This window comes from Mesorhizobium sp. M1334 (genome assembly GCF_040317995.1).
Lineage (GTDB): Bacteria > Pseudomonadota > Alphaproteobacteria > Rhizobiales > Rhizobiaceae > Mesorhizobium.
Window position 1 is genome coordinate 1 of record NZ_JAMYLM010000030.1, and the last position, 51,246, is coordinate 51,246.

Annotated in this window: 59 protein-coding genes and 4 pseudogenes; 28 read left to right on the top strand and 35 right to left on the bottom strand. The window is 63.3% G+C overall.

Features of this window, described 5'->3' with window-relative positions:
- Positions 1 to 149 precede the first annotated feature (149 nt).
- Positions 150 to 1,160 (bottom strand): zinc-dependent alcohol dehydrogenase family protein, encoded by a 1,011-nt coding sequence (locus NKH17_RS29550; RefSeq protein ID WP_352901644.1) that lies wholly within the window; start codon positions 1,158 to 1,160, stop codon positions 150 to 152.
- Between the two features lie 105 nt (positions 1,161 to 1,265).
- On the opposite strand from NKH17_RS29550, the gene NKH17_RS29555 reads away from it, so the two are divergent.
- Positions 1,266 to 2,195 carry a LysR family transcriptional regulator gene (locus tag NKH17_RS29555; protein WP_352901641.1) on the top strand — a complete coding sequence of 310 codons (930 nt, stop codon included), beginning with the start codon at positions 1,266 to 1,268 and terminating at the stop codon, positions 2,193 to 2,195.
- A 39-nt stretch (positions 2,196 to 2,234) separates the two neighbouring features.
- Here the strand turns inward: NKH17_RS29555 and NKH17_RS29560 are convergent, their stop codons facing one another.
- The 6 genes from NKH17_RS29560 to NKH17_RS29585 form a co-directional block, all read right to left on the bottom strand.
- Positions 2,235 to 3,002 carry a slipin family protein gene (locus NKH17_RS29560; protein WP_352705623.1) on the bottom strand — a complete coding sequence of 256 codons (768 nt, stop codon included), beginning with the start codon at positions 3,000 to 3,002 and terminating at the stop codon, positions 2,235 to 2,237.
- Positions 2,999 to 4,390: an NfeD family protein gene (locus NKH17_RS29565; protein ID WP_352901638.1), complete on the bottom strand. Its 1,392-nt coding sequence runs from the start codon at positions 4,388 to 4,390 to the stop codon at positions 2,999 to 3,001. The genes NKH17_RS29560 and NKH17_RS29565 overlap by 4 nt, the downstream gene beginning before the upstream one ends.
- 151 nt (positions 4,391 to 4,541) lie before the next feature.
- Complete coding sequence (locus NKH17_RS29570) at positions 4,542 to 5,000, bottom strand: RES family NAD+ phosphorylase (protein WP_352901649.1); 459 nt, start codon at positions 4,998 to 5,000, stop codon at positions 4,542 to 4,544.
- Between the two features lie 96 nt (positions 5,001 to 5,096).
- Positions 5,097 to 5,444 (bottom strand): antitoxin Xre/MbcA/ParS toxin-binding domain-containing protein, encoded by a 348-nt coding sequence (locus tag NKH17_RS29575; protein WP_254819704.1) that lies wholly within the window; start codon positions 5,442 to 5,444, stop codon positions 5,097 to 5,099.
- Between the two features lie 154 nt (positions 5,445 to 5,598).
- Positions 5,599 to 6,363, bottom strand: a complete 765-nt coding sequence (locus NKH17_RS29580; RefSeq protein ID WP_352901636.1) for a pseudouridine synthase — start codon at positions 6,361 to 6,363, stop codon at positions 5,599 to 5,601.
- 93 nt (positions 6,364 to 6,456) lie between these two features.
- Positions 6,457 to 7,896: a LuxR C-terminal-related transcriptional regulator gene (locus NKH17_RS29585; protein ID WP_352901635.1), complete on the bottom strand. Its 1,440-nt coding sequence runs from the start codon at positions 7,894 to 7,896 to the stop codon at positions 6,457 to 6,459.
- A gap of 131 nt (positions 7,897 to 8,027) precedes the next feature.
- Between NKH17_RS29585 and NKH17_RS29590 the strand changes: the two genes are divergently transcribed.
- A complete protein-coding gene (locus tag NKH17_RS29590) occupies positions 8,028 to 8,336 on the top strand; it encodes a hypothetical protein (RefSeq protein ID WP_352901633.1) in 309 nt (102 codons plus the stop codon).
- Positions 8,337 to 8,741: 405 nt separating this feature from the next.
- Here NKH17_RS29590 and NKH17_RS29595 read toward each other — a convergent pair whose 3' ends face one another.
- Positions 8,742 to 9,389 carry a peroxiredoxin-like family protein gene (locus NKH17_RS29595; RefSeq protein WP_352901630.1) on the bottom strand — a complete coding sequence of 216 codons (648 nt, stop codon included), beginning with the start codon at positions 9,387 to 9,389 and terminating at the stop codon, positions 8,742 to 8,744.
- 325 nt (positions 9,390 to 9,714) lie between these two features.
- Between NKH17_RS29595 and NKH17_RS29600 the strand changes: the two are divergent.
- Positions 9,715 to 9,882, top strand: a pseudogene (locus NKH17_RS29600) (integrase); the annotation flags it as partial.
- A gap of 126 nt (positions 9,883 to 10,008) precedes the next feature.
- Here the strand turns inward: NKH17_RS29600 and NKH17_RS29605 are convergent.
- A complete protein-coding gene (locus NKH17_RS29605; RefSeq protein ID WP_352901624.1) occupies positions 10,009 to 10,755 on the bottom strand; it encodes a cation efflux transmembrane domain-containing protein in 747 nt (248 codons plus the stop codon).
- 63 nt (positions 10,756 to 10,818) lie between these two features.
- On the opposite strand from NKH17_RS29605, the gene NKH17_RS29610 reads away from it, so the two are divergent.
- Both NKH17_RS29610 and NKH17_RS29615 read left to right on the top strand, forming a co-directional pair.
- Complete coding sequence (locus NKH17_RS29610) at positions 10,819 to 11,244, top strand: MerR family transcriptional regulator (RefSeq protein ID WP_352799256.1); 426 nt, start codon at positions 10,819 to 10,821, stop codon at positions 11,242 to 11,244.
- A 334-nt stretch (positions 11,245 to 11,578) separates the two neighbouring features.
- Positions 11,579 to 12,169, top strand: coding sequence for a DUF922 domain-containing Zn-dependent protease (locus NKH17_RS29615; protein ID WP_352475584.1), 591 nt, complete (start codon positions 11,579 to 11,581; stop codon positions 12,167 to 12,169).
- Positions 12,170 to 12,213: 44 nt separating this feature from the next.
- On the opposite strand, the gene NKH17_RS29620 is transcribed toward NKH17_RS29615, so the two are convergent.
- Together NKH17_RS29620 and NKH17_RS29625 are read right to left on the bottom strand one after the other, a co-directional pair.
- Positions 12,214 to 12,420, bottom strand: a complete 207-nt coding sequence (locus tag NKH17_RS29620; RefSeq protein ID WP_352901652.1) for a Rossmann-fold NAD(P)-binding domain-containing protein — start codon at positions 12,418 to 12,420, stop codon at positions 12,214 to 12,216.
- 49 nt (positions 12,421 to 12,469) lie between these two features.
- Positions 12,470 to 13,375, bottom strand: a pseudogene (locus NKH17_RS29625) (SDR family oxidoreductase); the annotation flags it as partial.
- Between NKH17_RS29625 and NKH17_RS29630 the strand changes: the two are divergent.
- From NKH17_RS29630 to NKH17_RS29665, 8 genes and pseudogenes are all read left to right on the top strand, one after another.
- Positions 13,280 to 13,903 (top strand): NAD(P)H-dependent oxidoreductase, encoded by a 624-nt coding sequence (locus NKH17_RS29630; protein ID WP_502910639.1) that lies wholly within the window; start codon positions 13,280 to 13,282, stop codon positions 13,901 to 13,903. The pseudogene NKH17_RS29625 and the gene NKH17_RS29630 overlap by 96 nt on opposite strands.
- A 68-nt stretch (positions 13,904 to 13,971) precedes the next feature.
- The gene (locus NKH17_RS29635; RefSeq protein WP_352475581.1) at positions 13,972 to 14,304 is read left to right on the top strand and encodes an ArsR/SmtB family transcription factor; all 333 of its coding nucleotides are present in this window, start codon (positions 13,972 to 13,974) and stop codon (positions 14,302 to 14,304) included.
- A gap of 15 nt (positions 14,305 to 14,319) precedes the next feature.
- A pseudogene (locus NKH17_RS29640) lies at positions 14,320 to 14,826 on the top strand (arsenate reductase ArsC).
- A gap of 5 nt (positions 14,827 to 14,831) precedes the next feature.
- Positions 14,832 to 15,518 (top strand): aquaporin, encoded by a 687-nt coding sequence (locus NKH17_RS29645; RefSeq protein ID WP_352901617.1) that lies wholly within the window; start codon positions 14,832 to 14,834, stop codon positions 15,516 to 15,518.
- On the top strand, positions 15,515 to 15,937 hold the full coding sequence (gene arsC / locus NKH17_RS29650) for an arsenate reductase (glutaredoxin) (protein ID WP_352475579.1): 423 nt from the start codon (positions 15,515 to 15,517) through the stop codon (positions 15,935 to 15,937). The genes NKH17_RS29645 and arsC overlap by 4 nt, the downstream gene beginning before the upstream one ends.
- Before the next feature lie 69 nt (positions 15,938 to 16,006).
- A complete protein-coding gene (locus NKH17_RS29655) occupies positions 16,007 to 16,339 on the top strand; it encodes an ArsR/SmtB family transcription factor (protein ID WP_352649596.1) in 333 nt (110 codons plus the stop codon).
- Positions 16,340 to 16,383: 44 nt separating this feature from the next.
- Positions 16,384 to 17,766, top strand: a complete 1,383-nt coding sequence (locus NKH17_RS29660) for an NAD(P)-binding domain-containing protein (protein ID WP_352901614.1) — start codon at positions 16,384 to 16,386, stop codon at positions 17,764 to 17,766.
- Positions 17,763 to 18,986: an MFS transporter gene (locus tag NKH17_RS29665; RefSeq protein WP_352901612.1), complete on the top strand. Its 1,224-nt coding sequence runs from the start codon at positions 17,763 to 17,765 to the stop codon at positions 18,984 to 18,986. Before NKH17_RS29660 ends, NKH17_RS29665 begins: the two co-directional genes overlap by 4 nt.
- Before the next feature lie 23 nt (positions 18,987 to 19,009).
- Here NKH17_RS29665 and NKH17_RS29670 read toward each other — a convergent pair whose 3' ends face one another.
- Both NKH17_RS29670 and NKH17_RS29675 read right to left on the bottom strand, forming a co-directional pair.
- Positions 19,010 to 19,234 (bottom strand): hypothetical protein, encoded by a 225-nt coding sequence (locus NKH17_RS29670; protein WP_254819690.1) that lies wholly within the window; start codon positions 19,232 to 19,234, stop codon positions 19,010 to 19,012.
- Positions 19,235 to 19,465: 231 nt separating this feature from the next.
- Positions 19,466 to 19,831 (bottom strand): VOC family protein, encoded by a 366-nt coding sequence (locus NKH17_RS29675; protein ID WP_254819689.1) that lies wholly within the window; start codon positions 19,829 to 19,831, stop codon positions 19,466 to 19,468.
- A gap of 144 nt (positions 19,832 to 19,975) precedes the next feature.
- Here NKH17_RS29675 and NKH17_RS29680 point away from each other — a divergent pair, with 144 nt between their 5' ends.
- Together NKH17_RS29680 and NKH17_RS29685 are read left to right on the top strand one after the other, a co-directional pair.
- Complete coding sequence (locus NKH17_RS29680; protein WP_352475576.1) at positions 19,976 to 20,287, top strand: hypothetical protein; 312 nt, start codon at positions 19,976 to 19,978, stop codon at positions 20,285 to 20,287.
- 8 nt (positions 20,288 to 20,295) lie between these two features.
- Positions 20,296 to 21,207 carry a sigma-70 family RNA polymerase sigma factor gene (locus NKH17_RS29685; RefSeq protein WP_352803406.1) on the top strand — a complete coding sequence of 304 codons (912 nt, stop codon included), beginning with the start codon at positions 20,296 to 20,298 and terminating at the stop codon, positions 21,205 to 21,207.
- A 340-nt stretch (positions 21,208 to 21,547) separates the two neighbouring features.
- Here the strand turns inward: NKH17_RS29685 and NKH17_RS29690 are convergent, their stop codons facing one another.
- The gene (locus NKH17_RS29690) at positions 21,548 to 22,705 is read right to left on the bottom strand and encodes a sulfite oxidase (protein WP_352901608.1); all 1,158 of its coding nucleotides are present in this window, start codon (positions 22,703 to 22,705) and stop codon (positions 21,548 to 21,550) included.
- 629 nt (positions 22,706 to 23,334) lie between these two features.
- On the opposite strand from NKH17_RS29690, the gene NKH17_RS29695 reads away from it, so the two are divergent.
- Positions 23,335 to 24,855 carry an FAD-dependent oxidoreductase gene (locus tag NKH17_RS29695; protein ID WP_352901605.1) on the top strand — a complete coding sequence of 507 codons (1,521 nt, stop codon included), beginning with the start codon at positions 23,335 to 23,337 and terminating at the stop codon, positions 24,853 to 24,855.
- 25 nt (positions 24,856 to 24,880) lie between these two features.
- Here NKH17_RS29695 and dinB read toward each other — a convergent pair whose 3' ends face one another.
- The 4 genes from dinB to NKH17_RS29715 all read right to left on the bottom strand — a co-directional run bounded on the left by dinB (position 24,881) and on the right by NKH17_RS29715 (position 27,791).
- Positions 24,881 to 26,122, bottom strand: coding sequence for a DNA polymerase IV (gene dinB / locus NKH17_RS29700; RefSeq protein WP_352901603.1), 1,242 nt, complete (start codon positions 26,120 to 26,122; stop codon positions 24,881 to 24,883).
- Between the two features lie 128 nt (positions 26,123 to 26,250).
- A complete protein-coding gene (ybiA, locus tag NKH17_RS29705) occupies positions 26,251 to 26,799 on the bottom strand; it encodes a riboflavin biosynthesis intermediates N-glycosidase (protein ID WP_352901601.1) in 549 nt (182 codons plus the stop codon).
- Positions 26,800 to 26,896: 97 nt separating this feature from the next.
- A complete protein-coding gene (locus tag NKH17_RS29710) occupies positions 26,897 to 27,355 on the bottom strand; it encodes a GNAT family N-acetyltransferase (RefSeq protein ID WP_352901599.1) in 459 nt (152 codons plus the stop codon).
- A 73-nt stretch (positions 27,356 to 27,428) separates the two neighbouring features.
- On the bottom strand, positions 27,429 to 27,791 hold the full coding sequence (locus tag NKH17_RS29715) for a hypothetical protein (protein ID WP_352901597.1): 363 nt from the start codon (positions 27,789 to 27,791) through the stop codon (positions 27,429 to 27,431).
- Positions 27,792 to 27,975: 184 nt separating this feature from the next.
- Here NKH17_RS29715 and NKH17_RS29720 point away from each other — a divergent pair, with 184 nt between their 5' ends.
- Positions 27,976 to 28,278 (top strand): hypothetical protein, encoded by a 303-nt coding sequence (locus NKH17_RS29720; protein ID WP_352973150.1) that lies wholly within the window; start codon positions 27,976 to 27,978, stop codon positions 28,276 to 28,278.
- A gap of 46 nt (positions 28,279 to 28,324) precedes the next feature.
- Here NKH17_RS29720 and NKH17_RS29725 read toward each other — a convergent pair whose 3' ends face one another.
- On the bottom strand, positions 28,325 to 29,029 hold the full coding sequence (locus NKH17_RS29725; RefSeq protein ID WP_352691796.1) for an XRE family transcriptional regulator: 705 nt from the start codon (positions 29,027 to 29,029) through the stop codon (positions 28,325 to 28,327).
- 74 nt (positions 29,030 to 29,103) lie between these two features.
- Between NKH17_RS29725 and NKH17_RS29730 the strand changes: the two genes are divergently transcribed.
- The 3 genes from NKH17_RS29730 (at position 29,104) to NKH17_RS29740 (ending at position 30,859) form a co-directional block, all read left to right on the top strand.
- Entirely contained in the window at positions 29,104 to 29,502 is a 399-nt protein-coding gene (locus NKH17_RS29730; RefSeq protein WP_352901594.1) for a hypothetical protein, read from the top strand.
- Positions 29,503 to 29,571: 69 nt separating this feature from the next.
- Positions 29,572 to 30,192, top strand: coding sequence for a GcrA cell cycle regulator (locus tag NKH17_RS29735; RefSeq protein ID WP_352973152.1), 621 nt, complete (start codon positions 29,572 to 29,574; stop codon positions 30,190 to 30,192).
- A 61-nt stretch (positions 30,193 to 30,253) separates the two neighbouring features.
- Positions 30,254 to 30,859 (top strand): DUF6456 domain-containing protein, encoded by a 606-nt coding sequence (locus NKH17_RS29740; protein ID WP_352901589.1) that lies wholly within the window; start codon positions 30,254 to 30,256, stop codon positions 30,857 to 30,859.
- 44 nt (positions 30,860 to 30,903) lie between these two features.
- On the opposite strand, the gene NKH17_RS29745 is transcribed toward NKH17_RS29740, so the two are convergent.
- Entirely contained in the window at positions 30,904 to 31,212 is a 309-nt protein-coding gene (locus NKH17_RS29745; RefSeq protein WP_292664589.1) for a hypothetical protein, read from the bottom strand.
- A 246-nt stretch (positions 31,213 to 31,458) separates the two neighbouring features.
- Positions 31,459 to 31,776 carry a hypothetical protein gene (locus NKH17_RS29750; RefSeq protein ID WP_352803383.1) on the bottom strand — a complete coding sequence of 106 codons (318 nt, stop codon included), beginning with the start codon at positions 31,774 to 31,776 and terminating at the stop codon, positions 31,459 to 31,461.
- A 229-nt stretch (positions 31,777 to 32,005) separates the two neighbouring features.
- On the opposite strand from NKH17_RS29750, the gene NKH17_RS29755 reads away from it, so the two are divergent.
- Positions 32,006 to 32,284 carry a DUF2285 domain-containing protein gene (locus NKH17_RS29755; RefSeq protein WP_352475563.1) on the top strand — a complete coding sequence of 93 codons (279 nt, stop codon included), beginning with the start codon at positions 32,006 to 32,008 and terminating at the stop codon, positions 32,282 to 32,284.
- Positions 32,285 to 32,512: 228 nt separating this feature from the next.
- Here the strand turns inward: NKH17_RS29755 and NKH17_RS29760 are convergent, their stop codons facing one another.
- The 3 genes and pseudogenes from NKH17_RS29760 to NKH17_RS29770 form a co-directional block, all read right to left on the bottom strand.
- Positions 32,513 to 34,483: an acyltransferase family protein gene (locus NKH17_RS29760; RefSeq protein WP_352901586.1), complete on the bottom strand. Its 1,971-nt coding sequence runs from the start codon at positions 34,481 to 34,483 to the stop codon at positions 32,513 to 32,515.
- Positions 34,484 to 34,676: 193 nt separating this feature from the next.
- Positions 34,677 to 34,772: pseudogene (locus NKH17_RS29765) on the bottom strand (alkylphosphonate utilization protein); the annotation flags it as partial.
- A 259-nt stretch (positions 34,773 to 35,031) separates the two neighbouring features.
- Positions 35,032 to 35,322: a hypothetical protein gene (locus tag NKH17_RS29770; protein ID WP_254819668.1), complete on the bottom strand. Its 291-nt coding sequence runs from the start codon at positions 35,320 to 35,322 to the stop codon at positions 35,032 to 35,034.
- Between the two features lie 286 nt (positions 35,323 to 35,608).
- Between NKH17_RS29770 and NKH17_RS29775 the strand changes: the two genes are divergently transcribed.
- Positions 35,609 to 37,600 (top strand): AI-2E family transporter, encoded by a 1,992-nt coding sequence (locus NKH17_RS29775; protein WP_352901583.1) that lies wholly within the window; start codon positions 35,609 to 35,611, stop codon positions 37,598 to 37,600.
- A gap of 125 nt (positions 37,601 to 37,725) precedes the next feature.
- On the opposite strand, the gene NKH17_RS29780 is transcribed toward NKH17_RS29775, so the two are convergent.
- From NKH17_RS29780 to NKH17_RS29825, 10 genes are all read right to left on the bottom strand, one after another.
- Positions 37,726 to 38,481 carry a hypothetical protein gene (locus NKH17_RS29780; protein WP_352973155.1) on the bottom strand — a complete coding sequence of 252 codons (756 nt, stop codon included), beginning with the start codon at positions 38,479 to 38,481 and terminating at the stop codon, positions 37,726 to 37,728.
- Between the two features lie 173 nt (positions 38,482 to 38,654).
- A complete protein-coding gene (locus NKH17_RS29785; RefSeq protein ID WP_352901647.1) occupies positions 38,655 to 39,587 on the bottom strand; it encodes a phosphatidate cytidylyltransferase in 933 nt (310 codons plus the stop codon).
- Between the two features lie 22 nt (positions 39,588 to 39,609).
- Positions 39,610 to 40,272, bottom strand: a complete 663-nt coding sequence (locus tag NKH17_RS29790; protein ID WP_254819667.1) for a lysophospholipid acyltransferase family protein — start codon at positions 40,270 to 40,272, stop codon at positions 39,610 to 39,612.
- A gap of 8 nt (positions 40,273 to 40,280) precedes the next feature.
- Complete coding sequence (locus NKH17_RS29795) at positions 40,281 to 40,709, bottom strand: hypothetical protein (RefSeq protein ID WP_352645008.1); 429 nt, start codon at positions 40,707 to 40,709, stop codon at positions 40,281 to 40,283.
- Positions 40,706 to 42,049 (bottom strand): phosphatase PAP2/dual specificity phosphatase family protein, encoded by a 1,344-nt coding sequence (locus NKH17_RS29800; protein WP_352645006.1) that lies wholly within the window; start codon positions 42,047 to 42,049, stop codon positions 40,706 to 40,708. The genes NKH17_RS29795 and NKH17_RS29800 overlap by 4 nt, the downstream gene beginning before the upstream one ends.
- Positions 42,050 to 42,051: 2 nt before the next feature.
- Positions 42,052 to 43,839, bottom strand: coding sequence for a bifunctional alpha/beta hydrolase/class I SAM-dependent methyltransferase (locus tag NKH17_RS29805; protein ID WP_352901577.1), 1,788 nt, complete (start codon positions 43,837 to 43,839; stop codon positions 42,052 to 42,054).
- 26 nt (positions 43,840 to 43,865) lie between these two features.
- Positions 43,866 to 44,468, bottom strand: coding sequence for a CDP-alcohol phosphatidyltransferase family protein (locus NKH17_RS29810; RefSeq protein ID WP_352901576.1), 603 nt, complete (start codon positions 44,466 to 44,468; stop codon positions 43,866 to 43,868).
- 109 nt (positions 44,469 to 44,577) lie between these two features.
- Positions 44,578 to 45,255: a hypothetical protein gene (locus NKH17_RS29815; protein WP_352901573.1), complete on the bottom strand. Its 678-nt coding sequence runs from the start codon at positions 45,253 to 45,255 to the stop codon at positions 44,578 to 44,580.
- A gap of 67 nt (positions 45,256 to 45,322) precedes the next feature.
- Complete coding sequence (locus tag NKH17_RS29820) at positions 45,323 to 45,844, bottom strand: Hsp20/alpha crystallin family protein (RefSeq protein ID WP_352901570.1); 522 nt, start codon at positions 45,842 to 45,844, stop codon at positions 45,323 to 45,325.
- A gap of 29 nt (positions 45,845 to 45,873) precedes the next feature.
- Complete coding sequence (locus NKH17_RS29825) at positions 45,874 to 46,347, bottom strand: Hsp20 family protein (protein WP_352901568.1); 474 nt, start codon at positions 46,345 to 46,347, stop codon at positions 45,874 to 45,876.
- 340 nt (positions 46,348 to 46,687) lie between these two features.
- Here NKH17_RS29825 and NKH17_RS29830 point away from each other — a divergent pair, with 340 nt between their 5' ends.
- Positions 46,688 to 46,900, top strand: coding sequence for a hypothetical protein (locus NKH17_RS29830; RefSeq protein ID WP_352475551.1), 213 nt, complete (start codon positions 46,688 to 46,690; stop codon positions 46,898 to 46,900).
- A gap of 136 nt (positions 46,901 to 47,036) precedes the next feature.
- On the top strand, positions 47,037 to 47,324 hold the full coding sequence (locus tag NKH17_RS29835) for a DUF982 domain-containing protein (protein ID WP_352900879.1): 288 nt from the start codon (positions 47,037 to 47,039) through the stop codon (positions 47,322 to 47,324).
- An 87-nt stretch (positions 47,325 to 47,411) separates the two neighbouring features.
- Here NKH17_RS29835 and NKH17_RS29840 read toward each other — a convergent pair whose 3' ends face one another.
- Positions 47,412 to 47,681 (bottom strand): usg protein, encoded by a 270-nt coding sequence (locus NKH17_RS29840; RefSeq protein WP_023718102.1) that lies wholly within the window; start codon positions 47,679 to 47,681, stop codon positions 47,412 to 47,414.
- 364 nt (positions 47,682 to 48,045) lie between these two features.
- Here NKH17_RS29840 and NKH17_RS29845 point away from each other — a divergent pair, with 364 nt between their 5' ends.
- The 4 genes from NKH17_RS29845 (at position 48,046) to NKH17_RS33530 (ending at position 51,007) form a co-directional block, all read left to right on the top strand.
- Positions 48,046 to 48,360, top strand: coding sequence for a co-chaperone GroES (locus NKH17_RS29845; protein WP_254819656.1), 315 nt, complete (start codon positions 48,046 to 48,048; stop codon positions 48,358 to 48,360).
- A 55-nt stretch (positions 48,361 to 48,415) separates the two neighbouring features.
- Positions 48,416 to 50,047 (top strand): chaperonin GroEL, encoded by a 1,632-nt coding sequence (gene groL, locus NKH17_RS29850; protein WP_352475547.1) that lies wholly within the window; start codon positions 48,416 to 48,418, stop codon positions 50,045 to 50,047.
- A gap of 103 nt (positions 50,048 to 50,150) precedes the next feature.
- Positions 50,151 to 50,366, top strand: coding sequence for a hypothetical protein (locus NKH17_RS29855; protein WP_254819654.1), 216 nt, complete (start codon positions 50,151 to 50,153; stop codon positions 50,364 to 50,366).
- The gene (locus tag NKH17_RS33530; protein WP_502910640.1) at positions 50,363 to 51,007 is read left to right on the top strand and encodes a DUF982 domain-containing protein; all 645 of its coding nucleotides are present in this window, start codon (positions 50,363 to 50,365) and stop codon (positions 51,005 to 51,007) included. Before NKH17_RS29855 ends, NKH17_RS33530 begins: the two co-directional genes overlap by 4 nt.
- Positions 51,008 to 51,246 lie beyond the last annotated feature (239 nt).

The window sequence follows — 51,246 nt, forward strand, 5'->3', positions numbered from 1 at the left end:
AAGGCAGGAAATGGCAGTCGCTCCTTCGCTCAACTGCCTCTCCAAAGAATCCTTTCTCAGCCTAAACTCAACCCCAAAATCGCCATATGCGATTCCCCTGACCACGAGGGGGGAGATCGGCAGCTTCAGCGACGGCGCCTTCTCCAGGCTCACCACGACAGGCTGAACGCAAGCTTGCCGAAATGCCGGCCGCCAGCTGCCATATGGGCGTAGGCCTCGGTCGCCTGGTGCTGGCTGTAGACAGTGTCGATGACCGGATCGATATGGGCGGCGCCGATGGCGCGCGCCGCGTCGCGCAGGTCGGATACCGAACCGGTGTTGTTGCCCACCACCTTAAGTGCCTTGATGATGATAGGCAGCAGGTTCGTGGTGGCCTCGGCGCCGGTGACGAAGCCGATGGCGAACACCGTGCCGCCAGGCGCCGCGGCATTGATGGAGCGGGCGAAGGTGGCCGAGCCGCCGGTTTCGACGATCAGATCGGCACCGAGGTCGTCGGTCAACTCGAGCACCTTGGTGTCCCAGTCCGGCGTCTGACGATAATTGATGAGGTGATCAGCACCCAAAGCCTTGGCGCGGGCCAGCTTTTCGTCCGACGACGAGGTGATGATGACCGTCGCGCCGGCTGCCTTGGCCAACTGCAGGGTCAGGATCGAGACACCGCCGGTACCGAGCAGGACGACGACCGACCCCGGCCCGGCATCGGCGGCGCGAAGCGCATTCCACGCGGTGGTGCCGGCGATCGGCAGCGTCGCTGCCGCTTCGAAGGAAAGATGCGCCGGCATCGGCACGACGGCATTGGCCGGCAGCGCGACATACTCGGCGAGCGAGCCGGGCAGCGTCAGGCCGCGCATCTCTCTGGTCTCGTAAGGCCGGGGACGGCCGCCGATCCAGCGCGGTTTTGCGTGGGCGATGACGCGGTCGTTGATGGCGACCCTCGACACGCCCTCGCCGATGCCGACGATCTCGCCGGCGCCGTCGACGACGGGAATGAGCGGAAAGCTCGGACCTGGATAGTTGCCGCTCGCTATCGCGACATCGACAAAATTGAGGCTTGCGGCGCGCAGGCGGATCAGCACTTCGCCGCGCTGCGGTTCAGGCGTGGGAACGGTGGCCGCGCGAAACGCGTCCAGTCTCGGGGCAGTCAGTTCGATCGCTTTCATGTCTCACTCCGGTTGATGGCCGATTGACTGGCCGGGATTGAGTGAAACTAGCTGCTGCGCTATTGGTATATAATCCTTGGCTTTTACATTTGAGCTCTGCGCGTGATGCAGCAATCGCAAGAACCGGCAGCATTGGCCGAAATGGCCGCCTTCGCGGCAATCGCCGAAGCACGCTCCTTCACCAAGGCGGCGGCTCGCATCGGCCGCGACGCGACGATCCTGTCGCGGCGCCTTGCCTCGCTGGAAGAGCGGTTAGGCGTGCGCCTGCTGCACCGGACGACGCGAAGCGTGTCGCTGACCGAGGCGGGTTCGGAATTTCTCGTCCGTGTCCGCGCCATCCTGGCCGCGGTCGACGAAGCCGAGGCTGCCGCGTCGGCGCATGCCGGCGGCGGGCCGCGCGGCGTGCTGCGGCTGGCTCTGCCCGGCTCGTTCGGGCGCATGTGGATCGCCCCGCTGCTGCCGCAGTTTCTCGCCGAATTTCCCGACGTTCGTATCGAGGCCGAGTTCTCCAACCGCTTCGTCGATCTCGTCGCCGAGAATTTCGATGTCGCCGTGCGTCTCGGCGCACTGGAGGATTCGCGGCTGGTGGCGCGCAAGGTCGCGACACGGCGGCGGCTGCTGTGCGCCGCACCGTCCTACCTCGTCCGCCGGGGCACGCCGACCGAACCTGAAGCGCTGCTGGAACACAGCTGTCTCGGCTTCTCAGGCTTCCAGACCTTTCCGGCCTGGGAGATGACCGACAGTTCGGGCCGGCGCGTCAGTATCGAGGTTTCCGGGCCGCTGGTCACCGATGATGCCGAGGTGCTGGTCGAAGCCGCCGTGCAAGGCGTCGGGCTGATGATGAGCACGGATTGGCTGGTCGGACGCGAGCTCGCCGACGGCCGGCTGGTGCCAGTGCTGGAGGACTGGACGCTTGCCGATGAGGGCGCCGTCTATGTCGTCATGCCTTCGGCCAAGGGGCAAGCCGCCAAGACACGTGCCTTCGCCGACTGGATCGGCAAACGCTTTGCGCCGGTCCCGCCGTGGCGGAGGTGAGGGTGCTGATCTCCCTCCTCGAGGCGGGAGATTACGCGCTCAGCCGCCTCCGCCTCCACCCTGCTTGATGAAATGACCGAGCAGATCCATCGGCACCGGAAACACGACCGTCGACGAGCGCTCACCGGCGATGTCATGGAGAGCCTCGAAATAGCGCAGCTGCATGGCCTGCGGTGTCTCGGCCAGCATCTTGCCGGCCTCGACGAGTTTTGCCGCCGCCTGCTGTTCGCCGTCGGCATTGATCACTTTGGCACGCCGCAGCCGTTCGGCCTCGGCCTGCTTGGCGATGGCGCGGACCATATTCTCGTTGAGGTCGACATGCTTGATCTCGACATCGGAGACCTTGATGCCCCAGGCATCGGTTCGCTGATCGAGGATCTCCTGGATGTCGCTGTTGAGCTTGTCACGTTCGGCCAGCATTTCATCAAGCTCATGCTTGCCGAGCACCGAGCGCAACGTCGTCTGTGCCAGCTGGTTGGTGGCGGTCATGAAGTCTTCGACCTGGATCACCGCCCGCTCAGCGTCGACGATACGAAAATACAGCACCGCGTTCACCTTCACCGAGACGTTGTCGCGCGAGATCACGTCCTGCGGCGGCACATCCTGGACCACCACTCGCAGGTCGACCTTCACCATCTGCTGCACGAAGGGGATGAGGATGATAAGGCCGGGGCCCTTGACCCCGGTGAAGCGGCCGAGCGTGAAGACCACGCCGCGCTCATATTCCCGCAGGATGCGAATGGCCGCGGATAGGAACATGACCACGACGAGTGCTGCTGCCAGATAGGCCACATAACCGATGATCATTGCCTTGCTCCATCGCTTCTCACATTGCGGCGCCGTATCGTCAGCACAAGATCTCTGACATCGGCCACCTCGACGCTGTCGCCCACTGCAAGCGGTTCGTCGGCTTTTGCCCGCCAGCGCTCGCCCCGGGCGAGCACGTGGCCCTCGCTGCCCTGCCAGTCGAGGACCTCCGCCGGCAGACCCTGCATGGCCTGTGCCCCAACACGCGGAACGTTCTTGCGGACCGCCCACAGATAGCTGCCGGTCAACAGTGCCAGGCCGAGCGTCAGGACGGCGGCGGTGCCAATAACGGCCCACGACATCTCGAAGCCGGGCCCCTCGATCCTGAGCAGCATGGCTGCGCCCAGCAGAAACGCAGCCACGCCTCCCAGCCCAAGGACCACAGTCGGGTTCAAGGCTTCGACGACCAGGAAGATGATGCCAAGCAGCATCAAGGCCAGGCCGGCATAGCTGATCGGCAGGAGATTGAGCGCATAGAGCCCGAGCAGCAGGCAAATCGTGCCGATCACGCCGGGCGCGACCGCGCCCGGGCTCGTGAACTCGAAGACGAGGCCATAGACGCCGACCAGCATCAGGATGACGGCGATGTTGGGGTCCGTGATGACGGCGAGAAGCCGGATGAGCCAGCCTGGCTCAAGCGTTTCAACCGGCAGCCCTTTGGTCGCCAATGCCTCTTTTTTGCCGGCGACCTCGACGGTCCGGCCGTCGGCCAGTTGAAGCAGCTCGGTGGTGTCGCGGGCGACGAAGTCGATGACATGCTGCTGCAGCGCCGCGCCGGCCGACAGGCTGGCCGCCTCGCGCACGGCCTTTTCTCCCCATTCGGCATTGCGCCCGCGCAATTCAGCCAGGCTGCGGATCAGGGCAACGGCATCGTTCGTCGCCTTGGCGATCATCGCATCGCCCGCGGGGGCGTTCTTCTTGTCCTTGTCCCCCTCGGGGCCATCGTTCTTGCCACCGGGAAACGATGGCAGCGGCCCGCCCATCTCGATCGGCGTTGCCGCGCCCAGATTGGTGCCGGGCGCCATCGCCGCCAGATGGGTGGCGTAGAGGATATAGGTTCCGGCGCTCGCCGCATGCCCGCCGGCGGGCGCCACATAGCCAATGACTGGAACCGGCGAGGCGAGAATGCCGGCGATCATCTCGCGCATGCTGGTGACCAGCCCGCCGGGCGTGTCCATCTGCAGGATGAGAGCCTCGACGTTTCGGTCCGCGGCCACCGCCAGCGCTTCCTCGAGCTGCCTGGCACTCGCCGGACCGATGGCGCCGTCGATCTCGACGCGCAACGCAATTTTCTCCCGGCCATTCGCCTCTCCGGTTGCGGAAGAGGGACAAACGGCCGCAACAGCCACGAAAGCCGCGGCAAGCAGGACCGCACGCGCGAGTTTCACGCTCAAAGCTCCACACCTAGGATATGGGCTGGATTTTGCCGAAATCCATGACGCTTCGCGGCGGGTGACGTCCCGCGGCTGTGCAGACCCGACGGCATGTTGCACCATATAGACGAGGTCGGCGCCGCACCCGACGGCGGCGGGGCCGCCGCTAAGTCCAGTCGATTTCCCCGCGATCGGTCCTTGTCGTTATCGCTCCGGCCGGCAGCCGATCACAAAACGCGACGACGTTCAGGCAGTCATATCGCGCGCTGGGTACGATCAGACCGTCATAATCGAGGAAATATGCGGCCTCGCCGATGTCTTGCGACCTCGGATATTCGGCGTGCTTTTCCTGATACGAAAGCTGGCCGTAGCGCGAGGTGTCGAGGCCAAGGGTCTGCAAGGCGGCCATGTCGAGCAAGCTGAGCGTCCGGTCCAAAGAAAGATCGATCTCGAAGAGATTGTATCTGACACGTGAAGGGACCACTGGCTGCCCCCGCGTCAGGTGGAATCTCATCTCGCTCAAGGCACCTTCGCGCTCTTGCGAGGTGTAGAGCACGTCGAATGTTCCATCGTCCCAACGGCCACCGGAGCTCGAGCATTGGATCGGGCTGCGGCCCTGGCGCACGACACGCCAAACCGTTCCGGAGTATTCGACCGGAACTATTGCCTCGACAGCGTCGATGAGCCGGCTATCGCGTCGTTTCCGCCCGGCGATCGCCAACTAGAGAAAGACCTCGTTCTCAAGCCGATCGATGACTTTGAGCACGTCGAGAGCACGGTCGTCGTGAATGAGATCTATCGCCCTTTCACCGTTCAATTGCGGGTGGCGAGCGTAAAGCCAGGTGCGGATATCGCTTGGCTCGTAGAATTCCTGCAGTCGGCCGACGATGTAGTGCAGGTCCGATAGAATGAGCTCGCTGCGCGGCTGGGGCTTGATGTCGCCGGCTTTCCACCTCGAAACCGTGGCCTTGGACACATCGGTGATGTTTGCAATATCGGTTCCCTTGAGACCGCCAAACGTGCCCAATTCGTCCAGGAATCTGGGAACCGCCCGCAACGCCGTAGCCATGTTTTCTCTCCGGCCTCCAAGCCAGCTTCGCCCATGCGTGTCAGCTGACACTGGGCTGCATCGGCGCATTTCAGTTTCACAAATGGAAAATATGAAACAGACATGCAAATGTCAATTGCCGCTTCGGTTCGGGGGGTCTCCAGTGCCTGGTCGCTCAGGCCCGAAGCAGCGCCAGCTCTTCGGCAGTCAGATGGCGTACCTTGCCCTTGGCAAGGTCGCCGAGTTGCAGATATCCGATCGCGATCCGTACCAGGCGCAGTACCTCGACGTTGTGGGCGGCGAGCAGCCGGCGGATATGGCGGTTGCGGCCCTCGTCGAGCACGATTTCCAGCCAGGCGGTGCTGGTGCCGCCGCGCAGCAGCTCGATCGAGCGGGCCGTCAGCAATTCGCCGTCGACTGTCGCGCCGGCGCGCAACCGCGCCAGGATGGCCTCGTCGGGCAGGGCGCCGATCTGCACGTGATAGGTCTTGGCGACATGCGAGGCGGGGTCGAGCAGGCGCTGCGCGAGGCGCGTGTCGTTGGTCATCAACAGCAGGCCTTCGCTGGCCTTGTCGAGGCGGCCGACGGGCGAGACGAAAGGCAGGTCGAGCCCGGCCAGGCAATCATAGACGGTGCCGCGGTCCTGCGGGTCGACACGGGTGGTGACCAGCCCACGCGGCTTGTTGAGCATCAGATAGACCTTGCGCTCGGCGGCGACGCGGCGGCCGTCGACCTCGATGCGGTCGCGGCCTGGATCGACGCGCATCGAGCCGTTGCGCACGATCTTGCCGGCGACCCGCACGCGGCCCTCGGCAACCAGAAGCTCGGCCTGCTTGCGCGAGCACAGGCCAAGCTTCGACAACGCGCGACAGAGGCTGACGCCGGGAGGTTGGGTCCCGGGGGCAGGGCGCTGCCGGGCAATGATCGGTCGCGGCGACATGGCGTTGGTTCTCGTTACGCGTTTCCAGTATAACCGGCTGCCGACTGTGTCCACGCAAGAACTGGAATGTCGCCTCGGATGCATGCGGCCCTGTTAGATGAGCCTTGCCAGCCTTGCGGCGTCGCGTATGGCCAGCACGGCATCCGGATTGGTCACGGGATAGGCAGTGATGAAGCGTTCGACCGAAAATTCGGGGAATTCGGCTTTCAAACGGGCGGCAAACCTGGCCGCTTCGCCGGCCTCACCCGTGGCCGCATGCGCGAGCGCCAGAAACATCAGCACGTCCGGCGACTCCGGCGAACTCCGGCGGAGCGCTGCAATGGCTTGCCGGTGTCTGCCGGCGGCGAACAGAATGCGGCCCTGCATGCCGAAATACCAGGGCGGGGCCAGTGGGTTAAGCCGCATCGCACGCTCGATGAGCGGAATTGCCTCGGCCGGGTCGCCAACGACAAGCGCCTTGCTGCCGGCAAGTAGCGGCAATATGCCGGCATGATTGAAGCCGTATTCGAGAGCGCGCCGGTGGGCGCGCTCCGCTCCTTCGAGATCGCCAAGGCATGCTCTGAGGTTGCCAAGGCACGCGTGGGCGCAACTGTCCGTCGGGTCGAGGCGCAGTGCGTTTTCGGCCGCCGTCCGCCAGTTCTCGATCGAGGTCAGCACGTCGTCGCCAAAGCCGTTGCAGGCCTCGATCGAATAGGCATAGGCGAGTTCGGCCCAGCAGTTGGCGAAAGTGGGGTCAAGCTCCAGCGCTCGTAAAAACAGACGGATCGCCGCCGCATTGCCGGCGCGGCTGAACGTCGTGTGCTGTTCTACACCGAGCAAATAGCAATCATAGGCGCGCAGGCTGGCCGGCGGCTTGCGGCGAACCGCATTGCGGCCGACGGTGGCGAGGGTTCCGTAACTGCCGGCCAACATATTGATGATGCTTTCGGTCAGGCTGTCCTGCAGCTCGAAAATGTCCTCGACAGGCCGGTCGTAGCGCTCCCTCCACAGGCTGACGCCGTTACGAGCATCGGCAAGCTCTATCGTCAAGCGAACCCTCTGGTCGTCGGCGCGCAACCGGCCCGAAACTATATAGGTGACGCCGAGCGTCTTACCGTCCGCGGCAAAATCGGCCGGCTTGCTGCCCAGTGATTTCATCGTGTGAAAGGCTATGACAGGCAGGCCTGCGTAGCGCGCCAGGTCGATGGTGATGTCCGACGACAGGCCATCGGCAAAGCGACGCCATCGCTCTTCGGAATTGAGGCATTCAATCGGGAATATGGCAAGCGCTGGCGGGGCTTCGGACAAAGGCAAAAGCGCTTCCTGCGACGCGCGCGGGATACCGCTAAAGTAGGTCGCAAGCCCGATCTTCGTCCGTACGCCGAGCTTTTCGTAGATGCTCGCAAGGTGAGTGCGAACTGTGGTCGGGGCAATGAAAAGCGCCTTGCCGATTTCACGGTAAGTCATACCGGACGCGAATTTTTCCGCAACCGCGCGCTCGCGACCCGACAAGGCGTCGAGCGCCTGCACTTTCGAAGCGTCGTTGAGCATCATGCTGGAACCCGTCCCCAGCGGAAGAATACTACAAATGCAGGGGGTCGAATACTGCATCTGCCCGATGCCGCCGCTGACGCACAAACTGCAAGGTCGCCCGCAGCAACAGCTGTAGTCAGGGGAGGGCTTCCATGCGTACCGTTTCGGTCGTTATTGCATGCACGATTTTGAGTTTTTCGGCGGCCCCGTCGCCGTCGTTCGCAAAAGGATGCAGGCAGGTGCTGGAATCGGATGTGAAAATCACGAGCATGCGACTCTACGCCGACATCCTGGCCAATGCCGCCCGCAACGGCTGGGACTACACGCCTGAATCGATCGTCAGCGGCTCAAGGCGGCATTTCGAGGAGATGAAGCTCCAGTTGAACAACGCCGGCTATGAGATCGTGCCCGTCGGCGTCCGCCTGTATTGCAAACGGTCCGACAAGCTCGCCGCCCGCTAGCAACCAGCGATCCGCCCCTTTGCGGCGCAAGCTTTCGGCAATGTTGAGCAGAAGACCGCGCCGGATCCATCTTGATCCGCTCAGCGCCGTGCGCTTTCAACGCGCCCAGGAACCTTCCCGATGCTGCCGCCCGACACCGGGCGACACCTCAGGTAAACGTGCCGGGTACACACCCGGGCAGCAAACCATCCCAGTGCCCACGGGACGTCCTAACTCATGCGGGGGATTTGATGGGGATCGAAGACGACCACGCGCCACTCCGCCTGGACCACGCGCTGTACCACTTGGACGGCACGCCAGCCGGCCGTTAGCCCTCCACGCCTGAGCATCTCGATGATGGTTGAATCCAAAATCACCACAGTTCGGTGCTCGTCGAGCGAGCTTTCAGCAGCCTGGTTCCGCAGCCTAAGTATGTGCAACTTCGGAAGCTGCCGACATCAATTCCTCTGGATTCGGCGCTCTGAAGGTGTTGAGGCCATCCTCCAGAACTTCAGTGAAGTTCCAGCGTACGATGCCCGCCCGGTCGATTAGGAACTGACCGACAAGCTGCGCCTGGCTGGAAGCCATCGCCTGCTGATCGACTTCCGTAATCTCATAACCTTCCTTCTTGTTAAGAAATTCATTCATTGCCATGACGTCCATAGGCTCGGGCAACTCGCCCGGGAGATGGAACGGTATCGCCATGACCGTTTCCATCCCGACCTCGCGCAAGCCGAAGGCACGGTGCGAGGCCCGCTCCGGGTCGGATGCAGCGAGAAGATCGGGTGCCGGGTGGTAACGGAAATAGAGCCGCGCCCGCTCGACTGGCGTATTGACCACCGCCAGGCATTCGACGCCTTGCTCACGCAGGGCCGGCTTAAGTTGCGCCATCGCCGCGACATGGCGCCGGCAGAACGGACAGTGCAGGCCTCGGAACAAACCGATCAACAACGGGCTACGGCCTCGAAAATCATCGAGCGCGATCTTGCCTTCGCGTGAGATCGCATTGAGCACAACATTCGGTGCCTGGTCGCCCGGCTGCAGCGGGCGGTCGATACTACTGCTCGTAGACACGAACAACCTCCTCGCCCGGGTCAGTCAGGGAAAGCAGCACACCCAGCGTTTCGGAGGCGATCAAGTGCTGAGGCGAAAGCTTCCTGTGCCGAGGCAATAACTTTCGACCTCTGCCATATTGCCGAGGTCGAGATTTCGCGCGTTGCAAGCGCATTATAACACGAAAAATTCATCTGCGGGTCGCCCGTTTCGCGAGCCGTCTCGAGCGCCGCGGAACAGTGGGTCCCCTCATCCGTGGGGGGGCGACCCAGCGGCGAAGTCGATTTATCCTCCAGATGGGCGTCCTTGGTCGACTTGAGCCCTTACGCTTTTAGAAGCGCAACGAATGGCACGACCGCGCGCATTGCGTGATCCACTTCATCGGACGCGGCGCAAGTCGGTATCAGATGCGGAACGCGATCTTGCGCTGTTCGATCTTGCGATCGACAGCAAGCTGCGGGGTTGCGACCTGGTCACGATCACCGTCGGAGACGTCGCCCTTTCCGGCAGCGTGGGTGATTAGGCCGTGATCGTGCAGAAGACAGGGAGCGGCGCTTTCACAAAGCGTCGCTCCGTGACCCGATTACAGACAACGAGACGGGGATCCTGGACATCCGCTCTTGCCCACATAACCGACAGATCATGCGGCAGGCACAGTCGTTCGGTCTGGTGCGCCTTCGCGGTATTCGCTCCAGGCCTGCCGCAGGATTTGCACCGATGAGGTTAGAAAGATACCGGCCATAAGTGCGGCGACGGCCAGATCCGGCCATGCGCTTGACGTACTCCAAACGCCGAGAGCTGCGGCCATCACCACCATATTGCCGATCGCGTCGTTGCGCGAGCACAGCCAAACCGAGCGGACATTCGCGTCACCATCCTTGTAGGGCATCAGAAAACCAACGGAAGCAAGATTGGCGGCAAGGGCCAGAAAGCCGATGATGCCCATGACTTCCGCGCTGGGTACGCCGAGGATCAGCGTCTGATAGACGGTCGAGCCGGAAACCCAAAGCGCCATCAGGCTGAGCGACAGACCCTTGAGCAGCGCAGCCGTTGCGCGCGTCCTCGAGCTCGCGCCGATGACCGCGAGGCTCAGCCCATAGGTGAGGGTGTCGGCGAGGAAATCCAGCGCGTCGGCCTTCAGCGCCTGAGAACCGGCAAGTGAGCCGGCAGTCATTTCGGTCAGGAACATGGCCGCATTAATAGCGATGACCTTCCACAGCACACGCTTGTAGCGCGGGTTCATGCCGTCAAAGACCAGCACGCCGTCCGAACAGCATGAGGCTTCCGCTGCACGATCATGCGAATGACCGTGCAGCTTCGCCGGCAGAACCAGCGGCGGCGGTCCCGCACAGCTTTTGGTTTTATGATCGCAGCAAGCTTCAGACATGGGGTGACTCCTCAGTGAAGACACTGTAGGATCTCTAGTGGCTAGAGGTTCAAGAGGCTTTTTATGGATTTGTCGATCGGTGAATTGTCTCGTCGCGCGGAGGTGAAAATACCGACGATCCGCTACTACGAGCAAATTGGCCTGTTGCCCGAAACGGGTCGAACCGAAGGAAAGCAGCGACGCTATGGAAGGAGGGCAGTAGCGCGGCTTGCCTTCATCCGGCACGCGCGAGAACTCGGCTTCGAGGTTGATGCGATCCGTACGCTGCTTTCGTTGCAGGACGATCCGGATCAATCATGCGCCCGCGCCGACGAGATCGCGAAGGCGCGGCTGGTCGAGGTGGAGAAGCGCATCGCCAGTCTCACCGCTCTGCGCAGGGAACTGCGGAAGATGGTCGAGGAATGCGCCTGCGGGCGGGTCGGCGAGTGTCGCGTGATCGAAACGCTCGCCGACCGAACGCATGCGCATGGGAAGTTGGCGGCAAGTTGATCGGAGAGGTGATGGCAGCGTTCGCGGGCGGCGGCAACCGGCGCACCTTCACAGAATGTCAACCCCGACTCGAAGCATTCAGGTGTCAGTAGAAGCGATAACGCACTCCGACTTGCGCGAGCACAGGCCAAGCTTGGACAGCGCGCGGCACAGGCTGACGCCGGGAGGCTGGGTCCGGGGGGCAGGGCGTTGCCGGGCGATGTTCGGTCGCGGCTACATGGCATTGCCTGTGGATTCTTGTATACGAGCATCCCAGCATAGCCGGCTGCCGGCTGTGTCCACGGAAGGGAACTGCTCGCCACTTGCATCGATCACGGCGGCTGCGAGGACTTGCATGAAAACAGCCGTTCGCCTTTGCCTGCTGCTCGCCTGTCTGCCGACATCGCTGGCGCATGCCGGCTGGCAGGCGGTCGAGAAGGTCGAGACCTACGCCATCTCGGGGCAGTCCGGCCCGGAGCTCTACGCCTCGATCGGCGGGCGCGGGCCGCTGCTCGGCGAGCGCCGCGTTATCGCGCATACCAATTTCAAGCTGACCTGGGTGAGGGACTACCAGCCGCAAGGCGACGCCTGCGTACTGGTGTCGGCGCGACCGAAGCTGATCATCACCTACACCTTGCCGAAGCCGGCCGCGCGGCTGCCGGGCGCAATCCAGAAGAACTGGGAGATCTTCTCAGCCGGCCTTGCCGCCCACGAGAAGGTGCATGGCGCCAGCATCATCGACATGGTGCATAAGATCGAGGCGGCCACCATCGGCCTGACCGTCGCCGATGACCGCGGCTGCAGCAAGATCAGGACCGAAGTGACGAGACGTCTCGCCGGAATTTCGCAGGCACAGCGGCAGGCGAGCCGCGATTTCGACCGGGTCGAATTCGGCCCGGGCGGCAAGCTGCGGCAGCTTGTGTTCGCGCTGATGACCGGCGGATGATGCTGCGGGGCTGCGGGGGCGGCAGGGTACCACCTTTGCGGGCCTCACGCCTGCTCGGTCGGATAGAGGGTCAGGATGTTGACGTTGACCCGTGGCGGCTGGGTCACCGCGTACAAGATGGCGGCGGCGATGTCCTCGCTTTCCAGCTGCTCCATGTCGCCCAGCCTTTGCTCGACCGCTTGGCGCACATCGGCGCGCATATTCTGGGTGAACTCGGTCTTGACGGCGCCGGGCTCGAGTACAGGTGACACGGATACCGTCCTTGCCGATCTCGCGGCGCAGCGATTCCGCCATCGCGCTCACCGCGTGCTTGGTGCCGGAATAGACCACCGAAGGGTGGATATAACGGCCGGTGCCGGACGAGACGACGACGATGTGGCCGGCGCCTTGCCGCTGCATCGAGGGCAGTGCCGCATGGATCGGATAAAGCAGCCCGAGAATGTTGACGTCGACCATCCGGCGGTACTCTTCCGGCTTCGTGTTGCGGAACGGCGCGGCGACGCCGACGCCTGCAACCGCAAGCAGAATGTCGAGCCGGCCGTACTCCTGCAGGACGCGTTCGACCATCGCTGTGGCTTGCGTTTCGTCGGTGACGTCGACGACAATCGGCAGCGCCGCACTGCCGGTCTCACGGATCCGCCTCGCCAGACTGTCCAGGCGCTCGGTGCGCCGCGCAGCAATCACCGGCGTGGCGCCCTCGGCCGCCAGCGCCAAGGCGGTGGCCTCGCCGATGCCTGAGGAGGCACCAGTCACCAAGGCGATCTTGCCGCTCAGTTTTCCTGTCTGCATCTTTTTCTCCCGAGGTTTCGGATACGCCCTGAAGCTAGGTGCGGATGCTCTGAAAGCAATGCTTATGGGCGACTGAAGGACCGGACGGCTTCCGGGACAGAAGGGCCGGGACAGCGCCCTCCGGCAAGCCCATGTCTGCGCAATTTTCTTTGAGCGAACGAGCGGGCCTTGACGTGACTGGAGCTGTTGCGTCTTGATACGGGCTGCGGGGCTTCGCATGAAAACAGCTGATCGACTATGTCTGCGGGTGGCTTGTTTTGCATGCGACGCGCCTGCAGGCACCACCGCGATCCTCTCGTGACCGACCGGGCTGAGCGCAAGATGAAGGTCCTCGTCGTCTATTGCCATCCCTGCACGGACAGCTTCAATGGCGCCGTCCGCGATATGGTGCTGGAGACGCTTGCCGAAAGCGGCCATCAGGTCCACCTGCTCGACCTCTATGCGACCGGCTTCGATCCAGTCATGCGCACGCAGGAGTGGCGCGGCTACCACGACAAGGCGGCGAACCTGCAACCCGTGCACGAACATGCGCAGGAGCTGCTCTGGGCGGAGGCGGTCGTCTTCATTTACCCGACCTGGTGGTATGGCGTGCCGGCGATGCTGAAAGGCTGGCTGGAGCGCGTGCTGGTGCCGGGCTTCGCTTTCGAGATGCCGACCGCACGACGCGGTCCGCGGCCCAAATTGCGGCACATACGCCGGGTGATGGCGATGACCACATGCGGTGCCACGCCGCTGATGTCGTGGATCATGGGGCAGCCCGGCCGGCGAACCCTGCTGCGCGGCTTCCGCTCCGTCTGCCATCCGCTGTGCCGGACCAAATTCCTGGCGCTCTACCGGATGGACAGCGTCTCGGCCGCCGGACGCCAGGCGCATCTGCAGCGGGTCAGAAAAACGGTCGCAAGCCTTGGTCGCGCTGATGCGGTCGCCGCCACAGTGCCTGGCTGATAAGCTAGGCGAGCCGTCACCGGCAGAGGCGCGTTGACTCTATTCTTCATTTCTGGAAATCTGGAAATATGGACAAGACGCTCGCCCTTTCGGCACTTGCCGCGCTCGGCCAGGAGACCCGGCTGGACGTTTTTCGCCTTTTGGTGCGGGCCGGCGCCGAGGGCGTAGCTGCGGGCGAGATCGCCTCACGGCTCGCCGCGTTGCCGAATACGATGTCGGCCCATCTCAAGATCCTGTCGCATGCCGGCCTGGTGCGGACCGAACGAGAGGGCCGCAGCGTGCGCTACTTCGCCGATATGACCGGCTTTCGCGATCTGCTGGCCTACCTCATGGAGGATTGCTGCAATGGCGCGCCGGAACTTTGCCAGCCGGTCATCCAGGCCGTGACCTGCAACTGCTAGAAGGGAGGGTACGCCATGAGCGAGCCGTACAATGTTCTTTTTCTCTGCACCGGCAATTCGGCAAGATCGATCCTCGCCCAGGCGATCCTGAACCGCGTCGGCGCCGGCAAGTTCAAGGCCTATTCGGCTGGATCGCATCCGAAGGGAGAGGTTCATCCCTATGCCCTCCAGCTTTTAAAAAGCCTCAACTAGGATACGTCCTTTGCCCGTTCGAAGGACTGGCAAGAGTTTGCCGTGCCCGGAGCCCCGGAGATGAACTTCGTCGTCACGGTCTGCGACAATGCCGCCAACGAATCCTGCCCTGTCTGGCCAGGGCAACCGATGACGGCGCATTGGGGCGTACCTGATCCTGCAGCCGTCGAAGGCACCGAGGCGGAAAGGCATCTCGCCTTCGCCGAAGCGTACCGCATGCTCAACAACCGGATTTCGATCTTTGTCAGCCTGCCGATCAATGCGGTCGACAGACTTGCGCTGCAGAAGCGCCTCGATGAAATCGGCCGCAATCTGCCGAAGGCCGGCTGAGCATCATGGCCAATCTTTCCCGCCGCCTTGCCGCCGAAGCCCTCGGCACAGCTCTGCTGGTCGCCACCGTGGTCGGTTCCGGCATCATGGCTGACAGGCTGAGCAATGATGTCGCCGTCTCCCTGCTCGGCAACACCTTGCCGACCGGGGCGATCCTGGTCGTGCTCATCACCATATTCGGGCCGATATCCGGAGCGCACTTCAACCCGGCCGTGACGCTGGTATTTGCGCTTCGACGCGAAATCGAAACGAACGCAGCGCTTGCTTATGTCGCCGCCCAGATTGCCGGCGGCATCGCCGGAACGTTGCTCGCGCACGCGATGTTCGAACTGCCGATCCTGCAAGTGTCGGCGACGGTGCGGACAGGAAGCGGGCAGTGGATTGCGGAGCTGGTTGCCGCCTTCGGGCTGGTCTTCACCATCCTCGCCGGCCTGCGCTCACATCCGGATTCGATCCCCTGGCTGGTCGGGCTCTATATCACCGCCGCCTATTGGTTCACCGCGTCGACATCCTTCGCCAATCCGGCCGTCGCCATCGCCCGTGCGTTCTCCAACACGTTTGCCGGGATCCGCCCCGCCGATCTGGCGGGCTTCATCGCCGCCGAGCTTTTGGGCGCGTTGCTGGCCATGGCATTGGCAGGGTGGCTGCTCGCCCAACCGAAACCAGTCGGACAGATGAAAGCTGCGCAATGACCATCACCATCTACCACAACCCCGATTGCGGCACCTCGCGCAACACGCTGGCCATGATCAGGCAGTCCGGCGAGGAGCCGGAGGTGATCGAATATCTGAAGAACCCGCCATCGCGGCAAAAACTCGTCGAGCTGATCGCGGCGATGGGCATGACGCCGCGCCAATTGCTACGAGAGAAGGGCACGCCCTATGGCGAACTCGGCCTGGGCGACCCCAAGTGGAGCGACGACGAGATCCTCGATTTCATGCTGGCGCATCCGATCCTGATCAACCGGCCTATCGTGGTGACGCCGCTCGGCACCATGCTCGCCCGACCCTCCGAAGCGGTGCTCGATATCCTGCCCAATCCGGATATCGGCCCGTTCACCAAGGAGGACGGCGAGGCCGTCATCGACGCCAGCGGTAAGCGCGTCGGCTAGATATCGTCTTATTTCGATCTTTGTCGAAGTTCTCTTGACGTGCAGCGATTCTGGAAATAGCTTATTTCCATGAAGCTCGAAAAAGCAGCCGCGCAACTTGAAGCCCTCGGCAGCCCGACGCGGTTGCAGCTCTATCGGACGCTGGTGCGAGCCGGCGATGAGGGGCTGCCGGTTGGGCGCATCCAGGACAGGCTCGGCATCGCCGCCTCGACGCTGTCGCATCACCTCAAGCGGCTGGTCGACACCGGCCTGGTAACGCAGGAGCGCCAGGCGACCACGCTGATCTGCCGGGCCAACTATCCCGCCATGAACGGGCTCATCGGATACCTCGCGGACGAATGCTGCGCCGACGGCACCTGTGCGCCGGCATCGGCGGAAGCGGTCGCCAAAACGGCGGCATGATTTTTTTGGCATTATAATTCGAAATTACCGGAAGGACGGAAGATATGGATACGATCGAAAAACTCCCTGTGGCGGTGATCGGCGCCGGGCCGGTCGGTCTGGCGGCAGCGGTCCACCTCATCGCGCAGGGCATTCCTGTCAAAGTCTATGAAGCCGGCAATGCGGTTGCATCCAATCTCAGGGATTGGGGCCATGTCCGGGTGTTCACGCCCTGGCGCTATTGCGTCGATCAGGCGGCCAGAGACCTGCTCGAGGCGCATGGCTGGCGGATGTCCGAGCCCGAGGCATTCCCGACCGCGGACGACCTCGTCGCGGACTATCTCGAGCCGCTTGCAAAGCTTCCGCAATTGTCGCCGTCGATCGAAACCGGCGCCCGCGTCGTCGGCATTTCGCGCTGGGGCGCCGACAAGGTGCTGAGCAAGGAACGCGAAAACCGGCCATTCATGCTGGTAGTCGAAACCTCCACCGGCACCAGGCGCGACAGCGCCCGCGCCGTCATCGATGCGTCGGGAACCTGGCAGATGCCGAACCCGCTCGGCGCCGGCGGAATTCCTGCAGAAGGCGAAGCCGAATTTGCCGACCGCATCGCCTACGGCATACCCGATATTCTCGGCCGCGACCGCAGCCTTTATGCGGGGAAGACGACGCTGGTCGCCGGCTCCGGCCATTCCGCCGCCAATGCGGTGCTGGATCTCGCCAGCCTGGCAAATGTGGAGGCCGGCACGGCTTTCATCTGGACAACGCGCGGCACCGATCTGGTGCGCATCTATGGCGGCGGCGATGCCGACCAATTGCCGGCACGCGGCGAACTCGGCGCCGAAGTGCGCGAACTCGCCGAGAGCGGCGGCGTCAGGCTGGTGACGGGCTTTGCGGCTGTTTCGATCCGCGATGCCGACGGACGGCTGGTCGTCGAAGGCCAGACCAGGGACGGTTTGCAGGCGCTTGGCCCGGTCGACCGCATCATCGCCGCGACCGGACAACGCCCGGATCTGTCGCTGACGCGCGAGCTTCGGCTCGAGCTCGATCCGTGGCTGGAAAGCGTCAAGGCACTGGGGCCGCTGATCGATCCCAACGAGCACTCCTGCGGCGACGTGCCGCCGCACGGCCACCGCGAGCTCAGCCATCCAGAGCAAGGGTTCTATACGGTCGGCATCAAGAGCTATGGCCGCGCGCCGACCTTCCTGCTGCTGACCGGCTATGAGCAGGTCCGCTCGGTCGCGGCGGCGATCGCCGGAGACATGGTGGCGGCCGACAATGTCCAGCTCGTGCTGCCGGAGACCGGCGTCTGCACCGTGCCGACGATCGGTACTGCCGATAAGGGGTGCTGCGGCGGTCCGGCGCCCGCCGCTTCGGATGCCTGCTGTGTCGCCGATGTCGACGCAAAGGCGATCGGCAAAAGCGGTTGCGGCTGCAGCGTCGCCGCATGAGCCTTTCGCCGCCTTCGACGGCCATCCTGCGCAGCCGCGGCGCGATCATAACCACGCTTGGCCTGACGCAGATCATGGCGTGGGGATCGTCCTACTATCTTCCCGCGGTCATTGCACCGGCGGTCTCCTCCGATACCGGCTGGCCGCTGGCATGGGTTGTCGGCGGGCTGTCTCTCGGCTTGCTCATGGCGGGATTGATCTCTCCGCGCGTCGGTTCATCGATCGAGCGGCATGGCGGCCGCAACGTCCTGGCATTCAGCGCCGGATGCATCGGGGTCGGCCAGATCGGGCTAGCCCTTGCTCCCAACCTTGCGGCCTATATCGCTGCCTGGCTGATCATCGGACTGGGCATGGGTGCGGGGCTCTACGATGCCGCTTTCGCCACGCTTGGCCGCCACTACGGCCACGGCGCGCGCTCCGCAATCACCGCGCTGACGCTGTTCGGCGGTCTTGCGAGCACGATCTGCTGGCCGATCTCAGCCTTGCTGCTGGGGGAGGTCGGCTGGCGCGGCACCTGCCTGGTTTACGCCGCCTTTCAGCTGGCAATTGCGCTTCCGCTCTATCTGGTGATCCTGCCCCGCGCGGCGCCGCAACCGGCAGTCAAACCAGAATTGAAGGAGGCGGCACCGGTCCTGGAAAACAATATGGATCCGTCGATCATGATCGTTCTGGCCGCGACCCTCACGCTTGCGGCGGTAATCTCCTCGACGCTGTCGGTGCATCTGCTCACCATCCTGCAGGGCAGCGGCATGGCGCTGGCCGCAGCCGTCGGGCTCGGCGCTCTGGTCGGCCCGTCCCAGGTGGCGGCGCGCGCGATCGAGATGATGATTGCGCGCTACCACCATCCGATCCTGACCAAGTTCGCCTCAGTTGCCTTTGAGGCGATCGGCGTTTCGGCGCTCTGGGCCGGCATGCCAATCATCCCGGTGGCGCTCGGTTTCTATGGCGCGGGCATCGGCCTCGAATCCATCGCACGGGGAACGCTGCCGCTCGCGCTGTTCGGCTCGAACGGCTATGCGAGACTAATGGGTCGCCTCGCCATGCCGAGCCTGATCGCCCAGGCGGCGGCACCCTCGGCCGGCGCATTGCTGCTGGAGCGCTTCGGCCCGCATGGGACGTTGGCCGCGCTTTCCGGTCTGGCGCTGGCCAACGTCCTCCTGGCATGCGGCTTGGGCTGGCGGATGCTCCGCCGGCGGGAATCGCAGGTTCAATCCCGATAGGATTTGACCAGCGTTCACCCCCTTCACCTGGGTAGCGGGAGATCTTCTAAGGGGTCGGCAAGGAAGGATGCGGCGATCAGATCGTCGGCATCCAGCCGCAGGGAGCCTTCGGCGCCTCCCATGATGGCGGCAACTTTCTGAAACGTCTTCATCTCGTGCTCGGTGATCTGGGCGCTTCGCATTCTGGCTTTGAGGTCAGCAACGCGCAGCCCCAAACTGTGGGACATTCCGATTTTACGGTTCGACATGGTAAGATGCTCCTCCCCGGCCCATGTTTGTTTTGCCACCCGCCCTTATTCGCATTTCCTCCGCCTGCCTAAATATGAGGCATCGCGAATACAGCGCCCGAACGCCCGATGCAAGGGAAGGTTCCGGCGCGCAGAGGTCACGAAATAATAATGCGAAGGAAGCACGGCCGATGGTCCGGCCGGAGGTAGGACTTAGGTACGACGCCCCGCCAGACAGAGGGTTCCGGAGGCTTATCGGCTGGCGAGGACCATGCGGTTGCCTTCGCTGTCGCGAAACTCCGCCACCGTGCGGCCCGGCTGCCACGGCGCCTCATGAGGTTCGGTGACGATCTCGACGCCGCCCGCTTTCAACGCCGCGGTCATTGCTCCGACATTTTCGTCGACCAGCACCAATACCGGCTCCGCGGCGGGGGTGTCGTCGGCGCGCCTGATGAAATGCAGGTTCGTCACGGCATGCGGAAACGCCAGCTCGATCCAGCGCCAGCCGCCATCGCCCATCTTCTGGTCGGCCAGCACCTGACAGGCGAGATGCCTGGTGTAGAACGCCTTGGCACGGTCCTGGTCGAACACTGGAAGCTCGGCAAACTGGATATGCATGATCGTCTCTCCTGCTTGATGGCTGCCGCGCAGCCGCCCACGCGGAAAAGACCATGCGGGCAACCGAAAAGATTCTTCGGTAGTGAGAATCTTTTCGGCGCGGCCGGTCGTCCTTCGTTCATACCAACCAGTCAGGAGACGACGATGAACTATGCGCTCATTCGATATGGTGTGAACCAAGCCGACCTGGACAATAACCGCGCGCTGGTCGAAAAAGTGTTCGAAGCGCTGGGCGAGGCGGCACCGCCGACGGTGCGCTATCTCGTGCTCGAGCTGGACGATGGTTCGTTCGTCCACATCGTCGGTCAGGACGGCGATTCGTCGACGCTGACCGGGCTTGCGGCCTTCAAGGCGTTTACGGAAAACCACGCCCAGCGCCGCTCCACCCCGGCAATGCGATCGCCTGTCAAAGTCATCGGCAACTACCGTATGCTGGCGGATCAAAAAGCCGGGTAGCGCCTGCCATGCCGCTCGCGCAGAAATGGGACGCTACGCCGAAAATGAACAGGGCGACTTTGGAGGCGATGCTCGTCGGGTTGCGGCCAAGGCTGCATCGTTACTGCGCGCGCATGGCCGGCTCGGTGATCGACGGCGAGGATATCGTCCAGGAGGTGCTGATCAAGGCGCTACAGGCGATCGACGGCGGCGCGATGGTCGAACGGCCGGAGCAATGGCTGTTTCGCATCGCCCACAATGCCGCGCAGGATCATCTGCGGCGGCGCAATCGGGAAAGGTCGCGCATGACCGAGGCCGACATGAGCGTCATCGAGGACCCCTCCGGTAGCGCCGACAGCCGGCTCGCCGCCCAGACCGGCCTGCGCTCCTTCATGCAGCTTTCGGTGCCGCAGCGCAGCGCCGTGATCCTGGTCGACGTGCTCGGCCTCAGCCTGCACGAGACCTGCGAAGTCACCGGCGCGACGCTCGCCGCCACCAAGGCCGCGCTGCATCGCGGGCGGGCGCAACTCAAGCTGCTGGCGCTGCAGCCCGAGCAGGCGCTCGCGCCGAGGCTCGACGCCGATGACGAGCGCCGGCTGCGGCGCTATGTCGACCTGTTCAACGCGCGCGACTTCGACGCGGTCAGGGCTCTGATCGCCGAGGACGTCCGGCTCGATGTCGTCAACCGCGTCCGCCTGCGCGGCAAGGCCGAAGTGTCGACTTATTTCGGCAATTACGACCGCGCGACCGATTGGGCGCTGTCGCTGGGCTTTGTCGACGGCCGGCCGGCGATTCTCATCCGCAACCCTGGGGACCCGGACGGCGCCGTGCGCGGCTTCATGCTGGTCGAATGGCGAGACGAGCAGGTCGTCCAGATCCGCGATTTCCGCTACGCACCCTGGTGCTTGCCCGATGCGGAGATCAGTACGATAGAGCGGTGAGGGGCTTGCCGAGATGGCGCGCGGAGGCGACGTGGCCAAGGTTGCGCCACCGAACAAGTCTGCCATCGCCTCGGCCACCAAGCTGAAGGGGTCCGCTTCCGATTTCGGGGAGCGGTATCGTCGCGAAGAGGATCTACGGCCCACAGCCGTCATGCTCGATATAGAGCGGCGCCAGCTTTCGGATCAGGCAGCCTCTTCCTGGTTGACCCAAACGCAATTGCCACATGGCAGCAAGTTCTTAGAGCGGTTCCGGCTCCCCTGGAACCGGTAACTCGCTCTAACTATCTGTTTTGCCGCATTTATGCGGACGCCAAATGATTCCATTTGGCTGCAAAATGCTCTAGCCGATACGCACGCGGCGCGTCACCTGGCCATTGCTCTCCCAGTATGTGTGTTTCTTGGCAATCAAGGGATCGTCCATCGCCGGTTGAATTTGTCCCGTGGTGCTGACCGCGCGCGAGGTCACCGTGTGTTCTCCAGGAGAGGGATTTGCCCAAGCCAGGGACCAAATTTTCCAGGCGTGTTCTGCCTCCTCACTGTGGTCAATGGTCGCTGGTGCCCAAGGCCCCTGGTCGATTTGCACTTCGACCCGGTCGATCGGCGCCCCCCAGGCTGCTCCAACGATGCGGTAATCCGACTCTTTCCGGGTAACCTTCGCAGGCGCGGACTTTATCAGCGCTCGCCCGACTGACGTCTCGGCCCATACGGTCTCGCCGTTGTGGTCCTCCTCCCGGATGGTGACATAGTCACGGGCCATCAGAAGGCTCATGAACCGCGTATCGCGAACCTCGATGCGCTTCAGCCACTTGACGTTGGCGATCCCGTACCAGCCTGGCGCAATGAGCCGTACCGGGAAGCCATTGGGCGCCGGCAAGACGGCTCCATTCATTTCATAGCAGAGGAGATTATCGGGGTTCATCGCGTCGGCGAGCGACATGCTGCGGGCGAAGTTCTGCTGCATCTTGACGTCGCGTATTGCGACCTCGCCTATGTCAGTACCGAAAAAGACGACCTCGATGCCCTTCTCCAGAACGCCGGCTTCCTCGAGGATCGGGGCGAGCGGCGTCCCAGCCCAGCGGGCATTGCCGATGCCGCCGGTGAAAAAGGGAAACCCGTGGTTGCCCGAGCATTCCACTGTGAAAACGACCTCCTGCCGCGGTCGTGCCCTGATGTCGGCGAGCGTCAATTTTAAGGGCTTCTTGACCAAGCCTCCGATCTCCATCGACCATGTCTTCTCGTCGATCGTTGGTCGGTTGAAATGCGAGATGCTGAAGAACTTGTCGTTTGGCGTTATCCAGCTATCCAAATCCTCCCAGACAAGCTGCTTCCGGATACCTACCGGATCGGGATTTTCGGTCGGCTGATCCAGCCATGGAATAACTTCCTCGCTCGGCCGTGTTGGAAAAGCGTAAGCGCTACGCGAGGTATAGAGAGCAGCAATTGCGGCAAGAGCCGCGCTTCCTTGAACAAGAAGTTCTCTGCGCTGAAAATCAGGCATGTTGTTTACCTCCCAATTGATCCGGAACGGGCTGCAACGTGCCTTCGGCCGTAGCCTGATCACGGATAGGCGACACAATGTGAGGTCTGCCCATTCGGAAGTATCCGGAGGGCTCAGACAATCACCGACGCAAGTCAGGCATGTGAAGCGTTGGACGAAACTCTGGCTCGCGTTTCGCATGCCAAGAGTGCGCCTTTGAGAAGGAAGTGTCCACAACTTGGACGGGACATGATGATGATTGCAGCATTCTATGCCGATTTCCGGTCCTGCCAAATCGTTGCTGCTCGGATCGCTGCCGAACGCCCGCTTCTGCGTCATTTCGGGACCTTCGTGGGTTCTCGTCGAACCAGTGTTTCCTGCCGGCCGGTGGGTTGGCCGTGCGGCCGGCACCACCCTGATCGCTTGGGGCGGTGCAACGCTTTTGGTCTGACGACCAGAGCCGCCTCGTATCTCGCATTTGCAGGAACGATACCTCCTGACGCAAAGTGCATCGCACCGCCCCAGCCAGGCCGGCTCACAACGCGTCGGGGCGGACCGGCGGTGACGTCAAGCTTACGCAGGCATTCAGGCGTCGAGGAACTTTGAACCCTCGCGTCCGTTTACCGGCTATCACGTCTGGAAGTTCCGCCATGAATGTCAGCGATGAAAGGACTGTATCGCTTTGGGCGGCAACCGAAGTTGCGCCTGAGGCGGTTCCGCTCGAGCGGAGTGAACAGGTCGATGTCGTGGTCGTCGGGTCTGGCATTGCCGGACTGTCGGTCGCCCACGAACTGGCGATCGCCGGGCAAAAGGTGGCGGTGCTCGATCGCGGCCGGATCGGAAGCGGCATGACGGCACGCACCACCGCGCATCTGTCGTCGATCTGCGACGACTATTTTTCGGAACTGATCAAATTGCGCGGCGAGGAACTGGCGCGGATTTACTACCGAAGCCAGTCGGCCGCTATCGACCGTATCCAATCGATCCAGGAAGCAGAGGGTATCGCGTGTGATTTCCGCCGCCTCGACGGCTTTCTGTTTCCGGCGTCAGGCAGAAGGGAATCCGTCATCGAGCGCGAACTGGGCGCCGCTCTGAAGATTGGTGTCGACGTCGAGAAAACCGCAGGCGTGCCGTTTGCAGGCTTTTCGGATACGCCCGTCCTTCGCTACGCCAATCAGGCGACATTTCACCCCCTCGAATATCTCCGCGGGCTGGCTGCGGGCATTCGCGCGCGCGGCGGCATGCTTTATGCGGAGACCATCGTCGACAAGGTCGCGGAGACCGACGGCGGCGTCCGCGTAAGCACGGTCTCGGGCTTTACCGTGTCTGCCAGATCGGCCGTTGTCGCCACTAATTCGCCGATCAACGATCGGGTCGCGCTCCACACCAAGCAAGCGCCGTATCGGACCTACGCGATGGCGTTCGAGATCGCGCGCGACGTTTTGCCGGATGCACTCTATTGGGACACGCTGGATCCCTATCACTACGTTCGCCTGCAGCCTGGTGAAGGCAAAACCGACTTTCTGATCGTCGGTGGTGAGGACCACAAGACAGGGCAGGCCGACGATGCCGACAACCGCTTCGCGGCCCTGGCGGACTGGATCAAAAAATTGGTGCCCGATATCGGCGCGGAAACCAATCGATGGTCCGGGCAGGTGATGGAGACCGTCGACCATGCCGGGTTCATCGGCCGCAATCCCGGCAACCGGCATGTCTTCGTGGTCACCGGCGATTCCGGTCAGGGCATCACCCATGGGGTTGTTGCCGGCCAACTGATTTCCGACCTGATCCTGAAGGGGGAAAGCCCTTGGCGGGAACTTTACGAACCCTCCCGCAAGACGGCACGCGCGATCGGCGACTATTTGGTGGAGAATGCGACAGCGATCAGGAGTTTTGCCGAGTATGTCGCGCCTGGCGAAATCGATTCCGCCGATAAGCTGCGGCCGGGAGAGGGCGCTATCGTGCGCGAAGGGCTTACCAAAGTCGCGGCTTTTCGCGATGAGGACGGCACGCTCCACAAGCGCTCGGCCGCATGCACCCATGTCGGCTGCCACGTTCATTGGAACTCATTGGAACGCTGCTGGGACTGCCCCTGCCACGGCTCGCATTTTGCCGTCGACGGCACGGCTTTGAACGGGCCGGCCGTATCGCCCCTGGCTCCTGTCAGATAATTCTTTTTCGCCCCCGCCGCGCAACTCACAATTCCTTCTCGGCCAACTCCCGAAATGCGTCGGGAACCGACCGCTGTAGTCCGAGCGCGACCGAGGCGTAGCCGACCGCCTCCCAGCCGAAGCGGTCGCGGATCTTGTCGATGGCGCGATCCGCGATCCAGCGCGCCGCGCCCTTCCGGGTGCCGGGGCGGCGGCGGTCGTCGTCGAGCCCGAGCGGCAGCTCCAGTTGCAGCCCGGCATGCTGCTCCAGATGCGATACGGCGATCGCCAGCAGCGAGATGGTCTTTTCGTGCGGATGGTCGATGAGCACCTTGCGCACCAGCGCCTCGGCGATTTCGGCCAGCATGGCGGTTGCCGAAATCGGCTGGTCGAGCGTGACCGAGCGCGTCACCGAGCGCAAATCGGCAAAGCGGACACGAACCGTCACCGTGCGGCCGGGCCGGGATTTCGCACGCAACCTGGTGGCGACCCTGTCGGCCAGATGCAGCAAAGCGGGGACGAAGACCTGCTCGTCGGCCGGTTTGCGGCCGAGCGCCGATTGCGCGCCGGCCGAGCGCGCCCGGCGCTGCGTCTCAAGCTTGCGCGGATCGCGGTTCCACGCCAGCGCGTTCAGTTTCTCTCCCGCCGCCGGCCCGAGCAGGCGCTCCAGCGCGCCACTGTTGGTCTTCGCCAACTCGCCGATGGTGTTGACGCCGATACCGGCCAGCCGCTCCCTGGTGACCGGGCCGACACCCCACATCAGCTCGACCGGCAGGTGGTGCAGGAACTCCAGCTCGTGGCGCGGATCGACCACCACCAGCCCGTCCGGCTTTGCGACCTGTGAGGCGATCTTGGCCAGATGCTTGGTGCGGGCCACGCCGACCGAGATCGGCAAGCCGAGCTCGGCCCGCACGCGGCGGCGTATCTTGCCGGCGATCTCGGCCGGCGAGCCGAAGAGGTGGGTGCAGCCGGCGACGTCGGCAAAGGCCTCGTCGATCGAAATCCGCTCGACCACCGGCGTGAAGTCGCCGAGCACTTTGATTGCCGCATCGCCCAACCGCTGATAGTCCTTGAAATGGCCGCCGACGAAAATGAGTTGCGGGCAGAGTTCCCGCGCCCGCCGTCCCGGCATGCCGCCGCGCACGCCGAACGCCTTGGCCTCATAGGATGCGGCAAGCACTACCCCGCCGCCGACGGCAATCGGCTTGCCGCGCAAGGCCGGGTCGAGCAATTGTTCGACCGAGGCATAGAAGGCATCCAGATCCGCGTGGAGGATGTTGGCTTCCATCCGACCCGTTCGCCCGCGGCCGCTCGAACGCCGCATTGTCTCGAGTTGTGATAGGAACATAAAGAGAACATTGCCGGCGGATTGTCAAGCAGCGGAAGCTGCCGCTGATGACGAGCGGGTGCCAATGTTCAGCCGCGCAGCCGGTCCCGGGCCTGCATCAGCGCGAATCCCAACAGGTTCTCGCCGCGCCACAGCAGCGGGTTCACTGCCCTCTCGTCATCCGCCGCAAGACCAATGCCCCACACCCGGTCGACAGGGCTGGCCTCGGCCAGCACCTTGTCATGCGTCGACAGCAGATAATCGCGCAGCGCCGCATTCTGTCGGAGCTTCTGAAAGCTCCCTTCGCAGACGATGCGATATTTGTCGGCATCCCATTTGGTGCCATCGAAGCCGCTCACCTGACGGCCAAGCTGCTTTGCCTGCTTGGGGCTCGTCGCCCTGAGGATTTGCGTTGCCGTCTGAGCATCACCGAACAGGCGAGCCTTCTCGGCCATCATCCAGTGTTCGGCAGTCGGATAGCTTAGGCCATTGATGGTAAAGGGCGCATGCCACCACTGGCTGAAGCACGACGCGGTTATGCGGCCGTCCTTGGACGGCTGATGGCCCCAGAAGAACAGAAACTTCCGCCGGGGCTTTGCGCGAAAGGCTTCTTCAAGCCAGGGTAGGTCGTAAATCATGGGCGGATTAAGCAAGGCGAAAGGCCGGCTTGTTGTCAATCCATCCAGAGGGATAGCGAAGATGAGCGGTCGGCGCTGAATGCGATGAAATGCTGATCTACAGCGCCATCTTGTAGCCTAGATGACTGGCGGTGAACCCGAGGCGTTGGTAGAAAGCGTGCGCCTCCCGTCGTCCTTTATCCGTGGTGAGTTGGACGAAGCTGCAATTGCGCGAACGGCACACTTCAATCGCCCATTCGATCATCAGCTTGCCGACGCCGCGCGAGCGCCATTGCCGGGCGACGCGAACGCCTTCGATCTGGCCGCGCCATGCGCCTTTCCTCGAAATGCCTGGAAGGAAGCTGAGCTGCAGCGTTCCGACCACTTGCCCGGCCTCGACGGCCACGGCCAGCAACTGGTTGGGATCGGCATCGATTGCGCTGAAGGCATCGAGATAGGATGGCGCAAGCGGCGTGGATGGGTCTTCCCGGTCTGCGCCGAGCACATCGTCGGCAAGCATTGCAACGATCGCCGGCAGGTCGGGCGCTTGCGCGCGACGGAATTCGATCTCGCTCATCGCGCGAAGACATACGGTGCGACGTCGGCGATCGCAATATCCGTTTTGACTTGCAAGGGAGGCCCGCGCGCCTTCAGGTGCTCTCGAGCCCCCAGAGGCGGTGGCCGTAGCGGCGGAAGAAGCGGGCGAAGAGGCGCTGCTGTCTGGCACGGGCGAGGTCGGCGGCGCGCCTTTCCTGCCGCCAGCGCGGCATGTTGCGGAACATCGACAGGAAGCAGGCGGCGTCCTCGAGTGCCTCCTCGGCTGTCTGCGCCGGGCGGATCGCCGCCAGGAACAGAACGCGGCTCGGCTTCATCTGGTCAATCGCCACCTTGCGCTGGCGATGGCCCTGGCGCGCCTTGCGGATGCCGTCCTGGCGGATGGCCGCGAAAGCGGCAAGCATGGCCGGGCTGTCGCCGCTATAGCCGCAGGCATGGGCGAACTGGGCTGGGTTCATCGTCGTTCCCTTGCTGCCGGCCAGCCGCGGTTCTGGGGCTCGTGCCGGTTCCAGCCCGCATGAGATATAAGCATAACTCAAATAATAGAACAAGTGAAACTTTAACGTTGATGTAAGCGGAACCGACTCGACTCCGCCTCTAAAACCGATAATGATGTGGAACAAAGCAGGAACAATGATGGGGATGGCTATGGCATTGGCGGGCAAGGAAGCGACGATCGCCGATGTCGTCTCGATTGCCGTCGAGTGCATCGATTGCGGCCGTAACAGGTGGTGGAAGCCGGCCGAGCTCAAGCGGCATGGGGTGAGGCCGGAGACGCCGCTATCAGCGCTTTCGGGGCGCCTCATCTGCAAGGCTTGCCGTGCCGATGGCCTGCCGGGCGCCGCCGTTTCGATCCAGGCCGCCTTCATCGACGACCGGCAACGGGTGCGCGCCGAGGCGCGCCTGCTCAACGGTCGAGAGCCGGAGCAGTCCAAGCGGGCTTGAGGGGCGGAACTTCCTTCTCCCACAAGGGGAGAAGGGAAAACCCTCCTCAATACCCCAGCAGTTCCTTGAGCGGGATGACGCGGAAGACGTTCTTGATGGCATAGCGGTTGAAGGTCAGCGTCTTGGGCGGATTGTACTGTTCGACGATCAGTTCGGCGGCGGTGCGCTTGACCAGCTTCTTGATGAAGGCCTTGCCGTTTTGCTCGTTCTCTTCGGGCAGCGTCTCGATCACCACATGGTCGCCGGGCACGGCGTCGCGGCCGCCGCAATAGATCATCTCGCCGGGCTCGTAGCGCGGCACCATCGAATCGCTCAGCACGTGCAGCGCAAACACATTGCGCAGATGCCGGATCCCCGGCGGCCGCTGGACATAGCCGGCCGGTTGGCCGTTGAAGGTGAAGTCGCCATCGTCGCCGCCGACGGCGGTGCCGAGAAGCTGGATGTCCATCGGTCCGGCGGGCAGGGGGCCGGGATCGGTGACGATCTCGGCATCGGCGACCGGTCCGGCATCTTCGAGGAAGACGACCTCGCCCTTGCCGAGCGCCACCGGATCGACGCGCAGGAAAGCGGCGGTCTTCAAAAGGTTCTCGGTCTTGGGCAGGTTGCGCCCGGTTTCCCAATTGCCGACGGCAGCGACGTCGGTGTCGTTGTGCTCGGCAATGTGACGCATCACCAGGCCGCGCTGCTTGCGCGCCCGGCGGATCGCCGCTCCGACCTTGATCGACAGTGCAGTTTTCGCCATGGCTCCCATCTGAGACATAAGATTCGGTTTCGTCTATGCAAGAATCGCTTGCATTATGATTTGAGTTATGCTTTTATGTGGGCATGCACAAGTCGCTTCACCAGCTTTCGGTCCTTAAATCCGCCGTTCAGCGCGCCGGCGGCGCTGGCCTGGAGGCGGTACCGCAAACGATCGCCAAGGCCATGCATGTGCCAACCCTTTCCCCTTCGTCGCGGCTGTCCTCCTCCCCGGCCGGGACGATGCCCGAGGCTCGCGCCTCGGTTCCGGCAGCGCAAGCGGCCGGAACGGCTGGAGCCGTTCCCCTCACGGCTCCGGCCACGAATTACCCGTCGACCGGCAACGCGGATGCCGCGGTTTCCTGGATCCGTACCGAAGACGGCACGGTCATCGCCTTCGACAAGCGGACGGGCAAGGCAGTCTCCGGCGCAACCAGGCAGGCGGCCGAGATGAAGCTCGATCGTAGCAGGCCACGCGAAGGCTGATCGGCTTTCCAGCCTGAGAGCCGGCGAAGCCGGCGCACACACAACCACCCTTGCAGGGAACAAAACATCATGGCCGCCCGCTATTCCGCCTCTGAATTGGAACAAATCGAGAACTTGTTGATGAGCGGGCTGTCGGCCGCGAAGATCGCCACCCGGCTCGGTACGCAGCGTGGTAGTCCGGTCTCACGCGCGGCCATCATCGGCATCGTCCACCGCACGGCCCCTTTGCGCGCCATCGGCCTTGCCAGGTCCAAGGGCTGGTGTGGCGGCCGGCATGGAAAATCGGCGCCAGAGCCGTCGAACCCCGCCAGCCAAGCACGGGCGGTACCGGCCGAGCATCACTGCCGCCCTGCAAGGCTGTCGGCCAGGCTGGCGCCGCCGGCCTGGCAGCCGGGTCCGGCTCGGATCACCGGGTCCGATGGCGAGCCGCTCGAAATGCCGGCGCCGCGCCCGATCGCCGCCGGCGGCCGCCAGCCACATTTCGCCGCGATGCGCTTCATCGATTGCCTTTTCGACCGTTGCCGCGCGCCGCTCGACACGACGCTGCAGGAGGATGCCGAAAACGATGCCACCGGCAGTCGCCCCGGTTTGGACATGCTGTGCTGCGGGCTGCGCACAAAGCCTTCGAAAAGTTACTGCGCCTATCACGCCGCGCGCTTCCTGCGCACGCTGCCGGCCGAAACGATTTGAGCCCAGTGGATGACGGAAATTCGCCAGAGCCCGACGACAAAAAACCAGGAGGACCGAGCCGATGAGCAGCAAAATCGCCCAGAAGACCAAAGCCAGGCCGCCGCGATTGCCGAAGGGCGAGGCCGAGCAGGTGCGCATCCGCAAGGAGATCGGCCATGATTTCGCGCTGAAGGACGACAGGTTCGGCCGCAAGCGGCTGGCCAAAGGAACGCAGGAGGCGGCGCGCCTCTATGAGGTCTCCAATGACGGCCACACCGCGACCGGCGGCATCGTGCGGGTGCGCAATGTCGACCCGCTGAGCGGCCTCACCTCGCTGTCGCGCCAGCAGCGCGAGGCGGGGATGCGCTACCGCCAGGATTTCCGCAGTTCGTCGGAGGCAACCGCCAAGCCGATGGCTTGGGCCGAGCGTGTCGACGGCGGCCGCACCGGCAGCGGCGTCGCAGAACACATCCTGTCCGCCGGCCGCGACCATGCCGAGGCCACCAGGGCGCTTGTCCATTGGGAGATCGCCGGCATCGTGCAAAAGGTCTGCTGTGCCGACGCAACGGTCAAGAGCCTGGCCGAACAGGCGGGCGAACCGCGCGACGTGGTGGTGAAATTACTCAAGATCGGGCTCGACATATTGGCCGTGCATTACGGCATGATGCTGATGCGCAAGCCGAGATGAGGAGCCCCGCCGATCCGGCCGGCACTACCGGCCGGATCGATCCGTCAACGACGGCAGACACGGATTCTTTCGATAATCCGGTGGTGATGACGCCAGTGCCTGATGACTTCGGTATGGCAGCGCCGGTGGTACCGGTACCGGTAGCGCGGCGCGTAGTCCTCGTTATAGACATCATAGCGGTAACGGGGGACGTACTCATCGTCGTAATCGGAATACCGATGATGGCGATAATAATAGTCGTCGTCATAGCCGTTGCCGATGCCGATCGTGACGCTGCCGCCGGCATTGGCCGGGCCAATCACGGAAGCCGCCGAGGCGATGGCGATCACCGAGGCAAGCAGGAGCTTCTTCATAGCTACCTCCTTCATTAACGTCCCTCTAATAGAAAAACCCGCGAGGGGCAGGCTCGTTCCACAAATTAGCAAGATGCCCCGAACCGAGAGCCCACAATTAGCGCCGCGTGGGCGAAAACGCCTCTGGCTGTGCGGCAGGGTGGCCGTCGACGCAAGCCTCGAGCTGTTGTGGTCCGCGCCGTATGTATCCCGGTGTCCCGTCAAACAGCGACAATCAGGCGGTGCCGGTCCCTTCACCTTGCCGATCTATAGGACATGCCCCAGTTCCAGCAAAACGAAAGCGGTCGCACCCAGCACAGCAAGGGCGTAGGCCGCATAAAGAACAAGCAGCATGACCTCAAAGTCCCGGACGAAACTAGCGGCAATCCTGGTCTCCTGAGGCTCCGCTTTCTCGATGCGGTCGGCTTCCAGCTGCTCCGTTGCCACGACGAGGCAGACTATCCTGTCGTTGTCGGCCGCCTGTAATATCCGTTCGGTCAAATCGACTGCAATCACTGGATCATCGGCCAACTGATCCCGCGATAGCCGGCTCTCAGTGACGGTCTGGATTTCACGCTTTCTCACGCACGCATAATTGCGCCGACTAAATTAGGTTCCACTGAAATACATAGTAAAATACATAGATTGCGCCCACCCGATCGCGATGGGCAAGACGTGGAGCCCAACTGCGCGGAACCCCCGCCCGAGGTCGGCATTTGTCGACCGTCGAGGCGAATCTCGATCCGCATCCTCCGATCAAAGGGCGCGGGCTTCTTCATAAGCTGCTACGGTGCGCCATTGCTGGTAGGTCGCAATGCTAAAGCCGCCAAACCTTCATATCGCGAACGCAGCGCCGACGTCTTCGGTTCTGACCGGTTATGACGAAGATCGCATGCTTACTTATATCCGGCTGCTCGATGCTTCGGCGGAAGGAACCGATTGGCGCGAGGTCGCCCGTATCGTTCTGCACATTGATCCGGAGCGGGAACCGGAGAGGGCTTTCCGGGCGTGGGCGACACATTTGGCGCGTGCACGGTGGATGACCAGGAAGCGGAACGAACTGCGCCAATTGCGTGATGAGTGGTGGGGATGAGCACCATCTAGGAACTGCCGTCCCGGTTTGGCCGTTGAGGGAGGAGGCCAACATGGAAAAGCGACCAATGACTTCTTGGCGAGCCAATACTTTCGAGCTGTGCTGCCTTCTTGCAGTTCCGCTGTCGCTTATCCTTACCGTTTTACTGGCTGGTCTCATCCTTAGCTGACCTGGCGTGGGTTGCTCGCCAAGGGCTGGTCGGTCGTGATCCGACAAGATCCCGCACTGTTACTTCACAGCCGCCGCCATCACATCCGAAAACAGCGCCCGTTCCACCGCCGGCTCCAGCGTTTCGGCGAAGGGCGTTGCCAGGTGGTGGCGGTCGCGGAAGGCTAGTTTGCCGTCGATGAAGACGTGGCAGGTGGTCTGGTCGCAAAACCGGTCGGTCATGTCGACGTAAGTGGCGTTCGGCGTCGAGCGCACGATGTCGCGCTCGGCGGTGGCGATGTCGTCGTTTGCCGCCATGATCCTCGGCGTGTCGCATGTCGCGGGCGTCTGGCCCCGCCACAGCGCCCGTGCCACGCATTTGTCGGCATAGCTTGCATTGTAGGGCACGTCCCTGATGACCGCGACCTTGATGCCGGCCTGACTGAAGGCCTGAAGCGTCCAGGCGAGACCCGTCCGCCACTGCGCTTGCCAATCGGCGTGCTTCAACTCCTCGGGCGATTCCTTCATCACATTGCCGATCGAGAATTCCGAAATCACCACCAGTTGCGGGTGCAGCGCGATGATGTCCTGGACCGACTGCTCGCGCCACTGGTCGCATTCGGTGTAGTCGCGCTTCAGCCGCCAGTTCCAGGTCGTCACCCGCGAAGCCCGGCAGGAGGATTTGAGAAAGGTGACGACGCGAAAATTGTTCTTCTCGGCCGCCTTGATCAGCGGCGTCGACCAATGGTCGGCATGCGAGTCGCCGAACAGCACGACCGAGCGCTGGGCATCCTTGCGGCCGAACATGCAGGGCTTCGGCTTGACGGTCTCGAAATCGAGCACGCAGCCGCCATTGGTCGCGCGCACGGTGGAGAGCTGGGCGGCGCTGTCGGCGATGACGTGCTGTTCGGGGCTGAGATTGTGCTCGGCAAAGCGCGCATTGCCATAGGCCGCGACCACGCCGGCGCCGGTCAGCGCGGCGGCGGGCACCAGCGCCCGCGCTGCTCCGGCCATCAGCCAGCCGTTGCGGCGGATCGGGTTCTCGATGAAATGATAGGTGAACATCGACAGAACCAGCGTCAGCGCCGCGCAGGCAAAGCGGTCCAGGATGGACAGGTTGGGAACCACCATTGCCGCGTAGACTATAACCGGCCAGTGCCAGAGATAGAGTGAATACGACAGCCGGCCCAGCCATTGCAGGGGCGCCAGCGCCAGCACGGCGCTCGGCAGATTGCGGCCGCCGCTGCCGCTGAGCAGCAGCAGCACGGTGCCGGCGACAGGCGCCAGCGCATTCACCCCGGGAAACGGCGAGTCTTCGTCCAGCATCAGATAGGCCCAGGCGATCAGCACCAGACCGAGGCATGCCTGGAGCGTGGCCAGCAGCGGCCGGTCGCGCCAGATCTTTGCCGGCGCCATGGTCGCGAGGCCGCCGGCGGCGAATTCCCAGGCCCTGAGAGGCGAGAAGTAGAAGGCCCAGGGCTGCGACACTTCCGTCAGCCAGGCGCAGGCGGCGAAGGAGGCTAGGCCGGCGAGGCCAATGACGATTATAGCGGTGCGCTTGCCTGGGCGCAGCCATGCGGCCATCAAAAGCAGCGCCGGCCATGCCAAATAGAATTGTTCTTCGACCGAGAGCGACCAGAAGTGGATGAAGGGGTTGTTGGTGGCGTCGGCGGCGAAATAGTCGAACGACCAGCGGATCAGCCAGAGGTTGATCATGTAGGCGGAGGCGAACATAGCGCCTTTCGAATAGAGCGCCTGTTCCTCCGGCGACAGGATGAAGTAACCAGCAAACAGCGTGGCGAGAATGACGAACAGTGCCGCCGGCAGCAGGCGCCGGGCGCGCCGGGCGTAGAAGCGCCAGAGGTTCAGCCGCCCGGTTTCGGTTATTTCCGTAACCAGGTGTTTTGTAATCAGGTAGCCGGAGATGACGAAGAAGATGTCGACGCCAGCAAAGCCGCCGGGCAGGCCGGAGAGACCAAAATGGAAGGCGATGACACCCGCCACCGCCAGTGCGCGCAGCCCTTCGATGTCAGGCCGAAATGATGCCGACACAATCACCTCGTGCAAGGAATGCCCACCTCGCAGAGGCTCGACCCGATGCGCCGATATTGCAATGCAACAAATCTAACGCAGTGCAACATAGGGCGAGGGGACAGGCTCCTCCCACTCGTCGCATGGGCGATTCGCTCACATTGGCGGTTCAGTCATGAGGCGATTGATATGGAAGCGAAGGGTGCCGAGGCGATCAGGCCTTTTTCAAAAACTCGGTCTTCAGCACCAGGCCCTTCACCTGCCTGGTGCTGCATTCGATCTCGCCTGGATTGCCGGTGCCGGCAATGCCATGCGGAGGCTAACCGGCGGGCTGCGAGCAGACGGGACCGCTCGGGGTGGCATTGCCACTCCGCGACATGCGTTCCGACCAGGCCATGCCGATGGCGCCACGGCAATCGAACAAAAGCCGTGGCCTTCATTGCGCGGACATTCCGGCGTAGCGACATCAAATGGCTGAACGCCCGCCGGTGCAGACTGGAAGGTCGCACAATGGCGGACCTGCCCGCCTTTCGCTTGGTCCGTTATTGCAATCGGCAAGAAGCCGGCGGTCACTTGTTACCGAGCTGGTTGGCCATCTTGCAGAAGTCGGCATGCGTCTTGGCAATGCCGGCGTCGCTGCATTCCTTCAACACCATGGCCCGGTCGCTCGTGGACATGGCCATCCATGCGGTCTTGAATTCGGCTTCCGACTTCATGCTCTTCATGCCGGCGTCGGTGAAGAAGGGTGACATTTTCTGCGGATCGTCGAGCGCCGAAGTGCCAGTGGCACCGGCGGCGAGCGCTGCGCCGGTCATCATCGAAAGCGCCATCGCGCCCATGCAAAGCATCTTGATGTTCATGATCATTCCTCCTGAGCTGCTGCTTTGAGGTTGTCCATCAGCGATCTACGAAGGAACGGTGTTTTGACCCAAAAGTTCCGCGTTCTGGCGCAGACATGGAACAGGATTGCCCGTGACGCCATTTATGCAAAAAATTCTACCGTGACTGAATAGCCGCGCTGCCGATCTGAAGCCCGACAAAGCCAACGAAGGTCCAGGCAATCGGTGTCCAGTTGGGGGAGGCGCTGCGACGTTGCACGCCGGCTCAATATGCCCGATCATGACGACGGCGGGGCGGAGGTATAAAGTGGCGGCAAATCGTCGAAACGGCGCGCACCTGGCGGAGCCCCGGCGGGCGGGTATTGTTGCCGCTGCCAGGGCGCTTCCGCGCACATCGTTGCCCAGCGTAGCGTCGGTCGTGACGGCCGTCGCGGCGCTCTATTTCGGGCGCGAGGTCTTTCTGCCGATCGCAATCGCCCTGCTGCTTACCTTTGCGCTTGTACCGATGGTGTCGGCACTCAAGCGCGCCGGCATACCGCGTCTTCCTGCCGTGATTGCGAGCGTGCTCGGCGCATTCACGGTGCTGGCGCTGTTCTCCTTCATCGTCGCCACGCAGGTTAGTGAACTGGCGCAGAACATCCCGCTTTACCAGGCTAATATCCTGACCAAGGTCCGGTCCCTCAAGGACACCGGCGTCGGCGGCGGTATCGTTTCCAGATTGAGCCGGGTGATCGAACGCGTCGGCCAGGAACTCGACAGACCCGGACCTGTGCAACCCGCCGCCGATCAGCCTCCGCGGGAGCCGATCCCGGTCGAAATCGTCGCGCGCGAACGACCGCTCGAGGTTCTCCAGAATCTGATCGGCCCGCTGCTGAGCCCGCTGGCATCGGCCGGGCTGATCGTCGTGGTCGTCATATTCATGCTGCTCGAGCGGGAAGACCTGCGCGATCGTTTCATACGTCTCGTCGGCTACGGCGATCTGCATCGAACCACCGAGGCGCTGCAGGATGCCGGCAAGCGGGTCGGCCGATATCTGCTCATGCAATTGGTCGTGAACATCGTCTATGCCGTACCGATTACGTTCGGGCTTTGGGTTCTGGGCATACCCAATCCATTGTTGTGGGGCTTGCTGGCGCTGGCGCTGCGCTTCGTTCCCTATATCGGCCCGGTCATCGCGACGCTGCTGCCTCTGTTCCTGGCGCTGGCCGTGGCGCCCGGCTGGTCGCTCGTGCTATGGACCGCCGGGCTTTTCGTGGTCGTGGAACTGATCACCGGCAACGTGATCGAACCCTGGCTCTACGGCTCCCGCACCGGGCTGTCGCCATTGGCCATCATCGTTGCGGCGATCTTCTGGACCTGGCTCTGGGGGCCATTGGGCCTGGTTCTGTCGACGCCGCTCACGGTCTGCCTCGTCGTGCTCGGCCGCCATGTGCCGCAGTTCGAATTCCTCGACGTTCTGTTCGGCAACGAACCCGTGCTCGAACCGCACGCCCGGCTTTACCAGCGGCTGCTGGCCGGCGATCCCGAGGAAGCGACAGACCATGCCGAGGAGATGCTGGAGGAAAGCTATCTGGTCGAGTTCTACGACAAGGTCGCGATTCCCGCACTTCTGCTCGGCGAGCAGGACCGTGTGCGTGGTGTGTTGAGCGATGAGCAAAGACAGCAGGTCGCCGGCAGCGCGCTGACGATGGTGGCGAACCTCGACGACAGCGCGCAGGAGGAGGCGGAAGCGGACGATACGGCCGCGGCCGAGGACAACGGCGTACGCGAGGACAAGCAGATTCAGGGGGAGGACGAGGACGACACCGAACTGCCGGATGGCACGGGCATGTCGGTGCTGTGCGCCGGAGGGCGCGGCGAACTCGACGATGCCGCTGCCGGCATGCTGGCGCAGGTGCTCGAAGTCCAGGGAGCTACGGTGTTGAGGGCGAGCTTCGCCGATCTGGAAGCGGGAAGCATTCGCCGCCTTGAACTCGACGCCGTCGATACCGTCGTCGTCGGATTTTTGAACCGCGATTCCGTCAAGCACGGCCGGTTCCTGGTCCGTCGGCTGAAACGCGCCAAACCAAGATTGCGGGTGGGCATCGTGTTGTGGTCGGAGCCCGACAGCGACAACCAGGAGGCAGACGCCAGATTGGCCAATGAGATCAACGCCGATTTCGTCGCACACGGCATGGTCGGCGCGGTGATCGGCGCGTTGTCCAGCGCTCCGCCGGTGGCGCTGAAGGCTACCGCCAAACGCCGCATGCGCCGCCTGACGCCGGCGCGCAAGAAAGAGCCGCTCGGAGCGGCAAGCTGAGACCGCAGCTCGCTCTCACGTCCAGAAATACCGCACGGTATGAAAAAAACACCGGGGCGGCGAAGAGCTTGATGGCGGAGGCGACCAGCCCGCCCCGAAAGTTGCCCCTCCTCGGTGGCCTGACCTTATTCAGCCACCTTCGCCACGATGCAATCTAGCGAAGGAAGTGGCGTCAAACCGTCCCTAGTTCTTTCTCTTGGCTCGGCGGTTCCGTCCCCTTCAGCAGCACATTCATAGGTCGCTTGAATCACCAAGCCCCGGATTGTCGCGTCGGGAAGCGTCAAGTAGTCGAAGTATCCATCCCTCGTTGGAAATCCTTGCAAGTAATCAAGTGCGGCATGGACGCACCCGTCAAGCGCTCCCGTGTCCTTGTCGCGAAAGTTGAGCTCGTTTACCAAAATGACACCTACGGACGCCCAAGTGTCTCTGCTTGTAAACTTATAAGCCGTACATCCGTTTAAACTGACCTCCGCCTTTGCAACGAAATCTTTGTATGATGGCAGCAGGCGGGAACTGGTTAAGGCCGACGCTATATCCTTTTGCCAGTTCGCGCCGTCGGCAGCGATTACGGAAATTTGGGCCGTGGCAAAGGCCGGGAAAAGACCATTCAGATCGCCTCTGAGAACTTTATATCGCTTGATCGAGCTGCTTACGTTCAGACGATCAGCTACAACTTCGTAGGGCCGACGCCATATTGGCCAAACATAGATTTTCCTATCATACGGCAGCGATCGCAAATAGTTAACGGCTGCGTCTTTAGTGGCCTGCGCATGAACAACTTCTTTTTCAGTCGGCCAAGCTCGACTGCTCAATAGCATCACTGACAGCGACAGCATCACTGACAGCGACGCGTATAACTGGAGCGCCCTATAGGTCATCATCCCACCGCCAAAGAACGTGCCAGAACTCTCTGGCTGGAGGAGGCTTAACAGACCTTAGAACGAAACGGCCAGTCAGATTGCTGCATTAGCTCGATGCTTAATGACCGAGGGGGCCTTTAAGTGCCGAATGCGATCAGCCGTGTCGGGCACCCCGCTTGCAGCTGAATCGCCCCTCACGTCCAGAAATAGCGCACCGTATGGAAGAAGACCGGGGCGGCGAAGACCAGGCTGTCAGCACGGTCCATCATGCCGCCATGGCCTTCGATCAGATGGCCCCAGTCCTTGACGCCCTGATCGCGCTTGATGGCGGAGGCGACCAGCCCGCCGAGGAAGCCCATCAGGCAGGCGATGAAGGCGACGCCGGCTGCCTGCAGCGGCGAAAACGGCGTCAGAAACGACAGCAGCACGCCGAGCAGGCTCGATGCCGCCAGCCCGCCGACCAGCCCCTCCCAAGTCTTCGACGGCGAGACCGTCGGCGCCAGGAGATGCCGGCCGAACAGCTTGCCGAAGATATATTGCAGCACGTCGCTGCCTTGCACGGTGATGATCAGGAAAGCGATCAGCAACAGGTTGCGGCCTTCGAAGCCAGGCACATCGAGCGTCAGCAGCGCCGGCACGTGGCTGACGCAGTAGACCGAAATCATGACCGCCCATTGCTGCGCCGAGACGCGCTCGAGAAAGCGCTCGGTGTCGCCGTGCAGCGCGGTGATCGCCGGCATCAGCAGGAAGCAGTAGACCGGGATGAAGATGGTGAACAGGCCATACCAGGCGGTCCACACCAGCCAGTACTGGAACGGGATGACGATGCCGAACATGCCGAGCAGCACCCAGTGGTCGCTGCGGCGGCTGTGCGTCAGCGTCACGAATTCGCGCAACGCGGCGAACGAAATCAGCGCGAACAGGATGGTCATGCCGGGGCGGCCGAAGAAGAAGGCAACGGTGATCGCCACCACCATCACCCACCAGGCATTGATGCGCTGGGTGAGGTTGACCAGCGTCGGCGACAACGGCTTCGGCGCGCGCCACGACAAAACGCCGGCGACGACGCTGGCGCTGATCAGCACCGCCAGCAGGCCGACAATCAGAATGAGGGTTTCGTGCATCATCGGCAGCATTTTGCCTTGATCCTCAATCGTCTCGCTCCGGCCGGGGGTTCAGCGCCAGCAGCGTTTCGCGGGCGCGGTCGAGAAAGGCGCGGCGTTCCTCACCAGGTTGAATGGCGATCGGCGCGCCGAAGACGACGCGGCAGAGCAGCGGCACCGGCACGAATTGCCCCTTGGGCAGCACCCGCGACATGTTCTCGATCCAGCACGGGATGAGCTCGACATCGGGTCGCGCCATCGACAGATTGTAGAGGCCGGAGCGAAACGGCAGGAGCGGTTCGTCGGTCATGTTGCGCGTGCCTTCGGGAAACAGGATCAGCGAATGGCCCTGGTCGAGCACCGACAGCATGATCGAGATCGGGTGCTGCGTTTCATCCGTCCACTGCCGGTGGATCAGCACGGAAGACAGCATGTCCTCGGCAATGAACCGGCGCAGCCGCGTCTTGCCCCAATAATCGGCGGCCGCCACCGCATGGGTACGGGCGCGTTCCTTCTCGCTGAGACAGGCCGACAGCAGGATGAAATCGCCGTGGCTGGCATGGTTGGCGAAGTAGATGCGCTGCCGGTCCGATGGCTGGCTGCCGTTCCAGATCGGCCGCACGCCGGTGACCGCCCAGGCCAGCGCCGACAGGCCGACCGAGGTCACCGTCTGCAGCAGGGTATAGGTGCTGACGCGAAGCTTTGTCATGGACGGGCTCAAAAGAATGCCGCGACGACCGAGGCCGCCGCGAACAGGCCGAACGCGATACGCTGCTTGGCGAGCAGGCGGCGCGTGCCGGCCATTCGCTGCCCGAGCGAGCGGCCGCCGGCAGCCTTGGACTTCAGCCGCATGCGCGCCAGCACGTCGTCGATCGCCGCGCCGCCGCCTGCCTCGCTGGCGTGGCTGGCCATCAGCCGAAACAGCAGCGCATCGAACAAAAGCAGGGCCGAGAGAATGATTGTGGCTATGGCACTTGCGGCGGCGATCAGCCAGGCTACCGCGGACAGCGACGATGTTTGCGGCGCAGCCGCCAGGCCGATGACCGGCGCCGCCAGGAGGGCAGCAGCAATCAGCAGCAGCGGCCATGCCACCTGCACCATCAGCCCGGCAGCGAACGCTTCGGCCCTGTCACGATAGGCGGTCATGCCGGTGCGTCCGTGCAAAGATGCACCGGCCGGCCCGCGGCGGCGAGCTTGCCTCGCGCCTGATCGGGCGTGGCGGCCCGGCCGCTGGCGACCAGCCATTCGGCGACCACGGCGGCGCTGCGTTGGAAGCCGAGCGCACAGCAGACCAGCACCGCGCCCTGCTTCTGCGCCGCCTCGATCGCCGCCACCGCTTGCGCACGCGCCTCGCGAGACGGCGGCAAAAGGTCGACCATGGGCAGGCTCACCCAGCGGATCGAGGCGCCACGCGGCCTTTCCAGTTCGCCGGCAAGGTCGATCACCGTGCCGAAAGGTTCGGCTTCGGCGGCGGTCGGAAAACGGCCAAGGGAAACACCGTCGGCAACGACGATCTGCGCCGGAAGCTGTCGCGTCCATGCCCACACATTGGCCTTGGCGCCAAGGCGGTAGGGCCAAAGCAGTAGACGGCTGGCCAGCGACACGCGGCCATCGGCTGTTTTCTGGAACACTTTGGCGCCGGCGCCGGCATAGGCGAAAGCGACTATGGCCAGCGCCAGTGCCGGCCACAACAGGATGAGCCACAGCGCCGAGACCAACGCGCCGGCAGCGGCGCCGGCCAGGGCAAGGCTTGCGCCGAGCGCATAGAACAGCGCCAACCGCCGCGCCTTCGGGTCAGCGCTCAGGCGGAAGCCGGTGAACGGCAGCTCGCTGTCGCGCGGAAACAGCCAGAGGGCGAAAAGGCCGAGCAGCGCGCCGGTCGGAATGTCGATGAAATGGTGCTGCCACGTCGTCAGCACCGAGGCGCCGATCAGGAAACACCAGACATGCCAGGCGAAGCCGGCGATGCCGGTCAATCTGTAACGCCAATGGTCCCAGATGATGACCAGCAGCGCGATATGCAGCGACGGCGCCTGGTTGAAGGGTTTGTCGAAGCCGCCGAGCACGGCGAACATGAAGCCGGGAAGGCCGCTCGTCTGCGGGCGCACGAAGGTCGCAGTCAGCGGGAACAGGATGAAGCAGGCGACGGCGACGAGCTGCGCCGTCAGATAGCGGCCGGCAAGGCGGTCGACGCCGCTCTTCGAATTGTTCAACAGCAACGACAAGCCATAGAACAGGTTGATCGACCAGTAGGGCACGATCGTCCAGGCAAGGAACGGGATGCCATGCTCCCAGCCGAAGACGATGCTGCCGACATCGTCGCGCCGCGACGCCAGCCAATTGGCGAAGCCGTAGGTGGCGTAGAAGAACGGCGCCAGAAATGCCAGCCACAATGCGGCGCGCAGGACGATCCCGGGATACCGCTCACGCGGCAAGGCCGGAAGGGCAGGGGCATCGCGAGGTAAGGCAGAGGCAGGCAAGTCCATGTTCAGACGCGCCGCGCGACCGAAACGGTGAAGATGCCCCACTGGTCGATGCGCTGGTCGAGCTTCTCAAAGCCGGCGGCCGCCACCAGCTGGTCCATCTCGGCCTGCGTGCGGCGGCGCATCACCCAGGCCTGGCCGCCGCGATGCGAGGTCAGGCTGCGCGCGATCATCTCGAGCTGCGGATGCCAGGGCTGATTGGTATAGACGAGCAGGCTTCCCGGCTGCATGGCGCTGGCCAGTCCACCGAGCGAGCGGGCGATCACGGCATTGTCGGAAAACAACTCGTAGAGCCCCGAGACGATGGCGAGATCCGGCGCCGGGTCGAGCCCGGCCAGCATCGTGGCGTCGAAGGCGTCACCTTGATGGAAAGTGACGGTCGCCGGCAGCTGGCGCTCGGCGATCAGCTTGCGGCCGAGCGAGACGTTGAGCTCGGAGAAATCCTGCAGCCGTACGCTTGCCGGCGGCTCGGCGCATTTCTGTACGGCATCGAGCACGTAGCGGCCATGGCCGGCGGCGATATCGACGATATGGACCGGCCGGCCGGCGGCCTTGAGCGAGGCGGCGGCGCTGCCGATCAGTTCTTCCAGATGCAGCTTGCGCTGGCGGATGCCGCGCCAGCCGATGGCATCGAGAAAGGTGCGGTCGATCATGCGGCCGATGGGGCTGATGCCCCGCGCCTCGTTCTCGTAGACATAGTCGAGCGTCGAGCCCGAATCGAAGCCGGTGGCAATCCCCGTCTTCATACCGGACGACAGCCAGGCGCCCATGCGGATCGATGCGCGGCTCATTGCCCAGTAGAGGCCCCTTAGCGACAGCAGCGGCAGCGGCGAGGCCAGCCGGTCGGCCTCGTCGCGCGTGTAGCTGGCGCGGTCGGCCTCGGTCAGGTCGATTGGCTTTTCCGACGCCGCGAATTGCTTTTCAAGGAAAGGCCTGATCAGGTCGAGTGCCTTGTGGCGGTCGCGCTCGCCCAGCGTGTCGTGGAAGAAGCCGGGCAGCACATGCCGCTCCTTGGCCGGGCTCGCCAGATTGACGAAAAACTCGTGCTGCGGTTCATGCCGCACCACCCAGTCACTGCCGGAGATCAGAAGCTGTGTCGGCACGGTGATGGCGCGGGCGTCGGCGACGATGCGCGCGGCATGGTCGTAGAGCTCGACCAGGATGTTGGAGGCGATCGGCCGGGTGATCAGCGGGTCGGCGTCGAAGGAGGCGATACGCTCGGGGTCATGCGTCAGGAATTTCGCCTTGACGTAGGAATTCACGAAGAAGCGGCCCTTCAGCTTCTGCCACAACGCAATGCCATGCTTGGCGAAGGGCACGTAGAGCTTGACCGAGAAGGCTGGCGAGGCCAGCACAAGGGCGCGAATGTCGGGCGCGTAATCGTGCACCCAGGCGGCGGCAAGTACGGCGCCGAAGGATTGCGCGATCAGCGCGATGTCGCGCCGGGCAAAACCGTCGCTGTCGATCTCGCGCACAAAACAATCGATGTCGCGCACCAGCGCGGCAAACGACGGCGCATAGCCGCGTTCGCCGGCGGAGCGGCCATTGCCGCGCGCGTCCCACGCATAGAAGGCGTGGTCGGGCATCTGGAACTCGTCGACCAGATGCGCCATACGGCCGCCATGCTCGTGGCCGCGGTGGAACAGCAGGATGGCGCCCTTGGGGTTTTCCGACAGCGCCGGCCAATAGCGATAGAAGATCTCTGTGCCATCGTGGCTCTTGAAGCTGCGCTCCTGCGCCACCCGCTCGATATTGACTGAAGCCACGGCGGCAACCGTCTGTTGGTGAAGCATATTGTTCTCCCTGGCGAGACCGGAATTCAGCTACCGCTCCCGTTAAGGCCGCTGCGTATCCGGTTGATGGCGGTCGCCAGCGAGAGTGTAGCCATGGCCGGAAACACAAGCGGCGTGGCCGCCGGGACCCACAGGCCGGACGCGATAAGCACGGCGAGGATGCCAAGCGCCAGCGCCCGGTCGCTTTTGCCGAACGGGCCGGCATAGTTGCGCCCAGCTCCGGCCGCGATGCCGAGCACGCCGGCGAATTCCGCGATCATAGCCGCGATAGCGAATGCAACGACGCCCCAGGCAGGAAAAATGACAGTAAAGGCCAGGATCAAAGCGAGATCGGAGACGACATCACAAAGCTCGTTGAGATACATGCCGAGCGTCGAGGCCTGGCCATGTTCCCTTGCGAGCATGCCGTCAATGGCGTTTAGCGCCATTCGCGTAAACAGCACGAGCGGCATCAGCAGAAAGACCGCGCGGCGGCCTGCAAGGGCTGCCACCGCAAGGCCGGCGGCGAGCGAGAGGGCAGCGGCCAGCAGTGTGATCTGGTTGGCGGTGACGCCGGCCTTGGCCAGGCCGTCGGCAAGCGGCCGCAGCCTGGCCTGGAAGGCCGGTTTCAGCGCATAAAGCGTCGGCATGTGCGAACCCCCCGGCCGCGGTGCAAATGATGTTGGCGAGGATGGTCAATTGGCGCGCAAGACGCAAGGGCGGCGCCCTGCCACTTTTCGGCATCCGGATATGTCGGCGCTAGCTTTTCCTGTCATTGTCGACCGGGAACCGTGCTGGCAAGCTTTCTTCGGCCGTGGCCCAGGCGCGACTATGATAACGCCGCAGGACGAGAATGCATGTCGCGAAGACCGCCAGCCCGCAAATCACGCCGGGCGACATGCCTCCGCCGAAAGCGGACTTAACAACGATGCCGGTGAAGGCGCCGGCGATGGCGCCGTTGATCGTACCCACCATCCCAGCGGTGGTCATGAAATATTGCAGCGGCGAGGGGCGGAGGCCCTTGTCGACCAGCACCGCCGAGAGGTCGTCATGCGTGGAGTTGACAAGGTATCTTTGCAGGACCGGCGCCAGCTCGACGAAATAGTGGCGGATCCTGGCCATGCCGCGGGCATGCACCATGTCCTCGATGGCAACCTGCACAGCGCGCACGAAGGTGACCAGGCCGATGAAGAAAAGGCAAGGTAGCAAGATAAGGCTGAACAACACGAACGGCCTGCCCATCTCCGTGACCTGGGCGACGAAGGACAAGGCAATCGTTGCGCTCGAGACCGAGGTCAGGAACAGCTCGGCTCGCTGGTTCGCTTCCTGAATGGTCGCGGCGCGAGCGTTTTGCAGCACGAAATGCTCGGTCGTCAGGCACTGCAAGACTTGCTGCGCCTGGTCAGGCGGAACCGGAGCGTCGGGAGAACGGGTCATCGACATTGCCCGCTTCTGCCCGCCGGAACCGGCAGGGCAGAAGCGGGCGTCGTCCTGCTGCGAGCCATCAGGACTTGCCGTTGCCGCCGTTGATGGCGATACGCTTGGCCTTGGCCTGAGCGCGCTCTGTCTTCGGCAGCGTCACGCTTAGCACGCCGTTCCGGAACGCGGCGTTGACCTTGTCTTCGTCAACTTCGTAGCCGAGCGGGATACGCCGCTCGAAACGGCCATAGAAGCGTTCGGAGAACTGCCTGTCCTTGTCCTCGGTCTCTTCACGCTTCTCGCCGCGCAGCGTCAGCACACCGTCATCGAGCAGCAGCTCGACGTCTTTCTCGTCCATTCCGGGGATCTCGGCGGTGACGCGGATCTCCTTTTCGCTATCGGAGATTTCGACACTCGGCCAGCTGGCGCGGGCCGCGGTGAAGCCACCGAGCGACGGCAGCCCCGTGTCGAAGCCGCGGAACGCCTCGTCGAACAGGCGGTTCATTTCGCGATGCAGCGTCAGGAAGGGATCGCGATCGCCGCTGCGGAACAGGCTGGGGGCCTGATTGTTCTCCCGGCCCCAAGGAATGAGATCACGAATAGCCATTGCATAGTCTCCTTTCTCGACTGGTTCGTTCAGGCAGCCTGCTTGTTTGCTTCGACCGCGGCCTTCGGCCCGGTCTTCGGCGAGGCGACGTCGGTCGCGATGGCGATGCGCCGAGGCTTCATCTCCTCGGGCACCTCACGTACCAGATCGATGCTGAGCATACCGTTGTCGAGCGAGGCGCCTGCGACCTTGACGTGATCGGCAAGCTCGAAACGGCGGGTAAAGGGCCGTGTGGCGAGGCCATGATGCAGATACTCCGCGTTGTCCGGCTCCTTGTGCTGGCCGGAGACAATCAGGAGGTTGGGTTCATGAATGATTTCGAGGTCGTCCTCGGAAAAGCCAGCGACGGCGATAGTGACGCGGTAGTTGTTCTCGCTGCTGCGCGCGATGTCATAGGGCGGCCAGGCGTCGAAAGCCTGCGGCGCATTTTCCAGCAGGTTGAAGACGCGGTCGAAGCCGATGCTCGACCGATAGAGCGGGGAAAAGTCGAATGCGGTTCTCATAGCTACATCCTCCATCGAGCAACATAGATACGAGGAGCGCCAAAGAGCTGGCGCTCCCTGGTTTCGCCGGCCCCATTTCGGCGACCGGTGCCATCGATTTGGTTATTGTCCGCCGCAAGTCAAGACCCCCATGGCTCTCGCGTTGCCGGTTTTTAGGGCCGGTTTTTGATCAGTTCGGCGAGGCTGCCAATCTACTTGTGGGAGATGTCCGGCAGGAGATTGCCTGTTTGGCTTCAATCGCCAACGCCGAGTTCCCCGGCCGGTTATTGTCTGCCGCAGGTCAAGACCCAGATTCTTGTGTTGCCGGGCCCATTCCCGGCACTCGCAGATGGAGCTGACCATGACACGCGACGAGATCATTTCCGTGCTGGGCCCGGTCGACGACGCCGTGATCGCCGACATTGCGGCGACGGACGGGACGGTCCAGGAATTGCGTGAGGCCCTGGCCTGGATCGCCGCCGACGAGGCGTTGGTGAACGAGGGCCGACCGCTGCCGACGGCAAGAGTAGCGACGCTGATCGAACTGCTGCAAGGGCCGGACGAGGAGGAGTAACCGCTGTTGCCGCGATGCTCTTGAACCGCGCAAAGGGACGAACCATGTCCTTCAGCGGCGCCGGCTGGTCGCCGCTGCCGCCAGCATGACGTTGCTTGCTCAAACAAGAAGACGATCAGAAAACAAGGAGGAAGTGATGGACGACGTCCGCTTCGCCGAGCCGATCACGTTGAAATTCCAATCCAGCGAGCGCAAGGTCGCCAGTAGTTGGGAAGCCATCGAATGCATGCGTCAGCAGTGGCCGGACCGTGCACGCGGCCGGATTTGGCGCGCCGCCTATCGGGCCTGCCGCGACGCGCTCGATGGCTGGCGCAGCGCGCGTGATGCGCGCAAGGCCTTCGTCAGGGCGGCGCGCAACGCGGGATTGCTCGCCTGCGAGCCTGTCGACCACGCCCGGCTAGCCCGGACCCCTCCGATATTGTGAGATCCAAAACAAGTGGGGGGAGAGGCAACTGCCCTTTCCCCCCTCGAGAGACTTTGTCCGCTGTCTAGCGGCAGATCGGCTTGCTCTTCAGTGGACGGTGATAATGCCGTTTACGGCCCGCCATTCGGAGGGCTGGATCAGGTGATGATGGGCGACGCGCACCGAATGCAGCGGGCCTTCGATTTCGCGCTCCCAGAAATCGAGGAAATGCTTCAGCGTCGGGAAATCGGGGGCAATATCGTATTCCTGCCAGATATAGAGTTGCAGCAGGCTCCGATGATCGGGCAGGCGGTAGTGGATCTCCGCCGTGGTAAGACCAAACCCTTGCATCTGGAGCTGAAAGTCCCTGCTGGTCATGCGATCGTCCTTTCCGTTGAAATCTCGGCCCGTTGAAATCTCGGTCTGCAAAACGCCTCGCCTTCCACATAGGTTCCCGCCGCCACGAGCGGCTCCGAACGGGCGGCATTTTGAAATATCGCGCCAAAATTTGAGCCGCACTTTAGCTGAGAGCGGCTAATGTGCGAACGATTACAGTGCATTGGCACTCTCATGCGTCGAGTGCTAAAATTTTTGCGTGACCCTCTTGAAAGCAGAAAAAAGCGCGACTAGTTCGTATGCGCGCGATGCCTGATGAAGGGGTCGCGCACCCCGTGCCGGGCCGATATTGCCGGTTCGGTCAGGAGGATCTTCGAAAATCTGTTTGTCCCGAGAGGAGAACGACATGACGTTCCGTCCATTGCACGACCGTATCCTGGTCCGCCGTATCGAGGTCGACGAGAAGACCGCCGGCGGCATCATCATCCCCGACACCGCCAAGGAGAAGCCGCAGGAGGGCGAGGTCATTGCCGCTGGTCCGGGCGCGCGCGACGACAGCGGCCAATTGCAGCCGCTCGACGTCAAGGTCGGCGACCGCATCCTGTTCGGCAAATGGTCCGGCACCGAGATCAAGCTCAATGGCGAGGATCTGCTCATCATGAAAGAGAGCGACGTGCTGGGCGTTATCGAGGGCGCCGGGGAGATGAAGAAGGCTGCCTGAGTGGGCCTGAACAAGCATTCCAGTCAACGAAGCTGCCTATCGAAGGAGTGATCCAATGGCTGCCAAAGATGTGAAATTTCATACCGAAGCCCGCGAGAAGATGCTGCGCGGCGTCAACATCCTCGCCGACGCAGTGAGGGTGACGCTCGGTCCCAAGGGCCGCAACGTCGTCCTCGACAAGTCGTTCGGCGCCCCGCGCATCACCAAGGACGGCGTCACCGTGGCGAAGGAGATCGAGCTCGAGGACAAGTTCGAGAATATGGGCGCACAGATGGTGCGCGAGGTGGCTTCGAAGACCAGCGACGTCGCCGGCGACGGCACAACGACCGCGACCGTTCTGGCGCAGTCGATCGTCCAGGAAGGCGCCAAGGCGGTTGCCGCCGGCATGAACCCGATGGACCTGAAGCGCGGTATCGACAAGGCGGTCGAAGCCGTGGTCGCCGAACTCAAGGCCAATGCCCGCAAGGTGACCAGGAACGACGAAATCGCCCAGGTCGGCACCATCTCGGCCAATGGCGACGCCGAGATCGGCCGCTTCCTCGCCGAAGCGATGGAAAAGGTCGGCAATGAGGGCGTCATTACCGTCGAAGAAGCCAAGACCGCCGAGACGGAGCTCGAAGTCGTCGAAGGCATGCAGTTCGACCGCGGCTATCTCAGCCCCTATTTCATCACCAACCAGGACAAGATGCGCGTCGAGCTCGACGAGCCCTATGTGCTGATCCACGAGAAGAAGCTGTCCAACCTGCAGGCGCTGCTTCCGGTGCTGGAGGCGGTGGTGCAGTCGTCCAAGCCGCTGCTGATCATCGCCGAGGACGTCGAGGGCGAGGCGCTGGCGACGCTGGTCGTCAACAAGCTGCGCGGCGGCCTGAAGGTCGCGGCCGTCAAGGCACCGGGCTTCGGCGATCGCCGCAAGGCCATGCTGGAGGATATTGCCATCCTGACCGGCGGCACGGCAATCAGCGAGGATCTCGGCATCAAGCTCGAGAACGTCACGCTCAACATGCTCGGCCGCGCCAAGAAGGTGGTGGTCGAGAAGGAAAACACCACGATCGTCGACGGTGCCGGCTCGAAGAGCGAAATCCAGGGCCGGGTCTCCCAGATCAAGGCGCAGATCGAGGAGACCACCTCCGACTATGATCGCGAGAAGCTGCAGGAGCGGCTGGCCAAGCTCGCCGGTGGCGTCGCCGTCATCCGCGTCGGCGGCTCGACCGAGGTAGAGGTCAAGGAGCGCAAGGATCGGGTCGACGACGCCATGCATGCCACCCGTGCCGCGGTCGAGGAGGGCATCCTGCCCGGCGGTGGCGTGGCGCTGCTGCGGGCGGCAAAGGCGCTCGACAATATTCAGGTCGACAACCCCGACCAGAAGACCGGTGTCGAAATCGTGCGTCGCGCGATCGAAGCTCCGGTGCGCCAGATTGCCGAGAATGCCGGCGCCGAAGGCTCGATCATCGTCGGCAAGCTGCGCGAAAAGCAGGAGTTCTCGTTCGGCTGGAACGCGCAGACCGGCGACTATGGCGATCTCTTCGGCCAGGGCGTCATCGATCCGGCCAAGGTCGTACGCACCGCTCTGCAGGATGCCGCTTCCGTCGCCGGCCTGCTGGTGACGACCGAGGCGATGGTGGCCGAGAAGCCGAAGAAGGAAGCTGGCGCGCCGGCAATGCCCGGCGGTGGCGGCATGGACTTCTAAAGCCAGGCTTCCAAAGCGCGACTTCGAAACGGCAGATGGACCGTGTCCGCCAAAAGCGGGCACGGTCTTGCCGGTCCGGGACTAATGCTGAGCAGGTGTTGCCATGGATATGATGGACAGTTTTGGAAAGATCGCGGCGCCGACCCGCCCGAAAAACGATTTCAACTATGAAGCCGACTGCAGGGCGGCGCTGGCGCCTTTGGTCGACGGCTTGCTGGATATGGCCGAGTCGGCCGGGTGGGACCGCCGCAAGGCGGCCTACACGCTGATGTTTCTGTCGGCTCAACGCGTGGGGGCCGGCACGGAGGAGCGCAAATGATAGCGGCGCGGATGCGCGAATGCCTGCGCCTGCTGCGGTGGTCGGAAAACGATTTCGCCGAAGAGGCGGGATACCCGCTCGCCAAGGCAAAGGCGTGGCTCTACGGGCGCGAACATCCGCCGCTGGGCGTGGCGGCCTGGCTCGAGGCGCTGGTCAAGGTGCATCGGCTGCTGCCGCGGCCGGGCATGCCCCCGATCGCGTCCAACTCGCAGATCGGTGCCATCGTTCTGCAGGCGGCCCTAAAGGATCGAAGCGCCCGCGCGGTTGAGTCCCGAAAGGAGCCGATTGAGCCAGGAAAGGAGAGTGTCATGGATCGTGCTTCGTTCGACAAGCCGGTTACTATCCTCACCGGCCTCGGTACGCCGACGAAGATAGAAAGCGCGGCTGAGGCCTATGCACTTTTGGCTGAATGGCCGGCAACGAGCCGGACGGCCGCGCATGACATCGCCGCAAAAGCGTGCCGTGCAGCACTGGAAGGAGAGATCGACGCCGAAACGGCGCGCGCCACCTTCGTTGCCTTCGCCCGCCGCAACGACCTGCTTGCGCCACAGACGACCGGGATGGTTGCCGGCGAAAGCGTTGCTGGCGCGACGGTTGCCGACTGGGCAACGCGGCCACAGCGCGTCAACGCCCCGGCCTGAGCGAGTGCCAATCTCCCCCTTTGAGGGGGAGATGTCACCGAAGGCGACAGAGGGGGTCGGTACGTCCTGGCGCGACGCCATATTGGACGAAAGAGAAAGTTGGCGCCTCACGCGCGGCGCCCCCTCTGTCCTGCCGGACATCTCCCCCTCGAGGGCAGGGCTATCGCATATGAGTGATGGCATTGATGAGATAGTCGTCGTTCCAGGCGCATTTCTTGATGCGATGGCTGATGGGGACT

Coding starts and splice junctions, on each gene's coding strand:
- NKH17_RS29550 (WP_352901644.1), bottom strand. CDS start 1,160: ATGAAAGCGATCGAACTGACTGCCCCGAGACTGGACGCGTTTCGCGCG.
- NKH17_RS29555 (WP_352901641.1), top strand. CDS start 1,266: ATGCAGCAATCGCAAGAACCGGCAGCATTGGCCGAAATGGCCGCCTTC.
- NKH17_RS29560 (WP_352705623.1), bottom strand. CDS start 3,002: ATGATCATCGGTTATGTGGCCTATCTGGCAGCAGCACTCGTCGTGGTC.
- NKH17_RS29575 (WP_254819704.1), bottom strand. CDS start 5,444: ATGGCTACGGCGTTGCGGGCGGTTCCCAGATTCCTGGACGAATTGGGC.
- NKH17_RS29580 (WP_352901636.1), bottom strand. CDS start 6,363: ATGTCGCCGCGACCGATCATTGCCCGGCAGCGCCCTGCCCCCGGGACC.
- NKH17_RS29585 (WP_352901635.1), bottom strand. CDS start 7,896: ATGATGCTCAACGACGCTTCGAAAGTGCAGGCGCTCGACGCCTTGTCG.
- NKH17_RS29590 (WP_352901633.1), top strand. CDS start 8,028: ATGCGTACCGTTTCGGTCGTTATTGCATGCACGATTTTGAGTTTTTCG.
- NKH17_RS29605 (WP_352901624.1), bottom strand. CDS start 10,755: ATGTCTGAAGCTTGCTGCGATCATAAAACCAAAAGCTGTGCGGGACCG.
- NKH17_RS29610 (WP_352799256.1), top strand. CDS start 10,819: ATGGATTTGTCGATCGGTGAATTGTCTCGTCGCGCGGAGGTGAAAATA.
- NKH17_RS29615 (WP_352475584.1), top strand. CDS start 11,579: ATGAAAACAGCCGTTCGCCTTTGCCTGCTGCTCGCCTGTCTGCCGACA.
- NKH17_RS29630 (WP_502910639.1), top strand. CDS start 13,280: ATGAAGGTCCTCGTCGTCTATTGCCATCCCTGCACGGACAGCTTCAAT.
- NKH17_RS29635 (WP_352475581.1), top strand. CDS start 13,972: ATGGACAAGACGCTCGCCCTTTCGGCACTTGCCGCGCTCGGCCAGGAG.
- NKH17_RS29645 (WP_352901617.1), top strand. CDS start 14,832: ATGGCCAATCTTTCCCGCCGCCTTGCCGCCGAAGCCCTCGGCACAGCT.
- arsC (WP_352475579.1), top strand. CDS start 15,515: ATGACCATCACCATCTACCACAACCCCGATTGCGGCACCTCGCGCAAC.
- NKH17_RS29655 (WP_352649596.1), top strand. CDS start 16,007: ATGAAGCTCGAAAAAGCAGCCGCGCAACTTGAAGCCCTCGGCAGCCCG.
- NKH17_RS29660 (WP_352901614.1), top strand. CDS start 16,384: ATGGATACGATCGAAAAACTCCCTGTGGCGGTGATCGGCGCCGGGCCG.
- NKH17_RS29665 (WP_352901612.1), top strand. CDS start 17,763: ATGAGCCTTTCGCCGCCTTCGACGGCCATCCTGCGCAGCCGCGGCGCG.
- NKH17_RS29670 (WP_254819690.1), bottom strand. CDS start 19,234: ATGTCGAACCGTAAAATCGGAATGTCCCACAGTTTGGGGCTGCGCGTT.
- NKH17_RS29675 (WP_254819689.1), bottom strand. CDS start 19,831: ATGCATATCCAGTTTGCCGAGCTTCCAGTGTTCGACCAGGACCGTGCC.
- NKH17_RS29680 (WP_352475576.1), top strand. CDS start 19,976: ATGAACTATGCGCTCATTCGATATGGTGTGAACCAAGCCGACCTGGAC.
- NKH17_RS29685 (WP_352803406.1), top strand. CDS start 20,296: ATGCCGCTCGCGCAGAAATGGGACGCTACGCCGAAAATGAACAGGGCG.
- NKH17_RS29690 (WP_352901608.1), bottom strand. CDS start 22,705: ATGCCTGATTTTCAGCGCAGAGAACTTCTTGTTCAAGGAAGCGCGGCT.
- NKH17_RS29695 (WP_352901605.1), top strand. CDS start 23,335: ATGAATGTCAGCGATGAAAGGACTGTATCGCTTTGGGCGGCAACCGAA.
- dinB (WP_352901603.1), bottom strand. CDS start 26,122: ATGGAAGCCAACATCCTCCACGCGGATCTGGATGCCTTCTATGCCTCG.
- ybiA (WP_352901601.1), bottom strand. CDS start 26,799: ATGATTTACGACCTACCCTGGCTTGAAGAAGCCTTTCGCGCAAAGCCC.
- NKH17_RS29710 (WP_352901599.1), bottom strand. CDS start 27,355: ATGAGCGAGATCGAATTCCGTCGCGCGCAAGCGCCCGACCTGCCGGCG.
- NKH17_RS29715 (WP_352901597.1), bottom strand. CDS start 27,791: ATGAACCCAGCCCAGTTCGCCCATGCCTGCGGCTATAGCGGCGACAGC.
- NKH17_RS29720 (WP_352973150.1), top strand. CDS start 27,976: ATGGCTATGGCATTGGCGGGCAAGGAAGCGACGATCGCCGATGTCGTC.
- NKH17_RS29725 (WP_352691796.1), bottom strand. CDS start 29,029: ATGGGAGCCATGGCGAAAACTGCACTGTCGATCAAGGTCGGAGCGGCG.
- NKH17_RS29730 (WP_352901594.1), top strand. CDS start 29,104: ATGCACAAGTCGCTTCACCAGCTTTCGGTCCTTAAATCCGCCGTTCAG.
- NKH17_RS29735 (WP_352973152.1), top strand. CDS start 29,572: ATGGCCGCCCGCTATTCCGCCTCTGAATTGGAACAAATCGAGAACTTG.
- NKH17_RS29740 (WP_352901589.1), top strand. CDS start 30,254: ATGAGCAGCAAAATCGCCCAGAAGACCAAAGCCAGGCCGCCGCGATTG.
- NKH17_RS29745 (WP_292664589.1), bottom strand. CDS start 31,212: ATGAAGAAGCTCCTGCTTGCCTCGGTGATCGCCATCGCCTCGGCGGCT.
- NKH17_RS29755 (WP_352475563.1), top strand. CDS start 32,006: ATGCTAAAGCCGCCAAACCTTCATATCGCGAACGCAGCGCCGACGTCT.
- NKH17_RS29770 (WP_254819668.1), bottom strand. CDS start 35,322: ATGAACATCAAGATGCTTTGCATGGGCGCGATGGCGCTTTCGATGATG.
- NKH17_RS29780 (WP_352973155.1), bottom strand. CDS start 38,481: ATGATGACCTATAGGGCGCTCCAGTTATACGCGTCGCTGTCAGTGATG.
- NKH17_RS29785 (WP_352901647.1), bottom strand. CDS start 39,587: ATGATGCACGAAACCCTCATTCTGATTGTCGGCCTGCTGGCGGTGCTG.
- NKH17_RS29790 (WP_254819667.1), bottom strand. CDS start 40,272: ATGACAAAGCTTCGCGTCAGCACCTATACCCTGCTGCAGACGGTGACC.
- NKH17_RS29795 (WP_352645008.1), bottom strand. CDS start 40,709: ATGACCGCCTATCGTGACAGGGCCGAAGCGTTCGCTGCCGGGCTGATG.
- NKH17_RS29800 (WP_352645006.1), bottom strand. CDS start 42,049: ATGGACTTGCCTGCCTCTGCCTTACCTCGCGATGCCCCTGCCCTTCCG.
- NKH17_RS29805 (WP_352901577.1), bottom strand. CDS start 43,839: ATGCTTCACCAACAGACGGTTGCCGCCGTGGCTTCAGTCAATATCGAG.
- NKH17_RS29810 (WP_352901576.1), bottom strand. CDS start 44,468: ATGCCGACGCTTTATGCGCTGAAACCGGCCTTCCAGGCCAGGCTGCGG.
- NKH17_RS29815 (WP_352901573.1), bottom strand. CDS start 45,255: ATGACCCGTTCTCCCGACGCTCCGGTTCCGCCTGACCAGGCGCAGCAA.
- NKH17_RS29820 (WP_352901570.1), bottom strand. CDS start 45,844: ATGGCTATTCGTGATCTCATTCCTTGGGGCCGGGAGAACAATCAGGCC.
- NKH17_RS29825 (WP_352901568.1), bottom strand. CDS start 46,347: ATGAGAACCGCATTCGACTTTTCCCCGCTCTATCGGTCGAGCATCGGC.
- NKH17_RS29830 (WP_352475551.1), top strand. CDS start 46,688: ATGACACGCGACGAGATCATTTCCGTGCTGGGCCCGGTCGACGACGCC.
- NKH17_RS29835 (WP_352900879.1), top strand. CDS start 47,037: ATGGACGACGTCCGCTTCGCCGAGCCGATCACGTTGAAATTCCAATCC.
- NKH17_RS29840 (WP_023718102.1), bottom strand. CDS start 47,681: ATGACCAGCAGGGACTTTCAGCTCCAGATGCAAGGGTTTGGTCTTACC.
- NKH17_RS29845 (WP_254819656.1), top strand. CDS start 48,046: ATGACGTTCCGTCCATTGCACGACCGTATCCTGGTCCGCCGTATCGAG.
- groL (WP_352475547.1), top strand. CDS start 48,416: ATGGCTGCCAAAGATGTGAAATTTCATACCGAAGCCCGCGAGAAGATG.
- NKH17_RS29855 (WP_254819654.1), top strand. CDS start 50,151: ATGGATATGATGGACAGTTTTGGAAAGATCGCGGCGCCGACCCGCCCG.
- NKH17_RS33530 (WP_502910640.1), top strand. CDS start 50,363: ATGATAGCGGCGCGGATGCGCGAATGCCTGCGCCTGCTGCGGTGGTCG.